This window comes from Listeria grandensis, from assembly GCF_014322885.1.
Taxonomy (GTDB): Bacteria; Bacillota; Bacilli; order Lactobacillales; family Listeriaceae; genus Listeria_A; species Listeria_A grandensis.
Genome location: NZ_JAASUG010000007.1, coordinates 173,014 through 220,991, shown reverse-complemented (window position 1 = coordinate 220,991; position 47,978 = coordinate 173,014). Strand labels below are relative to the sequence as shown.

40 protein-coding genes, 1 other RNA gene and 1 pseudogene (1 of these 42 running past the window's edge) are annotated in these 47,978 nt (G+C 43.1%); 29 read left to right on the top strand and 13 right to left on the bottom strand.

The features are described 5' to 3' along the window. Positions 1–440: Rossmann-fold NAD(P)-binding domain-containing protein (locus tag HCJ54_RS11285; RefSeq protein ID WP_483403570.1), on the top strand; the 440-nt coding region annotated here is incomplete at its 5' end. Between the two features lie 39 nt (positions 441–479). Here the strand turns inward: HCJ54_RS11285 and fghA are convergent. Both fghA and HCJ54_RS11275 read right to left on the bottom strand, forming a co-directional pair. Further along, the gene (gene fghA, locus HCJ54_RS11280) at positions 480–1,322 is read right to left on the bottom strand and encodes an S-formylglutathione hydrolase (RefSeq protein ID WP_280527068.1); all 843 of its coding nucleotides are present in this window, start codon (positions 1,320–1,322) and stop codon (positions 480–482) included. Further along, the gene (locus HCJ54_RS11275) at positions 1,315–2,427 is read right to left on the bottom strand and encodes an S-(hydroxymethyl)glutathione dehydrogenase/class III alcohol dehydrogenase (RefSeq protein ID WP_187137691.1); all 1,113 of its coding nucleotides are present in this window, start codon (positions 2,425–2,427) and stop codon (positions 1,315–1,317) included. The genes fghA and HCJ54_RS11275 overlap by 8 nt, the downstream gene beginning before the upstream one ends. A gap of 472 nt (positions 2,428–2,899) precedes the next feature. Here HCJ54_RS11275 and HCJ54_RS11270 point away from each other — a divergent pair, with 472 nt between their 5' ends. The 4 genes from HCJ54_RS11270 (at position 2,900) to HCJ54_RS11245 (ending at position 9,620) form a co-directional block, all read left to right on the top strand. Further along, positions 2,900–6,784: a putative mucin/carbohydrate-binding domain-containing protein gene (locus HCJ54_RS11270; protein ID WP_244966943.1), complete on the top strand. Its 3,885-nt coding sequence runs from the start codon at positions 2,900–2,902 to the stop codon at positions 6,782–6,784. A 255-nt stretch (positions 6,785–7,039) separates the two neighbouring features. Continuing rightward, a complete protein-coding gene (locus HCJ54_RS11255) occupies positions 7,040–7,351 on the top strand; it encodes a hypothetical protein (RefSeq protein WP_187137690.1) in 312 nt (103 codons plus the stop codon). Between the two features lie 91 nt (positions 7,352–7,442). Next, entirely contained in the window at positions 7,443–8,987 is a 1,545-nt protein-coding gene (locus tag HCJ54_RS11250) for a gluconokinase (RefSeq protein WP_244966942.1), read from the top strand. Between the two features lie 261 nt (positions 8,988–9,248). After that, positions 9,249–9,620, top strand: a complete 372-nt coding sequence (locus HCJ54_RS11245; RefSeq protein WP_185526009.1) for a hypothetical protein — start codon at positions 9,249–9,251, stop codon at positions 9,618–9,620. A gap of 244 nt (positions 9,621–9,864) precedes the next feature. Here HCJ54_RS11245 and HCJ54_RS11240 read toward each other — a convergent pair whose 3' ends face one another. Next, positions 9,865–9,975 carry a putative holin-like toxin gene (locus HCJ54_RS11240; RefSeq protein ID WP_222713019.1) on the bottom strand — a complete coding sequence of 37 codons (111 nt, stop codon included), beginning with the start codon at positions 9,973–9,975 and terminating at the stop codon, positions 9,865–9,867. A gap of 200 nt (positions 9,976–10,175) precedes the next feature. Beyond that, positions 10,176–11,033, bottom strand: a complete 858-nt coding sequence (locus HCJ54_RS11235) for a GRP family sugar transporter (protein WP_187137688.1) — start codon at positions 11,031–11,033, stop codon at positions 10,176–10,178. Between the two features lie 157 nt (positions 11,034–11,190). Between HCJ54_RS11235 and HCJ54_RS11230 the strand changes: the two genes are divergently transcribed. The 7 genes from HCJ54_RS11230 (at position 11,191) to HCJ54_RS11200 (ending at position 18,518) form a co-directional block, all read left to right on the top strand. Next, a complete protein-coding gene (locus tag HCJ54_RS11230) occupies positions 11,191–13,152 on the top strand; it encodes a BglG family transcription antiterminator (protein WP_187137687.1) in 1,962 nt (653 codons plus the stop codon). Further along, a complete protein-coding gene (locus HCJ54_RS11225; RefSeq protein WP_036067684.1) occupies positions 13,152–13,616 on the top strand; it encodes a PTS sugar transporter subunit IIA in 465 nt (154 codons plus the stop codon). Before HCJ54_RS11230 ends, HCJ54_RS11225 begins: the two co-directional genes overlap by 1 nt. Then, entirely contained in the window at positions 13,613–13,933 is a 321-nt protein-coding gene (locus HCJ54_RS11220) for a PTS fructose transporter subunit IIB (RefSeq protein ID WP_036060685.1), read from the top strand. Before HCJ54_RS11225 ends, HCJ54_RS11220 begins: the two co-directional genes overlap by 4 nt. Positions 13,934–13,945: 12 nt before the next feature. Continuing rightward, positions 13,946–15,052, top strand: a complete 1,107-nt coding sequence (locus tag HCJ54_RS11215; protein WP_187137686.1) for a PTS fructose transporter subunit IIC — start codon at positions 13,946–13,948, stop codon at positions 15,050–15,052. A 15-nt stretch (positions 15,053–15,067) separates the two neighbouring features. After that, positions 15,068–17,668, top strand: a complete 2,601-nt coding sequence (locus HCJ54_RS11210; RefSeq protein ID WP_187137685.1) for an alpha-mannosidase — start codon at positions 15,068–15,070, stop codon at positions 17,666–17,668. A 103-nt stretch (positions 17,669–17,771) separates the two neighbouring features. Beyond that, an RNA gene (gene ffs / locus HCJ54_RS11205) (signal recognition particle sRNA large type) lies at positions 17,772–18,038 on the top strand. Positions 18,039–18,266: 228 nt separating this feature from the next. Next, positions 18,267–18,518, top strand: a complete 252-nt coding sequence (locus HCJ54_RS11200; protein WP_036067679.1) for a DUF2187 domain-containing protein — start codon at positions 18,267–18,269, stop codon at positions 18,516–18,518. Positions 18,519–18,586: 68 nt separating this feature from the next. Here HCJ54_RS11200 and HCJ54_RS11195 read toward each other — a convergent pair whose 3' ends face one another. Further along, positions 18,587–21,469 carry a S8 family serine peptidase gene (locus tag HCJ54_RS11195; protein WP_187137684.1) on the bottom strand — a complete coding sequence of 961 codons (2,883 nt, stop codon included), beginning with the start codon at positions 21,467–21,469 and terminating at the stop codon, positions 18,587–18,589. A gap of 350 nt (positions 21,470–21,819) precedes the next feature. Between HCJ54_RS11195 and HCJ54_RS11190 the strand changes: the two genes are divergently transcribed. After that, the gene (locus HCJ54_RS11190) at positions 21,820–22,302 is read left to right on the top strand and encodes a hypothetical protein (protein WP_187137683.1); all 483 of its coding nucleotides are present in this window, start codon (positions 21,820–21,822) and stop codon (positions 22,300–22,302) included. Between the two features lie 82 nt (positions 22,303–22,384). Here the strand turns inward: HCJ54_RS11190 and HCJ54_RS11185 are convergent, their stop codons facing one another. The 3 genes from HCJ54_RS11185 to HCJ54_RS11175 form a co-directional block, all read right to left on the bottom strand. Next, positions 22,385–23,293: a LysR family transcriptional regulator gene (locus HCJ54_RS11185; protein ID WP_187137698.1), complete on the bottom strand. Its 909-nt coding sequence runs from the start codon at positions 23,291–23,293 to the stop codon at positions 22,385–22,387. Positions 23,294–23,362: 69 nt separating this feature from the next. Beyond that, positions 23,363–25,132 (bottom strand): CocE/NonD family hydrolase, encoded by a 1,770-nt coding sequence (locus HCJ54_RS11180; protein ID WP_187137682.1) that lies wholly within the window; start codon positions 25,130–25,132, stop codon positions 23,363–23,365. 191 nt (positions 25,133–25,323) lie between these two features. Continuing rightward, entirely contained in the window at positions 25,324–25,476 is a 153-nt protein-coding gene (locus HCJ54_RS11175; protein WP_159101149.1) for a hypothetical protein, read from the bottom strand. 138 nt (positions 25,477–25,614) lie between these two features. On the opposite strand from HCJ54_RS11175, the gene HCJ54_RS11170 reads away from it, so the two are divergent. From HCJ54_RS11170 to rpsN, 7 genes are all read left to right on the top strand, one after another. Beyond that, positions 25,615–26,067 carry a DUF3284 domain-containing protein gene (locus tag HCJ54_RS11170; RefSeq protein ID WP_185409469.1) on the top strand — a complete coding sequence of 151 codons (453 nt, stop codon included), beginning with the start codon at positions 25,615–25,617 and terminating at the stop codon, positions 26,065–26,067. Between the two features lie 204 nt (positions 26,068–26,271). Then, positions 26,272–28,002: a DNA polymerase III subunit gamma/tau gene (dnaX, locus tag HCJ54_RS11165; protein WP_187137681.1), complete on the top strand. Its 1,731-nt coding sequence runs from the start codon at positions 26,272–26,274 to the stop codon at positions 28,000–28,002. Between the two features lie 31 nt (positions 28,003–28,033). Continuing rightward, the gene (locus HCJ54_RS11160) at positions 28,034–28,351 is read left to right on the top strand and encodes a YbaB/EbfC family nucleoid-associated protein (RefSeq protein WP_036067665.1); all 318 of its coding nucleotides are present in this window, start codon (positions 28,034–28,036) and stop codon (positions 28,349–28,351) included. A gap of 232 nt (positions 28,352–28,583) precedes the next feature. Next, positions 28,584–29,180, top strand: a complete 597-nt coding sequence (recR, locus tag HCJ54_RS11155) for a recombination mediator RecR (RefSeq protein WP_036067663.1) — start codon at positions 28,584–28,586, stop codon at positions 29,178–29,180. A 17-nt stretch (positions 29,181–29,197) separates the two neighbouring features. Then, the gene (locus HCJ54_RS11150; protein WP_036067661.1) at positions 29,198–29,458 is read left to right on the top strand and encodes a YaaL family protein; all 261 of its coding nucleotides are present in this window, start codon (positions 29,198–29,200) and stop codon (positions 29,456–29,458) included. A gap of 72 nt (positions 29,459–29,530) precedes the next feature. Next, positions 29,531–30,406 (top strand): alpha/beta hydrolase, encoded by an 876-nt coding sequence (locus HCJ54_RS11145; protein WP_187137680.1) that lies wholly within the window; start codon positions 29,531–29,533, stop codon positions 30,404–30,406. Between the two features lie 285 nt (positions 30,407–30,691). Continuing rightward, on the top strand, positions 30,692–30,961 hold the full coding sequence (rpsN, locus tag HCJ54_RS11140) for a 30S ribosomal protein S14 (protein ID WP_036067659.1): 270 nt from the start codon (positions 30,692–30,694) through the stop codon (positions 30,959–30,961). A 47-nt stretch (positions 30,962–31,008) separates the two neighbouring features. Here the strand turns inward: rpsN and dhaM are convergent, their stop codons facing one another. From dhaM to dhaK, 3 genes are read right to left on the bottom strand one after another with little or no spacing between them, the layout of a single operon-like run. Continuing rightward, positions 31,009–31,383, bottom strand: a complete 375-nt coding sequence (gene dhaM, locus HCJ54_RS11135; protein ID WP_036067657.1) for a dihydroxyacetone kinase phosphoryl donor subunit DhaM — start codon at positions 31,381–31,383, stop codon at positions 31,009–31,011. 1 nt (position 31,384) lies between these two features. After that, positions 31,385–31,981 (bottom strand): dihydroxyacetone kinase subunit DhaL, encoded by a 597-nt coding sequence (gene dhaL / locus HCJ54_RS11130; RefSeq protein ID WP_187137679.1) that lies wholly within the window; start codon positions 31,979–31,981, stop codon positions 31,385–31,387. A gap of 11 nt (positions 31,982–31,992) precedes the next feature. Next, positions 31,993–32,985 (bottom strand): dihydroxyacetone kinase subunit DhaK, encoded by a 993-nt coding sequence (dhaK, locus tag HCJ54_RS11125; protein WP_187137678.1) that lies wholly within the window; start codon positions 32,983–32,985, stop codon positions 31,993–31,995. Positions 32,986–33,094: 109 nt separating this feature from the next. On the opposite strand from dhaK, the gene HCJ54_RS11120 reads away from it, so the two are divergent. The 4 genes from HCJ54_RS11120 (at position 33,095) to HCJ54_RS11105 (ending at position 40,191) form a co-directional block, all read left to right on the top strand. Next, positions 33,095–34,459: an aminotransferase class I/II-fold pyridoxal phosphate-dependent enzyme gene (locus tag HCJ54_RS11120; protein ID WP_187137677.1), complete on the top strand. Its 1,365-nt coding sequence runs from the start codon at positions 33,095–33,097 to the stop codon at positions 34,457–34,459. A 196-nt stretch (positions 34,460–34,655) separates the two neighbouring features. Further along, positions 34,656–38,990 (top strand): LPXTG cell wall anchor domain-containing protein, encoded by a 4,335-nt coding sequence (locus HCJ54_RS11115; protein WP_187137676.1) that lies wholly within the window; start codon positions 34,656–34,658, stop codon positions 38,988–38,990. 132 nt (positions 38,991–39,122) lie between these two features. Then, on the top strand, positions 39,123–39,749 hold the full coding sequence (gene tmk, locus HCJ54_RS11110; protein WP_185409462.1) for a dTMP kinase: 627 nt from the start codon (positions 39,123–39,125) through the stop codon (positions 39,747–39,749). A 112-nt stretch (positions 39,750–39,861) separates the two neighbouring features. Next, positions 39,862–40,191, top strand: coding sequence for a cyclic-di-AMP receptor (locus HCJ54_RS11105; protein ID WP_036082595.1), 330 nt, complete (start codon positions 39,862–39,864; stop codon positions 40,189–40,191). A 25-nt stretch (positions 40,192–40,216) separates the two neighbouring features. Here HCJ54_RS11105 and HCJ54_RS11100 read toward each other — a convergent pair whose 3' ends face one another. After that, the gene (locus HCJ54_RS11100; protein ID WP_185409461.1) at positions 40,217–41,836 is read right to left on the bottom strand and encodes a PucR family transcriptional regulator; all 1,620 of its coding nucleotides are present in this window, start codon (positions 41,834–41,836) and stop codon (positions 40,217–40,219) included. A 310-nt stretch (positions 41,837–42,146) separates the two neighbouring features. On the opposite strand from HCJ54_RS11100, the gene HCJ54_RS11095 reads away from it, so the two are divergent. Continuing rightward, positions 42,147–43,358, top strand: coding sequence for a pyridoxal-phosphate-dependent aminotransferase family protein (locus HCJ54_RS11095; RefSeq protein WP_187137675.1), 1,212 nt, complete (start codon positions 42,147–42,149; stop codon positions 43,356–43,358). A gap of 214 nt (positions 43,359–43,572) precedes the next feature. Here HCJ54_RS11095 and HCJ54_RS11090 read toward each other — a convergent pair whose 3' ends face one another. After that, on the bottom strand, positions 43,573–44,319 hold the full coding sequence (locus HCJ54_RS11090; protein WP_187137674.1) for a LytR/AlgR family response regulator transcription factor: 747 nt from the start codon (positions 44,317–44,319) through the stop codon (positions 43,573–43,575). Between the two features lie 361 nt (positions 44,320–44,680). On the opposite strand from HCJ54_RS11090, the pseudogene HCJ54_RS15630 reads away from it, so the two are divergent. The 4 genes and pseudogenes from HCJ54_RS15630 to HCJ54_RS15725 form a co-directional block, all read left to right on the top strand. Next, positions 44,681–45,847 (top strand): annotated as a pseudogene (locus HCJ54_RS15630) (immunoglobulin-like domain-containing protein); the annotation flags it as partial. 51 nt (positions 45,848–45,898) lie between these two features. Further along, positions 45,899–46,861, top strand: a complete 963-nt coding sequence (locus HCJ54_RS11085; protein ID WP_187137697.1) for a glycosyl hydrolase family 18 protein — start codon at positions 45,899–45,901, stop codon at positions 46,859–46,861. A gap of 79 nt (positions 46,862–46,940) precedes the next feature. After that, entirely contained in the window at positions 46,941–47,435 is a 495-nt protein-coding gene (locus tag HCJ54_RS11080; RefSeq protein WP_187137673.1) for a DUF4352 domain-containing protein, read from the top strand. A 63-nt stretch (positions 47,436–47,498) separates the two neighbouring features. Next, positions 47,499–47,978 carry the 5' end (the start) of an immunoglobulin-like domain-containing protein gene (locus tag HCJ54_RS15725; RefSeq protein ID WP_187137672.1) on the top strand. The gene runs 2,646 nt beyond the window's last position, so the window shows 480 of its 3,126 coding nt (coding positions 1–480); its start codon is at positions 47,499–47,501; its stop codon lies off the right edge, out of view.

Sequence of the window (47,978 nt, the reverse complement as noted above, 5' to 3'; positions counted from 1 at the left end):
CTGATTTCCAAGTCGCGATTGTTCGTCCGCCGATGATTTATGGTCCTGACTGTCCAGGAAACTACGCTCGCCTGGCACAACTCGCCCGCAAAGTACCTGTTTTTCCAGCGATTAGTGGAAACCGAAGCATGATTTTTATCGACAACTTGGCTGCTTTTTTGAAAGAAATTATTTGCGAAAGGGCGAGAGGAATCTATGTGCCTCAAAACAGTGAGGCGATGAACACGACGCAGCTCGTGACACTCATTTCCGAGGCAAACGGGAAAAGAATACGGACTTCGAGGCTCGCGGGCAACGTATGTCGAAAAGTATTACGAAACATACCGATTTTCAAAAAAACATTTGGAAACCTGGTTTTTGAGATGGAAAATACGATAAAATATGAAGCAGTCAGTTTGTCCGATTCTATTTGGAAAACGGAAGGTATGAAAAACCGCTAAAGTTAGATCGGAAATCTAGCCTCAGCGGTTCTTTTTTTATTATAGATGCTTCTGATGGAATTCCAAATGTTCTTCGATGAAACTCGCGATAAAATAATAGCTGTGATCGTAGCCGTCTTGCATGCGCAGCGTCAACGGATAATCTTTTCCATCCACAATATCAGCTAATTTCTCAGGTTGCAACTGCCCATCATAGAACGAATCCCCAGTCCCCTGATCAATCAAAATCGGCGTCTGCATACCACCATCATGTTCTGCTAACAACTTCGTCGCATCCCATTCCGACCAAGCATCCCGATCCTCGCCCAAATACGCATCAAACGCTTTAACACCCCACGGAACCTCCATCGGATTCACAATCGGCGCAAAAGCCGAAATCGAGCGGAAGCGATCAGGATTACGCAGTCCAATCACAAGCGCGCCATGTCCACCCATCGAGTGTCCCATAATCGACTCCGGACCAGTCAAACCAAACGTATCCCGCGCAATCCCCGTAAGCTCCGTCACGATATAATCATACATCCGAAAATTCCGCGCCCACGGTTCCTGCGTCGCGTTCACATAAAATCCAGCACCCTGACCCAAGTCCCAGTCTGCATCATCCGCGACCGCATCCCCACGAGGACTCGTATCCGGCATCAACATTGCCAAACCAAGCTCCGCGGCCCTTTTCTGCGCCCCAGCCTTATGCGTAAAATTATCATCCGTACACGTCAAGCCCGAAAGCCACCAAACGAGCGGCGGCGCCTCAAATTTTTCTTTATTCGGCAAAAACAAGCTAAACGTCATGTCACAACCGAGAACCGTCGAATAATGGCGGTATTTCAACTGAACACCGTCAAAACTCTTATGTTCCTCCAGCAATTCCAATTTTTCAGTCATACGAAAGCACCGTCCGAATCGATTCACCGTTATGCAGCAAATCAAACGCCTCATTAATGCTCGCAAAAGGCAAGCTATGCGTAATAAACGGATCAAGCTTAATTTCACCCTTCATCGCTTGCTCCACCATGCCCGGCAACTCACTGCGCCCCTTCACGCCACCGAACGCCGAACCACGCCACACACGACCCGTCACGAGTTGGAATGGACGCGTACTAATCTCTTTTCCAGCCGCTGCAACACCTATAATCACGCTCTCGCCCCAGCCTTTATGGCAACATTCCAGCGCCGAACGCATCACATCCGTATTCCCGATACACTCAAAACTAAAGTCCACGCCACCATTTGTCATCTCGACAATCACTTCTTGAATCGGCCGCGCGTGATCTTTCGGATTCACAAAGTCTGTCGCGCCCATCTCTTTTGCCAGCGTGAATTTATCCGGATTCGTATCAATCGCGATAATGCGGCTAGCACGAGCTTGCACTGCGCCTTGAATAACCGCCAGACCGATCGCACCCAAGCCAAAAACCGCCACCGTATCGCCAGCTTGCACTTTTGCGGTATTGTGAACCGCGCCAATCCCCGTCGTTACACCACAACCAAGTAAACATGCTTTTTCGAGCGGCGCATCTGGGTTAATCTTAGCAAGTGAAATCTCTGGAATAACGGTGTATTCGCTGAACGTGCTCGTCCCCATATAATGATAAATTGGCTCGCCATTATAAGAAAACCGTGTCGTACCATCTGGCATCAGACCTTTCCCTTGCGTCTCGCGAACGGCTTGGCAAAGATTCGTTTTACCAGATGTACAGTATTCACATTCGCCACATTCGGCTGTGTAGAGCGGAATCACATGATCGCCAACCGCAACACTTGTCACGCCTTCTCCAATCTGGGTGACAATGCCACCACCCTCATGCCCTAAAACGGCCGGGAAAACGCCTTCAGGATCATCACCAGAGAGCGTATAAGCATCCGTATGACAAACCGCCGTATCCGTAATTTTAACCAAAACTTCTCCTTTTTTCGGAGCCTCTACGTCAATTTCAACGATTTCCAGAGGTTTTCCAGGCGCAAAGGCCACTGCTGCACGTGATTTCATAGTTTTATCTTCCTTTCGAAGTTCCTTTTTTATATACAGATTAAGTATACTACAGGTTTTAGAAGGATAACAATGTAAGGTGTTAGCTAATAACAAGAATAAAAGCTAAGCCTGGGAAGCATATCTCCAAAATCATATGAAATATAATAAATGTTCACAGAACTGTAAAAAAAAAGCATGAAATAGGGAGTGATACTGAGGATATTAGAATTTATAAGAATAAAATATATGTTAAGCTAGTTGAGCAAGGCAATGAAATCAGCTGCCCAAGTTAATGTGCAGTAATTGAATAGAGCGTACAACAATACATAAACATAGTCTACCATATTCAGGTCCTTAATCATGCTTTTCAAAAGTTTACAAATTTGTCATAATAAAGCACGGGAAACAGAATGGATTGTGTTGTTTAAATTGTGTTGTTTAATATATAGGAGCACGATATCATAAAATAATAGAAAGAGGGGTTAAAAGGATGAAAAGTAATAAAATTAAAACGATACTCGCAACTATTTTTTTAATTGTTGTGGTAAGTATCTTTGCCACTGGCGGTTTAAAAGTAAACGCAGCAACGACAATGGAGAAAAAACTGTACACATTAGAGAATCCAACATGGATGAGAAATCAAGGGTTGTCTAAGGGAATTGATCACGATCGTCAAGATTTAGGCGTGGTACTTCCAAAGAATGCAACGATCGAGATCAGGCAAACCAATACGAATTTCAAAGGCAATCTCACGCTGGAGTTACTAAATGATGATAATCAAACAGAAAGTTCATATTCTATCGGGAGTTCGTGGGTGAAAATTACGGCGAATAGTGAGGCTGTGCCTTTCATCAAAACAACATTCACGACAGATGCACCAAGCGTAGAATATAGAGTAAGTGACACAGCCGTAGAATTACCAGTATTCAAACAAGGAGATAAAGAGGCAGATTTTTTTGAAAAATGGAATAAAACACAAGCTAGCTTTGGGTTAGTCAGCAATAGATACATCCAAATTTTAGTGCCAACAAGAGATAAAGCCTATTTGGAGAAAATGGATGATTTCTCATCCATCAACGCGCTATTAGCTTACTATGACACGTTATTTGAAACATATAATGAGTTAGCCGGACTTTCTTTTACACCACAACAAGCGACGGATAAAAACATCGTAAACCGTTACTTTGCAAAAGCAGATAAACATGGCGCAGGTGCAGCTTACTATGGCGTAAATTATACTGCAGAAACAAGCGCATCCGTGATTTCATTCTGGTTAAAACCTGGCTGGGGTGGGTTACATGAAATTGGGCATGGCTACCAAGGTTCATTTATGGCGGATTCCACTTTTGGCACAGGGGAGGTTTGGAATAATCTCTACGCAGATTCCATGCAGAAAAAGACGCTTGGAGCGGATTACTATAATGGCTGGCTTTACGCTGGAAACGTAGCGAACATTGAACGTGCTTTTGAAAGAAATACGTATACGGCAAAAACACCGGTGAATAGTTGGCAATTGGGCGAAAAGCTATACATGTTAACACTCATGAAAGATAAAGCAGGGGACAAAGCATTCACGCACTTCAACCAAGCTTATCGTGCGGCGGCGAACGCAAATGCAGTAGGAGAAAACGCGCTACTGCTAGATTTAATCAGCAAATATTTTGGCGAAACGAGCCATTACGATTTCACGGCTTTCATAGAGCTTGTCCAAGGCTCGATGTCAGTGAACCAAAAAACAGAAAATCTATACTCTGGAAACAAAGCCGTTTATCCACTCGCATCCCTGCTTTCGGGAGACAATTTGAAAAAGGCGAGAAAAGACATCAAAGTAGACTCCAAATGGGGCTTAGTAAGCAACGATCAACTAAGCAAATACAAAATAACTAATACGATGAACATCCAGTTCACGATCAATGATTTCACACAAATAAAAGGAAAAACATTGCGGATTAAAGATGGTTCGGATGTCGTTCGCGAAGTTAAGATTACGACGCCAACTGTGACACTTAAAAACATGCCAATCGGTATCTACTCATTAGATATCCCGACAGGAGTGAGCCGTTTTTACGAACCATCGACGAACTATTTGGCAGTTACAGATCATGATACAAGCACATCAATCACGATAAACGAATTGCAAACATCAATGATCGCAGTACAAAAAATGGTATTCAAAGGGCTAGGTGACAGTGTTTTTGCAATAGCGACAGTAGATCCTGAAAAAGGAAGCTTGGAACTTAACGTAACAAGTAGCGCACCGCATTCGTATTTTGCGAACGAATATGCTTCCATTGAAGTGTTTAACGAACAGGGACAGTCTGTTTTTAAGCGAGTAATGAATGGGAGTAAGACAGAAGCCGGCAAATTCCAAACGATAATTAAACCGGGCTATACAATTAAAACAATGCATAAAGAACCTGGTCGTTTTAGCATTCCTGGCGCACCATCTAAGTTAGTGGCAGCAACGACAGAACAGACATTTAAAATGACTAAATATGGTCTCGCAAACGATGTCACTGGTGTAACAGCCCAAGATGCACTAACGAAGTACAAAGCGAAATTGGCTGACCTAGCGAAGGTGATCAGCAACAATAATGCGGTCAAAAATGAGGACTACGCGGCTTTAAAAACCAACCTAAGAAAAGGAATTGCCTATTTAGGAGATACAGACACAGATAAAATCAAATATCAAAAAGACTATACCGAGCTGTTAGCACTCAAAAATGACAACTCACAGAACCTCTTAGATGGGGAGAAGTTCCGATTCCAAATGAAAGGCTTAGGCGACTGGGAATTTGCGAACCTACGTATCAATTTAGATACAAACAAAGCAACAATCTCCCAAAACGCAGGCGAACCGCACTGGTATTTCGCAGGAACCTATGCCACAGTCAAAATTAACAACGCAAAAGGTAAAGAAATTTTCAAAAAAGAATTTAATGGACGAGGTTGGGTCGCGGCATCAGAAAATAATGTCGATATCGCAATCGGCGACTTTATCACGGTAACCCATCAAGAATCCGCTGGTCGCTTAATCGCAACAAATGAAAAGACAGGCGAACGCTATGCGGCCTATCAAGAAGCGACTTACCTTGTCACGACGAATGGTCTCAAAAAAGTAGCCGCGTCGAAAATCCCGACACCAAATGCAAATGAATTAGACGGACAAAGCTTCCAATTCGAGTTTAGAGGTTTAGGTGACTGGAAATTTGCATCAATGGTGTTAGATTTACAGAAAAAACAAGCAAAAATCACACAAAATGCAGGTGAACCACACTGGTATTTTACAGATACCTATGCATCGATTAAAATCCATGATGTGCGTGGCAAGCTTGTGTATACAAAAAACTTCAATGGCCGTGGAAATGTGCCAAGTTCTTTGGATAATGTGACCTTGGATCAAGGATACTATATCACGATCATGCACCAAGAAAACCAAGGGAGACTACTATTTACGAATACAGCAACTAAAGAGGCTTACGCTACAAGCAAACAAGCAACTTATAAAGTAACCACAGACGGCTTGCTAAAAGTAGCAGAATACAGCATTCCAGCGCCAAGTCTTGCAGATGTTGATGGGGAAGTATTCACATACAAGTTCCTTGGATTGGGTAACTGGAATTTTGCTAATCTATCCTTAAACCTATCGACGATGGAACTGGCATTTGCGAAAAATAGCGGACAACCACATGTGTATTTTGACAAAAATTCACCGTACGCAACGATTCAAGTGAAAGATCAGGATGGTAGCGAGGTTTACAGCTACACGATGATTGGAAATGAAAATATGGGTGCAGTTCTGAAAAAAATCAAGCTAGAACAAGGATATTATTTGATTGTGAATCACTTGGAGGCTGCCGGTCGCTTGCAGATGAGTGTTGATAACAAAGCGCAAAATAGTTTGCCAAATCAAAACGTGTGGCAAATTGGCAAAAATGGACTGGTGAAAAAGACATTGTCAGATATCCCAATACCAGACCGTTTTACTAAAAAGAAAATATACAGTAACAATATTGATTTTGCTTTCAAAGGTCTTAGTGATGGTCAATTTGCAACGCTCAATCTAGACAAAGCGAAAAATATGCTACACTTAGATATTAAAGCTTTTCAACCACATTATTACTTTTCAAATGCGTATGCGAGCGTCGAAGTCATCGATGAAACAGGAAAAGTCGTTTATACAAAAGATTTTATTGGAAATGTGACTCAAAAAGCAGAATCATTAGATATACCAATGAAAGATGGCTATACAATCAAGGTCAATCACCAAGAACCAGGCAGGCTCTGGGTAACGGATAGTGAGACAAAAGTAAGATATACTATGCAATCGCAAAACGAGTTTTTAATAGCAGCGAATGGTTTGATAGGGCAGTAAAAGTATAGAATGAGATTGAGACAAAACTAATTTCCACACAAAATAAGCAGGATTTCACGAAACCCATTTTTCGGGTAAGACGTGAATCCTGCTAGATACAAATCGCGCTGGGCAACTATTTACTTAGGTTATGGCCCAGATTTATTTTTTAATGTGACCGTATTGTCATGAATGTGTCCAGAATTGTAAGGTGGACAGAATGTATGAGACGTACCGAAATGGTACAATTGGTAAAAATAGATGGAGGTATAGAAGATGAAAATAAAAACATGGCGTACAACGTTAGGTTTTCGCTTTACACTGATTGGAATGTTACTACTTGCTTTATTTTTAGTAAGTACGACCTTTAATTTTAATGATTCAGCCATTTTTTTATTTGGGTATCGGGTCGTGGCGGGAATTTGTATTGCCCTATTTCTCGTTGGCTATATTAGCAGTTTTTTGAGCATTATTTCGAAACAAGAAAAAAGGTCGATTGGTTTGATTATCCTTTTTGCTTTCGCTAGCCTACTTATTTTGTGGGTCGTCATGGTGATGGCTTTAGGGAGTACGGGTTTCTATGATTGAAGCAGGAGCGGTGTTTGAGGGCTAAGCCTTGACTCCGCTTTTTTTATCGTTATAATTGGGGACAAATGAGGAAAAATTGAGGGTGATGTGGATGGGAAGTACGGTTTTGGTCATGGGTGTCGATATTGGGACGACGAGTACGAAGGCAGTGATTTTTGATGGGAATGGGGAGGTTGTAGCAAGGGAATCGCGAGGCTATCCTTTGTTGACGGATGATTCTGGGATGGCGGAGCAGGAGCCATGCGTGATTTTGGATGCGGTTGTGGCGGCGATTAATGCCGTGATAGAGACGGCGGCGGTGGACGCGAAACAGTTGCTAGCGATTTCCTTTAGTGCTGCGATGCATAGCTTGATTGCGGTGGACGTGGACGGTGAGCCTTTGACGAATTGCATCACTTGGGCGGATCAGCGAAGTGGTGCGGCTTTGGAGCGACGGAAACGCGATTTTTATTTGCATCAAGTGTATGAGAAGACAGGGACACCGATTCATCCGATGAGCCCGTTTGCGAAGCTCTGCTGGTTGCAAGATGATTTTCCAGATGTTGTGGCGCGAACGGACAAGTTTATTGGGATTAAAACCTATGTTTTGCACGCGCTTTTTGGCGAGTATGTCGTGGACGAGGCGTCGGCTTCTGCATCAGGACTGTACAATATGTTGGAACACGACTGGGAGCCGATCGCACTCGACATTACGCGAATCACAGCCTCTAAACTGCCAAAAGTTGTCGGGGAATCGTATCAGCTTCGGGGCGTGGTGTCAGCTTGGAAAGAGGCGCTACACGTGGTTGCGGAAAACACGATTTTCGTCGTTGGCAGCAGTGACGGTGCGCTTGCCAATGTGGGGATCGGCTCGGTTGGTGAGCATGACGTCACGCTGACTGTCGGAACAAGCGGTGCCGTACGCAAATTGACGCAAACGTATCACGTCGATGATTGGCAGCGAACCTTTTGCTATGGCGTCGCGGACGGTTACTTCGTGCAAGGCGGTGCGGTAAACAATGGCGGCGCCGTTCTTGCTTGGGGATTGGAGCAGTTTGGTACGGATGCCGAGCGCGCCACGAACGATTTCACACGTTTTATCGACGATATTGCGCAGACAGAACCAGGCGCAAGTGGTCTCCTTTTTCAACCATATTTACTAGGTGAACGCGCGCCTTACTGGACCGATCAAATTCGTGGTAGTTTCGTCGGGATCACGATTAATCATACACGTGCGCACTTTATCCGAGCTATTTTAGAAGGAATCGCTTTTAATTTGGCACATGTGTACGAAGTAATGAGTGATCCTAGCGACAAAATTCACGTCACCGGTGGCTTGTCGCAACATCCGATTTGGTGCCAGCTCGTTGCCGACGTATTCGACCGCGAAGTCATCGTGCCGCACACAATCGAAGGCTCAAGTCTTGGTGCGGCCATCATCGCGTTATACTCGCTAGACATTTTGCCGACACTAGAACTTCCAAAAAAATGGCCACCAAGCCATGTGTACCAACCGAATCCAGAGAATGTGGCGATTTATAAAAGCCTTCAACCGATTTTCCAACAAATCACGACGCAATTAATGAGTAGTTACGAACGCCTAATTGATTGGCAAAAAAGCCAACTAAATGGTAAGATAGAGAGAAATAACAGATGAGAAGCGCATCGTAACAAAAAAATCGTGGGGTGATACAAATGAACCGCAAATTAGTATGGACGTTAATTATTTTAGTCGGAATTTGTCTGTTAGGGACATTGATCGCAGTATTGGCAAACTTATTTTATTTTCACGCTTAAAGAACTGGCTTCGGCCGGTTTTTTTATTGGTTAAATTTTGAAAGTGGGAACGAATGTGGTAATATAATACACGTATTGGTTTGTCAAAGATAATACTTAATTAAAGAGGGGAAACATGTCGATGAAAAATAAAATAGCGTTATTTCTAATGGCGGTCTTGGTTGTCCTATCACCAGTTACAGCTGGAATGACAGGCGTTTCAAGCATCCAAGCCGAGGCGGCAGTTAAAAATCCTGTCAAAGTATCACTGAGCACGACGACACCAAAACAACGCACGAATGTCACCTTGAACGTAGCAGGTGTGCCTAAAAACACAGCGTACACAGGAACCATCTTTTACAAGTCTAAAAAAACTTACATCTCTGGTAAAGTCGGCACACCTAAGAAATTCAATATCAGCACAGCAACGAAAGGCTATAAAGTCAAAGTAGAGATCGTTGTAAAATACAATAAACAAACGTACAAATCATACGCATACTTCACACCGCGGTGATCTGAATGACAAACCAATATAGATTAAAGCATCTCTTGTTACTCTCTTAATGAGAAGACACAGGAGAGTTTTTTTCGTTGGAAAAGGAAGTAATTTTGACGAGATTTTCAAAAAATGCTATAATGAGGACAAGAAAAGGAAGCCATGCGATAACATGACTCCCTCTAGTAGCTCCGTTAAAAAGACGGTGGCTGAATTGAATTGTTATAAAAATAACCATCGACTCTTGCCGAAGTGAGGATGGTTATTTTTTGTGGTCGTTGTTAAGCTTAATCAATGCAATATCAAGAGCGATTAAGGAAATCAAAAGACTTCCAAAACCGACTGCTAATTGCAAAGCTTCTGCTACAGACACAAGGCATCTCCTTCCTTTAGAGTAAATACTTATTCGCATAAGCATCCCCCCTTCCATTAAGGATAGCCACCATCTTTCACTCGCTACTAATTGTTATTATATCATATATGTGTTGCTTTTGTGATTACGATACATAATGAGTTTTTTTGTGGACTTTAACGACGTATCAATGAAAAGACTGAAAATCTGTGATAATCTGCTTACTTCAACAAACTCAACAACACAACCCCACCCATAATCAATCCAACCCCCGAAAGAATAAACGTCCACTCGAGTGGGCTCTTTTTTTGCTTGAAAATCAGAATTCCACCAATCGTCGCCACAATCACGCACGCTTGTGAAATCGAGAAACTAGTTGCTACACCAAGTACTGCGGTCGCAAGGAACATGCCTAGATTCGCAATCGACCACGATAATCCCGTCAGTAGATTGAACGTGATATTTTTGCGGGAAATGGAAGATTTTTTCACTAAGTTAATGCCAATGGCGCATGTCAGCATCCCGATCGCCTGTGGTAAGATGATAGCGAAACCAGTGACGTGAAGCAGCTGGTTCGTCACGACGTAAAGCGTTAAAAAGAACGAAGATAAAATAACGATAGCGTAGACATGAATGGAAACAGACTCCTTGATATGATTCCCGCGTTTTTGAAATCCGGTCATCACCACCCCAACTAATATGAAAATCACTGCAAAAATCCCAATCACAACGGCGCTCACGGTTTGCCATTCGTGAAAAATGAGGACGGCGAACAGTGTGGCTCCAACGAGTTGCGTGCCATTAGAGATCGGCATCGCCTTAGCGACACTAGATGCCGCGATTCCTTTAAATTGTAGTAATTGTCCAAAACTCCAAAAAATGCCCGATACGAAGCTTACGATAAATGAAGCGAGTGTGACTTCGGGAGACACCATCCAAAACAAAATAAACGCGAATACAAGTGCGCTAATCGACGTCCCGAGTAATTGCTCTTCTGGGGTGCTTTTTCGCAAGTTCGCAATGATTGGCATAAAGCCCCAACCAAGAACAGGTAATAAGGCAACAAAATAAATCAACATAACAAGCTTCCTCTCCTAATTAATGATGCCTTTTAAACGTATCATGCGCGTTATGAGTCGGCAATATACCAAAATTACGGTATTCAATGCGGTAATTTTCGTAGTTTTCGGCGTGGGAACTTTGTAATAGAATAGGTTTAGGGAAAGGAAATCAAAAATGAAAGCGGTAACGAAAATGATTGCAAATCGTGAAAAAAATATCATCCAGTTTCTAATGAAGGCAGGCCAGACACGTGTAGGGGCGATTGCGGACCACCTGGGACTTTCAGAAAAAACCGTATCTAATTCGCTCAAGGAAATCGATCCAATGTTACAAGCGTTCGGAGTAACCGTCGTGCGCAAACCGAAAATCGGCGTGTATCTGGAAGGGGATAGTCAGGCATTCACACAAGTAGCGCGGTTCATCGAGAACCAAGCAAGTACGATTCCCTCGACGAAAGAAGAGCGCGTCATCTACATTTTCATCCAGCTACTAAAAGCAAGCGATTACGTAACGATTCAAAAGCTCGCAGAAGCGCTTTACATCAGCCGCGCAACGATTGAAAAAGACATGATCGAAGTCACTAAAATGTTGGAAAACGAAGGCGTGGCGCTTTATAAAAAGCCGAGTAAAGGCATGAAACTACTCATTGATGAACGCGAAAAGCGCGCCTTAACATCGAAGTTTATTAGCAATTTCTGGGGTAGCAACTGGTATTTAAAGCAAGAGGGGGAAAAAGTTCTGCAAGCGTTTGATACGATTCAGGCGGATGTCACCGGTATTTTTCCAGAAGAAGGCTTGAAAGAAATCATTGCGATTGTTCGCGAATTCAGTGAGACACACGATTTCGAGTTTACGGATTACGCCTTTCAGTCGATTGTTATCCATTTAGCCATTGCGGTGGAGCGAATTCGGAAAGAAGAATATGTGGGAAATCTGGCAAGTAGTGTCATGAAAGACGCGTTGGCATCGCAGCAACAAAACACCGAGGCGCTCGTTACGATGCTTGAAGAAAGCCTAGATATCAGCATTCCTGACTTTGAAATTGGCTATATTCAAATGCATTTAACCGCCGCGTACAATCAGCGAAATGACGATTTTTTCAGCAACCCGGTTGATCCACAAGACGATGTTGCGGGATTTATTGCCGCGTGTTTGGCGCAAATGGCGTATGATCAAGAGCTGTTAGAGGGCCTCACAACACATATGAAATCCGCGATTAATCGATTGCAACTCGGCATGCATTTTAAAAATCCGTACCTTAGCAAAATCAAGCAGAACTTTCCCAGAGCATTCGAGGAGGCGCTTTATTTAAAGACAAACGTGGAGCAAAAGTATGGCGTACAAGTGAATGAGGATGAGACGGCATATATTGCGCTTCATTTCGAGGCCTATCATGAGCGCATCCGTTCCTTCCCCGATCCAATCCACGTGGCGCTTGTCTGTAGCACCGGCCTTGGTTCGTCTAGACTGCTCGCTGCTCGGATTAAGAAATACTTCCCAATGATCAAAATCGAAAAAATCCTCTCTGTGCAGGCGATGATGGAGACGCGCATCGATGTGGATCTTGTTATCAGTACGATTTATCTGGAGCTAGAGGGCATTCCGAGCATTGTTGTGAGCCCGATGATGAGTAAAGAAGATTTGCAACAAGTCGAGCGACATATGGAACAGGCGCGATATCGGAATAAAACGCGTAGACAGCCGTTTCTAGACTTGATCCAACCGGAATATATTTTTGCGAAACTAGCGGTGGCAACGATGGAAGAGGCTATCGCGGCAATTGGAAAGGAACTTATCACACAAGGCATCGCGCAGGTGGGAATCGTTGAAAGCGCGCTTCGCCGGGAAGAACTATCGTTTACCTCGTTTGACCAGATGGCAACGCCGCACGCGGAACCAGCGCTTATCAACGAATCCGCGATCATCGTTGCCACGTTAGAAAAGCCTGTCAAATGGGGACTCGTCAACGTGGATAAAATTTTTTTCATCGCGCTGACGGAACAGAATGATCTTGATTTGGACGCGGTATATGAGCAATTTTATAAATATATTGATAATAAACGATGGATGGAACGACTCACGCAACTAGGAACGTCAGAAGCAATATATGAACATTTAATAAAGGATGGGATGTAATGGAAGTCAAAGATATTTTAACGAAGGAACTCGTCGTATTCGATTTGGAGGCGACAACGAAAGAAATGGCGATTGAGGAAATGGCGGCAATCATGGATGCGCACGATATTTTGACGGATAAAGCGAGCTACATTCAGGCTGTTTTCGACCGCGAAACCCACGCTACCACGGGAATTGGCAACAACATCGCAATCCCCCACGGTAAAAGTGAGAGCGTCAAAAATTCTGCCATCGTTTTTGCGAAGACGAGCCATCTGATTGAATGGGAATCGCTCGATGATGAGCCGGTAAATATGATTTTTCTCCTTGCCATCAGTGACGCCGACAAGACAGATGGACATTTGAAAATCCTTGCTGAAATTGCGACAAAGTTAATGGACGACGATATCGTCGCGGGGTTGAAAGAAACGAGAGATGAAGAAGAAGTCATCCGTATTTTAAATGAGGGAGTGGTAGAAGTATGAAACGCAAAATTATCGCAGTAACCGCATGTGCGACGGGTGTTGCACACACATACATGGCAGCGCAAGCTTTGAAAAAAGGCGCGAAAAAGATGGGCGATCTGATTAAGGTGGAAACCCAAGGCGCGACTGGAATCGAGAACGAATTAACCGAAAAAGACGTGAACATTGGCGAAGTTGTCATTTTTGCAGTGGATACGAAAGTGCGGAATAGTGAGCGCTTTGCTGGGAAGACGATTCTCGAAGTTCCTGTCAGCGCGCCGATTAAAGACGCCGAAAAAGTGATTAATGAAGCACTGAAACTAATCGATGAAAAATAGGGGGAAACGAATATGTTTAGAAAAATTGGGAGCGAGCTTAAAAAACATGTTTTAACAGGTATTTCATATATGATTCCACTCGTTATCGCGGGTGCGGTGATCATGGCGATTGCGCGTGTTGGTGGTTCTTTTTATGGGATTACGGACATTTGGGACGCGAAATATGCGGATAGTGCCAATGGTATTATTTCGTTGTTGCATAGTCTTGATGGGTTTGGCGGCTTGGCGCTGGGCATGATGTTCCCGGTGATTGCGGCCTTCATCGCCTATTCGATTTCGGATAAGCTGGGAATTGCACCAGGACTCATCGGTGGATTGCTCGCACGTGATATTGGCGCAGGATTCCTCGGCGCGCTTGCAGCAGGTTTGATCGCAGGTTACGCGTGTCTATTAATTAAAAAACATGTCAAATTACCAAAAGCAGCAGCGTCGATCGTACCGGTCTTTTTAGTGCCAGTATTCGGGACGCTGATCACGGTTCTCATCATTAATTATGTTGTCGGCATTCCATTTGCGGATCTAAACAAAGCGCTAGAGGCATGGCTAAACGGCATGTCAGGGACGAATCAAATTTTGATGGCGGCGATTATTGGGGCGATGGTTGGCTTTGACTTAGGCGGACCTGTGAACAAAGCGGCCGTTACAACAGCGATGGCACTTTTGACGAGTGGCATTTACGCACCGAACACAGCAGCGCAAGTCGCGATCATCATTCCGCCACTAGGCCTAGGTTTGGCGACACTTATTGCCAAAAGAAAATACAACACCGAAATGCGTGAAGCTGGGAAATCCTCGCTGATTATGGGACTTGTCGGCATTAGTGAAGGCGCGATTCCATTTGCAGTCGAATCCCCGCTCAAAGTCATCCCAGCAACGGTTCTAGGTTCAGCAATCGGTGGAGCTCTAGCAGTAGGGCTAGGCGCGATCAACCAAGCGCCAATCAGCGGTTTCTATGGCTGGTTTACCGTGCAAAACTGGTGGTTCTATATTGTAGCCATCGCGGTTGGAGCGCTCGTTGTTGCAGGTATGTCTGTCGCTTTGCGTAAAGATAGCGCTGGTCATGAAGAATCGTATACAGTGGACGAAGATGATTTTGACGAAGCAGAATGGGAAGCTTAAAAAACGGAGGTAATTATGGTTAAAGCACACATTGTCAATCATACGCATTGGGATCGGGAATGGTATTTTACGTCCGCCGATGCGTTAGTGTTAAGTGAACAACTTTTTACAGAGGTCATCGAGGAGTTGCAGAAGCATCCAGAGGCGAATTTCGTGTTGGACGGGCAATTGTCGATTTTGGATGATTATGTCGCCCTGTATCCTGAAAAATTAACCGACATACAGCAGTTGATCGCGGATAAACAACTATTTATTGGGCCATGGTTTACACAAACAGACGCTTTTTTCGCGCACGGCGAATCGATTTTGCGGAACGCGATGATTGGCATTTTTGATAGCAAAAAATATGGCGACTACATGAAAATCGGTTATTTGCCAGATACGTTTGGTTTTAACGCCCAAATGCCGACATTGCTTGCCCACGCTGGTTTTGATAATATCATTTTTTGGCGCGGTATTCATCTCGGTGAGCAGGTGCAATCAACGTATTTTAAGTGGCGGGGATTGGGCGATGAGGCGGAAATTTACGCGATTAATATGCCTCAAGGTTACGGAACGGGGATGTTACTTGAGCCGACGTCGGCGTATGTGAATGGGCGTCTAGACCCCGCAATTGATTTTATTACGCAGTATAGCCAGACGAAAGAAGTACTGATTCCATCGGGAAATGACCAACTAAACATCATCACTGATTTTTCCGGGAAATTAGCGCAAATAAACGAGATGGGGCGTCATTCTTACGCTTTGAGTACGTATCAGGATTTTATTAAGTATGTGAAAACATTACCTGATTTGGAGCGCTTTCGAGGCGAATTCCGAAGCCCCGTACTCGCTCGTGTTCACAAAACAATCGGTTCAAGCCGCATGAATATCAAGCTTAAAAGCGCCGAACTGGAGCAAAAACTGCTCACGCGCATCGAACCGTTACTGGTTATTGCTAAAGCATCTGGCATCCACATCAGCGAGCGCTTGCTCATGCACACTTGGAAAAAGTTGCTGGAAGGGCAAGCCCACGATAGTCTAGCAGGTTGTGTCTCCGATCCTGTTGCCGAAGATATTTTGCATCGGATGAAGGAGGCCGACGAATTATGCGATAGCATCGAAAACACGATTGTTAAGAAAATCGCGGACGACCTGTCGCTTGCGAGCAACGAAATCCTTGTTTTCAACACGGAGCTTACCAGATTTAGCGGCTATAAAGACATCGAGGTAATCACGAAAACGAAGCAGATTCATTTTCCGGAATATCCAGACGCAACGATCACACAAGAAACATACATTGAAGCCAGAGAAAACGTGTTAGAAGAGACGCCGGCAGGGAATCAATTTATTGAAGAACCAGGATATTATGTGTTGCAAGTGAGGCTGGGCATAGATCTGCCAGGATTGGGTTACAAAGTAATTGCGTTTGAGGAAACCAAGCAATCACTGTATGCGATGACCCAGACAGACAAAACAGAGATTCAGAATGAGCATTACAAAATTGCTTTTCAAGACGGCGGAATCACGCTAGAAACACCAGATGGCGCGAAGCAACCAGTTTTCATCGAGTTAGAAGATAGCGCCAATGCTGGTGACACGTATGACTACTCCCCGTTAGCAGGCGATGAGCCACGCTCGTTCTTGTTCACGGAGGCAAACACCGAAAAGTCGCCAAAAGTGGAGCGCTTAATTTTGTCAGGGGTAGGGAAGCTCCCGTTTGATTTAGATGACCGATTGAATGGTGCGAAGGAAGGTGAACTAGACATCCAAATGACGCTAGAACTCAAAATCGGCAGCGAATTACTTTTTTGTAATATCGAAGTGAATAACCAGATTCTGAGTCATCGTCTTCGCCTAAAAATCAACACCGGCGTGAAAACAACGACAAACATCGCGTCACTGCCATTTGGCTATCTCGAAAGAACACCAGGCGTACCGGCGAATTGGCAGGAAACCTATAGCGAAATGCCGATCGATATCGAGCCATTGGAACAAAGTGTCACGCTGAGCAACTCAACAAGAAGCTGCACGATCTTCACACGAGGCATCAAAGAATACCAACAACACGGCGATCAGTTAGCGCTAACGCTTCTCGCAACGACCAGTCAACTCGGCAAACCAGATCTCGCATACCGTCCAGGCCGCGCATCAGGAGACACGACCAAAAAAGGCCATATTCTCATCCAGACAGAAGGCGCCCAGCTCGTCGGTACCCACACATTTTCACTCGCAATCCATCTGAGCAGTACGACTTTCGATGCCGCTAGAACAGCACAAAAAAACCGCGAATTTAATGCGACAACCGTGTCCTATCAACGCCAAGCTTACAATTATTTTTTGCATCGGCTAGATAATAAAATCCAGAAAACCGAACAACAACGAGGCTTACCGCGCACCCTAGAACTCATCGACATACCAAAAGAATACCTCGTTTCGGCGTGCTATCCCTCCTACTATGAAGCAGACAAATACATCATTCGACTCGAAAATCCAACAAGCACACCACAAAAACTGGAACCAACGCAGATCACAGAAGCAAAAATCGAATTACTAAACGCCATCGAAGAACCCCTACCAAATCAAGATTTCACCATTCCAGCGATGGATGCCATAACATTACGATTACCAATTTAAAAAGTAGTATGAATTCGAGTCAAAACCATGTTTCCACTTGCCTTTTCCAAGAAATAAAGGTATATTAGTACATGAGCCGTTTTTAGAAATGGCAGCTAATTTGTCATGCTAGATGGGGACGTAGCGGAGCCCTGTAACCCACAATCCGCTCTAGTGGGGTTGAATTCCTTACCGAGGCTTTGTACCTGTTTGGTCAGCCCTTTGTAAGTGGTGTTGACGTCTGGGTCTTGCGCAATGGGAACCTGCGAACCATGTCAGGTCCGGAAGGAAGCAGCATTAAGCAGTGCTTTCCATGTGCCGTGAGGTCGCCTGGGCTGAGCTAACTGCAGAGGTAACGCAGATGGATACATCGCCGGAGTAAGGTGCATGGCATTATAATTTAGAATGTACGAGCCTTCTTTCTTCATTGAGAGGAGGCTTTTTGTTGGACTCGTTTGAATGACATGAGTTACGCCTCGAATATGCATGTAATCCACCTATAGCTGTTCGAATAACGCCAAATAACGAGTATCTTGCCCCTGTCGCGAAGACATCATAACGCGATTGATGTATCTAATTACCCTCATATAAGCTATACTAGATAAAAGGGGTGAATGAAATGCCAGTAGAAAATCAAGGTGTGAATTTGCTAGAACTGCGGAAATCTCCAAAGTTGAGCCCCGAAATACAAGGGGAAATAGAGGATTACGTGACGTGGGAACGAGAAGACAAGCTATACTTCGGTCGAATTGAAAAAATGCTCATCAACTCAGCCATTGTAGCGATCGACGAAGATTTACAAAAGGAACACAATGCACCAGTACGTACAGTTGTGAATTTTAAGAAGTATCAGGTGGTTGAGGTGGAATAGGAATAAGCGAGGATGGTAGCCATTGATCTAAAAAATCAATAGACACCTTCCTCGCCTTTTTTATGGGCTTATTTCACCACTTTTTTATTCACGACGGGACTTACATTATTAGCAGCATCGAACTGCTTAATGGAAAGACTAGTTCCGCTTTTTTGTTTTGCAATCTTTACACTATATTTACCTTTTGCATCTACTTTTGCAGATCCAAGAAGCTTTGTTTGGAAGTAAACGCGTACTGTGGCGCCTTTTTCACCTGTGCCAGTTACTGTCGTTGATGTACTCTTAATGGTATTGACAGTGGGTGCTTTTGGCGGCGTCACATCTTTTACTGTAATGGTCGTGGCTTTGCTAGTGCGTTTCGCCAAATCTGTAATTTGAATGTTTAGTTTGCTATTAGCTGGTTGTTTTGCGATCTTCAAGCTGAATGAGCCTGTTGGCGTCGCGTTTCCACTTGCTACGATTTGATTTTTGCTGTTTTTTACAACCACTCTTGCGGATTCAACAGTTTGTCCTTTGATGAGTGTGTCTTTATCAGTGAATGTCGTTACTTTTGGTGCAGCAGGAATGGCGCCACGTGCTACAGTCATGCGTGCTTTTGTTTCGTTCGTGCCATTTTTGAAGGTTAGTGTTAGTGGGGCTCCCGATTTTTGCAACGGAACCCAGACTTTATATTGCCCAGTGGCTGTGGCTTTCCCCTCACCAATTTTCTTGGTTCCTTGGAAAACTTTGACTTCGGTGTTGGCTAATGCTTTACCAGTTGCGTAATTGGTGTTGTCGAAAAGTGTAGCAGGTTGTGCTTTGATAATATTTTTGGATAGTGCGTGCCAAATGTTGATTTTACCGTAACCAGCTTGGATATTAAAGAAATCAGATAGCGGTGCTGGAGAAATAGATTCGCCGTATTCATAGAAGGACATTCTTTCTTCACTGTTATTTTCCTGCTCAGTACTAGAAAATTCAAGTGGATTTGTCGTTGTTCGTAAAATTTGACGAATCTCAGCAGGTTTCAATGCTTTGTTTTGACCTTTGAGTAAGCCAACAAGTGCTGTAACATGAGGTGTAGCCATGCTTGTTCCACCCATGTAAGCGATGTTGCCATCTGGAATTGTGCTGGCAATCTTACTTCCAGGAGCTACTACATCCATCTCTCGACCATAGTTGGAATAACTAGCTACGATACCAAATGAGTTAGTTGCGCCAACGGCAATGGTGTATTTTGAATTGGCAGGATAAGGAATGCTACTCACTCCATCGTTACCAGTCGCGGCAACAACGGTGATTCCTTTTGCCTCTGCATTTTTCAGAACGTATTCTAATGTTTGGCTATATTCCCCACCAAGGCTGAGGTTGATAACATCCACTTTTTGATCTACCGCATACTGGATACCACGAGCTATTTCATCTGTTTCGCCATTTCCCTCTGCGTTTAGTACTTTAATAGGTAGAATCGTCGCATTATTTGCGATACCTTTCATGCCTAAATTGTTTTCTGAATTTGCCCCGATGATTCCAGCAACATGGGTGCCGTGGCCGCTGTCGTCAAGGTAGGAGCCATCACCGTTTGGCTCAACAAAGCTCTTGGCGTTGCTGATATCTACTCTGCCTTGAAGTTCTTTCAAACGACTATCGACACCAGAGTCAACCACCGCTACTTTAACTGGTGCTAACTTTTGACTGGCTGTAGATTTCCAAAAATCATCATACTGAATATCAACATTTGCCGCATCTTTCAATACAGAATTCTTATTAATCGCCCATTGATAGGCATCGTATGACCCACTTGATTTCGAATAGGTCGTCACTTCCTCCACATATTCCACCTCTGGAAGGCTATCCAGTGCTTGTTTTCTTGTATTGGCTTCGAGTTTACTGAAACTTTTGATGGAATTATCAGATATTGGCTGATATATCGTGTAAAAGTCATCCATAATCACGGACGGTGAGTCATCGAGTGTAGTAGTTTTCATACTGTATTCGCTAGCTTTTTTTATCAGGTTTTTTGGTGATGTGTTTGGTTTCATTTTTACGATAAATTTACTTGTACCTGATTTGGCAAAAGTAGCAGAGACATTTAAACTATCGAAAATACTACTGAGGCTACTACCGGCTAAATTTTGACTATCTATTTTATTTTCTAAAGCCGCAATATCTTTCGCTAAAGAAGTTGGCACTGTGTCTTTGATAAGCGCTGAAATTGCGTGGAACGCTTTGGCTTCCTCTTTAGAAATCGTGTATTCTCGTTTTTCAGCAGCAGCTTTGATAACTGGGCGTAAAACTTTTAAATTGTTGTAAAACGCATCGCGAGAGCTACTATTTTGCAAGAATTCTTCTACTAGAAATGGAGAAGCTTTGTAGTATAGTTTAGAGATTTCCTTACCCGCATCAGAGCTTGCAAGTAAGCCATCGAGAATAGAACGCACATTTTTTAGAATGTCGGCAGCATCCTCTTTGTTCATAACAGCCGTTTGAACAGCATCTTTCGCGCTTTTCTCGGCAGGATGGTCCGGTGATATAAATACTTCTTCATATTTTAAAGAATAAGGCGCAACAGTCGATGGAACGCTCTTTGGAATATAGGAAACCTTCAACCAATATTCTCCGTCCCAAGCATCGGGAAAGTTAACAGTGGCAGTATTATTTTTACCAGTGCCGACGCGATAGTTAAAGAACGTATCATCAGATAAGGCGCGCTCCTTACTAGGATAAATCGATAAAGATAAGATTTGTTTACTTGTTAATGTTACTTTGAAATGCGTGTGGCCAGAATCATTACTAGTTGGTGCTACAATTTTGTACCAAGCTTCACTTTCTTCTGCAGGGAATGTAGCATGGGTTGTTTCTTCGGCCTTTAACAATGTGGCAGAAGGGTCAGTTTTTGTTACCGCTTTCACGTGCGAAAAAGGCAAGCAGGCAAGGAGTAGGACAGTAAATATAATCAGTATTCTTTTCAATGGTATAACCTCATTTCCTAGGATGTCTTTCTATTTTATTGTAGCTAGGAAATTCCCAAAAGACAAGATGTATTTATAAAAAAATTATATAAAAGACATTGTTATCTTTTGAAGTTAATGAAAGCGTTATATACTGCGTTCGATGGAAAGAAATATGAATATTATATGACACTCCTCTTCTTTTTCGTACGGCAAAATGTGAATTGGAACCAGCTCTCTAACGCGAAACTTAATTTAGATGGTAAGTATCATTTTTTCATTCAGAATCAAGAATTAGAAAATGCTTTTTCATGCTTAATTATGCTATAATATTGTAAATTACGAATGAACCTACACGAGGAGTCGGACTAATGAAATTCACAAAAAAATCATGGGGAATTGCAGTGTTGACAGTCATCTGTATCATCGCTATCCCAACGATCATTTTCACTATAAACAAAGCGAAGGCGAGTACAGCGATCGACAAACGGATCGCGGCATACGGCATCCCATCCGATGGTATTATTGATATAAGCAAGCTTACCCATGACTTCAAAAGCGGTGGTTACAGTCGGATTATCACGACAAAAAAAGACATGGCGAAGTGGAAAGCTTATCTCGAAAATCCGAAGCACGAAGATGTGAATTACGACATTACTTACGACAAGAACAGCAAGGAAGTTCGCAAAAAGAAAAACACGAATGACCCGCAAAGCACGGATTGGTATTATATTTTCCGTTATGATCAAGGAGAAGTGACCGTGAACATGAGTGTTTTCGGGAACTGGATTGATCCTGAGGACGACGAATCCAAAGATTACAGCGCGCTGCTTACCTATCCTAAAGTTAACTAGAAAAATGGTTCTATAATAAGTGTCAGGGCAGGAATAATCTACCTCAACATTTATTAAAGAACCATTTTTGTATCTTTCTAGGTTACAAAGCCGCTAAATTCCTCTGTATAAACATAAACAAATCTAAAAGGAGATCCGTTTCATTACTTCTATCAAAAGCAGCTACAATATTTTGATCTTCGCCATCGTTTTCTAAGTCGATAATTTTGATATGATACTTATTCTCTAGCGTGCCGTCGTTCATTCCTGAATATAAAAAGGTCAGGCCTTTACCAAGTGAAACCAAAGATAGGCCTTCATCAAGTTCTTTCACATAACAATTTGCCTTCACATTGAAACCATTCTTGAGACACTGGCTGACCACGTAATCTACAATAACAGGCGACTGTTGCCTTTCAAGTAAGATAAAAGTTTCCTGACTTAAATCAGCAAAACGCAATTTTTTCTTATGACATAGCGTTGAATCAACAGGCATAGCAATTTGTAAATGATTTTTCATAAACATCGCTTTCTCAACGTCCTCACTAGATGGAATATAAGTTAATAAATTAAAAACCAAATCATATTGACCACTAGAAAGTCCATCAGCTAGCTTCATTGGTGTATCCTGTTTCATCACAAATTGGACATTAGGCCGGCTACTTTTAAAACGTTTCAATAGCTCGAACATGATACCCATATTGAAATTCGCGAGATAACCGATTTTTATAATTGGGGATGTTGAATCTAGATGTGCTTGCTTATCAAACATATGAGCTAGCTTATCTACACGCTTTAAAACATCATTTACTTCTGTTAAAAACTGTTCGCCAGCTTTTGATAATGCAATTGTATGACTATGCCTGATAAATAGTTCCACACCTAATTCCATTTCTAATTCTTGTATGCGCCTACTTAGCGTTGGTTGCGAAATATACAGTTTCTCGGAAGCTTTTGTAAAACTACTCTCCGAAGCAACGGTAACAAAATACTTCAAGGTTGTTAACTTCATCATAACTCCATTCCAATCCAATGTATTGGTAGTAGCTTTATTATAAAGTTAACACCTTTAATTCACAAGTTATTTTGATGAAATTGCCATCAATGGTAATTGGAGATAGGAAGCATGCTCTCCGCCAAGATGAAGAATATGAGTGCCCTTATTATCCGGTGTACAACCAGGTGTTCCGGGCATAACTGATCCAAGCTCATCTTTCGTACTAATAACAACGCGTAACGTTTCACCGGCTTTATAAGATAGACCAAGGGGACTTAAAACAATATCCAATGCAACGATTTCCCCTTGTACTAATTTTTCAACTCTGTCAAAACTGTAAGCGGGAATTTCATCTGTTGCGAGTTCACTATCAAGGTGACGCATGGAGGCACGAAGACGTCCCCAAGAGCCTTTATACCGTAAAGCGGATGCGCCTTCTTGCGTAAAATCTTGCAGAGCAGCGCCGTGATTTGGAACGACGAATTCACTCAAAACATTACCGAGTTTGTCTATTTTTTGAAGCCAAACAAAAACATCCATATCGTCGTAGCCATCCACTTCCATGAAGAGTTTCGCTTTCGGATAACCAACAAAATTCGTGTCCTTGTCGAAGGTCATTTGAAAAGAAGTACGCCCTGGTACGCTGTTGGCAACATATTTCACTGGGAAGTCTTCTGATTCTGGACTTTCTTGTAACGTACGGAATTTACCATTCATGTAGTAACGTTTATTTTCGCTAGCGACAGGTGGGAAAGTTTCTGATGGTAGGTCCGTTTGATTACTTCCATGGAAATCGATAAGGGAATAGCGCACTGTTGGTGTATCTAGCCAACCATTATCTTTTTCGAGCAAATAATAATCAAAGAATCGACGTAACTCTTCTGTATTGCTTTCATCATAGTAATATGGCCATTCTTGACGATCGTGAATACGAAGCCACTTTTCTGTTGAGCCCAATGAGCGCCACGCACGGAATGTACCCATTGTGTGTAATGTGTTGGAGTAGCTTGCTATAACGAAAGCAGGAACAGTGATTTTGCTTGCATCCGCAATTTTGTCTTTCCAAATATCAGCATCGGCCATCGGATAAGCGCTCATTTCTTTTACTAGATCTTCACGTTGGGCACCTTTAGCGCTAACGTGATTCACTTGCAAACGATCTATGAAATTCTCATCAGGGATTCCGCCGATAAAAGCTAAATCGCGATAGCCGTCTGCAAGTCCCTCGGTAGGATTGATGCATGTTAAGTGGGGGGGCTGGGCAGATGCGATAAACCATTGGGAAAATGCTAAATAGGACGTTCCTGTAAGCGCTGTTTTGCCATTAGACCAAGATTGAGAGGCCAACCATTCAACTAAATCATAACCGTCCTCTGCTTCTTGAGAGCCAATCATGGTTGTGTCGCCTTCACTATGAGCGATACCGCGCATATCAGGGTTGCAAACGGCATAACCATGTGCACACCAGTAAGCAGGATCAGGCGCTTCGAATTTTGTCAAACCTGAGTTCCATCCGTTTCCCATGCCGAGCATATTGAAAAGATTTTTGTAACGGGGGGCAGTTCCAGCGCTTTTTCCATAAGGGCTCCAAGCGATGAGAGCTGGCACTTTTTCTTCTGTTACGGGTAAATAGATGTCCGTGTAAATCGTGACACCATCACGTAATTTAACGGGTACGTCTTTTAACATTTTAATATCGCAAGTCAGTGGTTTAAAACCTTCAGCGATTAATTGGCCTTTTCTCAAAAGCATTTCTTTTGTTTCAAATGGACTAAGAACGCCATGCTCGATACCGTTATCAAGATATTCAAAGGATGAACTAAAACACATTTTTTCTGTAACTTTTGCAGTCATCTATACTACCTCCAAGAATAATATTACTAAGCTTCTCTACACCTCAAATTATACGGGGGAATATTTTAGAAGTACAATCGTTTTTTTGTATACGCAGGTTACGAATATTTGTGTTATGCAGTAAATGAATAGCATAAAAAAGCAAAAGCCTCGATACGTTAGATTGTTGGTCTAAATATCGAGGCTTTTCCCTATTCTGTATCTTTGGACTCGTCTTTCTCATCATCAGCCTTCTTTTTCGTCGGCAAAATAATTTCCTTGTCACCGGGGAGCACGATGGTATAATCATTTTTCTTCACCAGTTTGCCGTTGTCGAAGTCTGGGAAATCTGCTTTTTGTGCCATGCTATGACCTCCATTTCTCTCCCATTATACTACAAATCTCATTTTCTTTCCTTATATGCTTGTAAAAGGAGCACGTAAATGGGATAATTTTAGAGAAGCAGTTGCCATGGAATAAAGTGAAGAAGGAGCGTTAAACCATTGAAAATTACGAAAAAACTCGCGATCTCGCAAAAAGAGTGTTTTGATACGATTATGAATTCCGTTGTCCATGATGTGAAAGTGGCGACAGGGAAGAAACCGCTTGTGCAGAAGCTGGAAGGTCTGAAATTTAAGCGGAAGATGGCGAACGGTTCGGAAGCGATGATGATTATTACGAAATGTACGCCACCTGAAGTTTATGAATTCCAGACGAAGACGCATGTGAATACGCACACGACGAGCTACACGATTGAGGCTGTTACAGAGCATACATGTGAAGTGATTTATGATGAGACAGTGGAAGCGAAGACGGCGATGGCACGTTGGAATAATATCCTTGTCGGCGGCATGCTAGGATTCACGCGTAAGAAACGAATCACTCGGATGCTAGACGGAATCGAAGCCTTGGTAATCCAACAACATAAGGATCTAGTCTCGAAGATTGAAGGCTAACTCGAGCTTATCAAATAGGGTTTTATAAGATATAATGGAAATACAGAATACGCAGATAGCAGACAAGGCAAATTCGGAATGAAGAAAGGTCGGGAGATGGACTACAGACTCACTTCGTTCCCCTGCATATTGGTACTGTAACTCATTACATTTTAACAGTACCAACAAAGGTGAGCACTTGTCGCTTCGCTGAAAGGAGTAAAAATGGCATATCAGGCACTATACCGTGTTTTCAGGCCGCAAAGTTTTCAAGATGTGGTCGGGCAAGAACATGTAACACGAACACTCAAAAATGCTATCGTCCAAAATAAGACGTCTCATGCGTACTTGTTTTCTGGTCCGCGTGGAACGGGTAAGACGAGTGCGGCGAAGATTTTTGCAAAGGCGATTAACTGTCCAAATAGCGTGGACGGTGAGCCTTGTAATGATTGTGAGATTTGTACGGGTACGACGGATGGCTCGATTCCTGACGTTCTCGAGATCGATGCGGCATCGAACAACGGTGTCGAGGAGATTCGCGATATTCGGGAAAAGGTGAAGTATGCGCCAACTATCGCAAAGTATAAAGTGTACATTATTGATGAGGTACACATGCTTTCGACGGGAGCTTTCAATGCGCTTTTAAAAACGCTCGAAGAACCACCGAAACATGTTATCTTTATTTTGGCGACAACAGAACCGCATAAGTTGCCGCTGACGATTATTTCACGGGTACAGCGCTTCGATTTCAAACGTATTACGACGCAAGACATTATTGGGCGTTTGGCGTTCATTTTAGACGAGGAAAAAGTGGCGTATGATGAGAAGGCGCTTGACATTGTGGCCCGTGCAGCAGAAGGCGGGATGCGTGATGCGCTAAGTTTGCTTGATCAGGTTATTTCGTACGGCACGCAAGAGGTCACTGTTGCCGATGCGCTTGAAATCACTGGTTCCGTAGCACAAGGCATGCTCACCGAACTTGTCCAAGCCGTTATCAACTCGGACGCAAAAATGGCATTAGAAAAGCTATCCGGACTACTCGCAGAAGGAAAAGACCCGGTTCGCCTAGTGGAAGACCTACTTGTCTTTTTCCGCGATGTGTTGCTATTCCAAAAGGCACCGGATTTAACAGATGCGATGGAGCGTGCGGTTATTGATGAAGCGTTCCAAACATTGGCGACGTCTGCGGATGCGAATAAAATATACCAATACGTGACGATTTTAAACGATGCTGGGCAACAAATGCGGTTTTCGAATCATCCAGGAATCTACATCGAAGTTGCGCTTGTACAGTTGATACAAGTTGGTGGAGGTGCACCCGTTGCGGCAACGAATACAACCGCCGCACCTAGTCAAGATGTTGCTGAGCTCGTGAGCAAAGTCGATCGTTTGGAGCAAGAATTAAACGACCTAAAACGGCAAATCGCGAATGGTGCAGTGGCAGCAAATGGGACAAATGCTCCATCCGCCGCACCGCGCAAGAAGCAAGCGATATCAGGAAACAAGCAGTTTAAAGCACCAGTAGGCCGCATCAATTCCGTACTAAGCGCTGCGAAAAAACAAGATTTACAACTCATTCGTAGCTGTTGGAGTGACTTGATTTCGATGCTGATGGCCTCACAAGCCGCACTTTTAAACGAAGCAGAGCCTGTAGCTGCCTCTAGCGACACTTTTGTGTTAAAATTTAAGCATGAGATTCATTGTCAAATGGCGATGGATAATCCCAATTTTGTGGAAACAGTAACGAACGGCATTTCGCGGCTGACGAAGAATAACTACTCCTTCATCGGCATTCCCGAAGACCAATGGGGCGAAATCCGCGAGAACTTCCTGAAAAATGCGGACAACACCGAATCAGAAGAAGGCGGCGAAAAACCGTCAGAACCGGCTGTTGATCCAATTATCAGTGAAGCTGCGAAACTAGTTGGAGAAGGCTTACTTGAAATTAAAGAATAAAAAACTAAGATAAGAAAGAGGAGATTTAATAATGCGTGGAATGGGAAATATGCAAGGTATGATGAAACAAATGCAAAAGATGCAAAAAGAAATGGCGAAAGCACAAGCTGAACTAGAGGAAAGAAGCTTCACAGGAACCGCAGGCGGCGGCATGGTAACCGTTGAAATGACAGGAAAACGCCTCGTGACAGATGTCATTGTGAAAGAAGAAGTAGTAGATCCAGAAGACATCGAAATGCTACAAGACCTAATTTTAGCAGCAACAAACGACGCGTTGAAACAAGTAGAAGACACGACGGCATCCACAATGGGCAAATTTACGCAAGGTATGAACTTACCGGGGATGTAATTAGATATTAGATTGAAATTTGCATTAAAAGTATTGATCTAAAGCAAACAATGAGCAGCACTAGGAACTTGCCATGTTTGATATAGAATTAATACTTCGCAATGCACTAAATCGAGCGAAAGCGTTTGTATTTCATGGGTTGCGAATGGATTAACGGTTCACTTCGTTTCAAACAGCCCCAACAATGCGAACGCTTGCCGCCGATTTACCCGAGTTAAGGAGGAAACCCCAGATGCATTATCCGGAACCGATTACTAAACTAATGGACAGCTTTATGAAATTGCCAGGGATCGGACCGAAAACAGCGGCACGGCTGGCTTTTTTTACGTTGGACATGAAGGAAGAAGATGTACTTGATTTTGCGAAGGCGCTCGTGGATGCGAAGCGTAACTTGAGCTTTTGCTCGGTTTGTGGGCATATTACGGACAAGGATCCGTGTTATATTTGTGCGGATATGTCGCGGGATCGCAGTATTATTTGTGTCGTGCAGGAAGCTAAAGACGTGATTGCGATGGAAAAAATGCGTGATTTCCGCGGTTTGTATCATGTACTTCACGGTACGATTTCGCCGATGGACGGGATTGGTCCAGAAGACATTAATATTCCTGATTTGCTGAAACGCCTGCAAGATGATACGATCCAAGAAGTAGTTTTGGCGACAAATCCGAATGTGGAGGGCGAAGCAACGGCGATGTATATTTCAAGGTTGTTAAAACCGTCGGGCATTAAAGTGACACGAATTGCACACGGACTCCCAGTTGGTGGCGATTTAGAATATGCTGACGAGGTGACGCTATCTAAGGCGTTAGAAGGTCGACGCGAAATTTAAAAACGAGGTGAGCGAAAATGGAAACAAGAAGCGACAAAAATGCGAAATCTCCACGTGAAAAGAAACAAAAAATAGGTAAGCTGCATAAAACATACGATGCCTACTTGGTGGAATTAATCGAAGTCACCCAAGAAAAATGGAATCAACATAAAAATATTGCCCGCAAAAGCTTCGGATACAACTCCGAAACCGAGTATGAATTGAAAAAAGCAGAGGCTAAATATTTCTATCTTTTTCGTGAAGCAAGACACCGCAACTTAAAAAACGCGCCGAAATAATAGAAGACTAGAGATTCCTATTTGAAAAGGGTCTCTAGTTTCATGTTTAAATAGAAAATATGGAGTGAGAGAATGAAGAAACGTAACGTTATTATGCTGACCCTTGCTATTTTGCTAATAGGATTAGTGTTAATTGCTACATTTAGAACGACGTTGCTCGATCCTTTAGGCTTTCGGGTAAAGCATGCGATGGGGATTACGAGCACTGCAGACACAACTAATGAACCAATTGTGTTTATCCATGGTTACGACGGCTCCAATTGGACTTTTTTCACTACGACAGTTCGTTATAGCGCATCTGATTTTGCTACGCGTTCTTTGAAATTACTCGTGCGGGAGAATGGCGATATTGATGTTTCCGGAGTTTACGATAAGGCGATGAAGCGACCGATGATTCGTGTCAATTTTGAAAATCCGCGATCTATCATACCAAATAACGCGGCTTGGTTTGCCAATGCCATGGACAAATTGAAAAAAGAATACGACATCGAAAAAGTGGATATTGTCGCGCATTCTTATGGCGGTTTGACGTTCGTCAATTTCCTACAAAAATACAACTATCAATCAGACCGCTACCCCAAAGTAGACACGTTCACAGCGATAGGCACTCCATTCAATGGTTCTGCGGTATCGAGCGATGGAGAGACACCATATGACTTAACGGCGACAGGACCAAAAAAGGAGTCCGCGTACTTTCGAGAGATGATGAAGCGAAAAACTAAAATTCCAAACGATTTGCCAGTATTAAATATTGTTGGTGACCTGAAAGATGGTAGTCGAAGCGATGGCCCGGTGGCGGTGGACAGTGCCAAAAGCGCGGCATTTATTTTCAACAGAAACGACTATCAAGAGGTCTTGTTCACCGGTCGTTTCGCACAGCATAGTTGGCTCCATGCTAACATCGGTGTGGATCGAGAAATTAAGCAATTCATCGAAAATCACCCATAAAAATAGTTATTCAGACTATAAAATTAGTTAAAATGAATTAAAAAGTATTTTCTGACAAATAATTGACTGCACCGAAAAAATAAGGTAGAATGAAGGAGGCTTTGTAAATAGGTTTTATATGTGTGCAGCTTATTTACACGGCCCTCATCCCAAGTAGATAGAGCTGTAGGTGCTAGCTATGGCTCTATCTACTAATGTGATGATTCTTTGGGCTTGCTTTCTAAAGTGTAGGGGCGTATACTTAGTAAATCGTAATGATTACTATTTATAGAAAGGAGACAAAGAATGGCTAAGAAATCAAAAATAGCAAAAGCCGCCAAGCAACGTCAACTTATTGCCCAGTACGCAGAACGTAGAAGTGAGTTAAAAGCGAATAACGATATGATCGGATTAAGTAAATTACCAAAAGACTCTAACCCGATTCGTTATAAAAATCGTGATTTAATAGATGGTAGACCACGTGCTTACATGCGGAAGTTCGGGATGTCGCGGATCACTTTTCGTGAATATGCGCATAAAGGACAAATTCCTGGCGTAAGAAAAGCAAGCTGGTAAAACCGAAAAATGCCCGCGTTACTTTTAGGAGTAGCGCGAGGCATTTTTTATTTGATGATGATTGTTTTTAAATTCTCGTTGATTTTCTGGGTGCTCTCATCCATTTGGAGCTGGGCAGCAGTGATGTAAGCTCCTTCCAGAATTGGAACATCGAACAAGATGATCTCTTTATCGGAAATCTCCTGAATGGTTTCAATGTTCATTTTGGCGCTACCGAGATCGTAGAATGCATAGATATGGTCGGCTTCATTTGTTTCAAAAGCAGTGCTTACTTTCTCAAAACTAGTACCGATTTTCCCATCATCGGTTCCGCCGACATGCGTTATAGCAACGTCTCGCGCTACTTCTTGGATGAGTTGATGAATGCCGTATGCAACATCTGCGGAATGCGACACGATGACAATGCCATATTTTTTCGTCATATTACTTCGCCTCCTGTGCTAGTAAGGCTTTGAAAAGAAGGGCTGAGGAGTAGGCGCCTGGATCGAGATGGCCGATGGAACGATCGCCAAGATACGAGGCGCGTCCTTTTGTAGCTTTCAAATCTTTTGTTTTTTGAAGTGCGGCTTCGATGACATCAGGTGTCAATTCGTCTTGGCGTAGCGCATGGATGACGGGCTCCCAAACATCGATCATTGTTTTTTCACCAGCATGGGATTTACCACGGTGTTCGATACCTGCAAGCCCTGCTTCTAAAGCTTCGATGAATTGTTTTTCGGTCAACGTGTCGGTTTCCACAGTTTTACTCATCGCGAGAAAAGCACTGCCATACAGTGGTCCAGACGCACCCCCGACTTTGCTAAGTATTGTCATACCAGCTGTTTTGAATGCTTCTTTTACGTTTTGTGGCTCTTTTTCGCCCAGTGCTTTTTGGAGTTCGGTGAGGCCTCGCGCCATATTAATGCCATGGTCGCCATCGCCGATCGCTTGGTCTAAATCGCTAAGTAGTTGCTTATTTTGGATGATACGTTCGCTGAAATCGTTCAGCCACTGAATGGCCCATTGTGTATTATAATTCATGATTTCGCCTCCTATTTCCATGCACTTGTTACGACGGGATAGTCCAACATATCGAGCCATTTTTCGTCAGTTAATTTCAAAATTGTTAAGGATAAGCCGTTCATATCAAGTGATGTCATGAAATCACCAACGATAGTTTTGACGATGGGGATCCCGTGCGCTGCGATGATTTTATGCACGTCATTGGCGAAAATGTACTGCTCCATGAGTGGTGTTGCGCCCATACCGTTGACGAGAACGACGATTTTGTCATCCGCGCCAAGAATCAGTTCCGCGTTAATCCGTGCAAACAGCAAATTTGCAAGTTCATGCGAAGTCATCACTTTTTCGCGACTAGATCCAGGCTCACCGTGAATCCCGACGCCGACTTCAATCTCGTCTTCTAGGAGTTCGAAGCCACGATGCCCAACTTCGGGAACGGTTCCTGCGGACAAGGCAGCGCCAATCGATTTGACGGAAGCTACGACTTTTTCACCGAGGGCTTGGAGTTCTTCGAGGGAGGCGCCGGCTTCGGCAGCTGCGCCAACAATTTTATGGACAAATACGGTTCCTGCGACACCTCGGCGACCAGTGGTAAAGGAACTATCTTCCACCGCGATATCATCATTGACGAGGACAGATGCGACGCGAATGTTTTCTGCCTCTGCAAGCTCTGCCGCCATTTCAAAATTCATCACGTCCCCCGTATAATTTTTCACGATGAGGAGCACGCCGTTTCCTTGATCCGCGGCTTTTATTCCTTCCAAAATTTGATCAGGAGTTGGTGATGTAAAAACGTCGCCACAAACAGCCGCGCTCAGCATTCCTTTGCCGACATAACCAGCATGAGCGGGTTCATGACCAGAACCGCCGCCGCTCACTAGACCAACTTTTCCAGGACGTTTATCGTTACGAGCAATAACGCGGGTTCCTGCGACACGATAAATAAGATCACGATGCGTTTTGACGAGACCTTCGACCATTTGCTCCACGGCTTGATCCACTTCATTTAGAATCTTTTTCATTTTTGCTGTCTCCTCCTTGAATTTAGTTACTATAATTATAAATTTCCCTGATGGTGGGAGATTAAACGTTTGTGATACAATAGATGGGATAAGATTGGAGGGATGATTGATGCAAAATGGGATGCCGATTGTGGAGGCTTTGGAGCGTCACGTGGAAATAGCTTCTCTACATGTGCCAGGACATAAAAACGGACTATTATTTCCCGGGAAATACCGCGAAGTTTTGCGTGATGATCTCACAGAAGTTTCAGGATTAGATGATTTGCATCACCCAGAAGGTGCGATACGTGAGGCGCAGCAACTACTTGCGACATGTTACGATGTGGATCGAAGTTACATGTTAGTGAATGGGTCGACAGTTGGGAATTTGGCGATGATTCTGGGGACTTGCAAGCGTGGTGATACGGTGATTGTGACGCGAGATTGTCATAAATCGGTGATGCATGCAATCGAAATGGCAGGTGTTCATGCGATTTATTTGGCAACACGAAAGGAACCGCAGACAGGGACGGCGAACGGTATTGATGCCTCGCTATTACGCGAAGCCTTACAGATGGAAACGATTCGCGCCGTCATATTCACCTATCCGAGCTACTACGGTTTCGATTTTGATTTAGCAGCCTGCATTGAAGCGTGCCGAGACTTTGGCGCACTTGTGCTCGTCGATGAAGCGCACGGTGCTCATTTTCAAGCGGATGCATCGGTGTTTCCGGTCTCAGCCATCCGACTAGGCGCTGATGTTGTCGTTCATTCCGCGCATAAAACCCTGCCAGCCCTGACGATGGGATCGTATTTACACATACCAAAATGGCGCGACGAATTAGCTGAGATTCCACACTATCTACAAATGTTGCAATCGAGCAGCCCATCCTATTTAATCATGGCGTCTCTCGATTACGCGCGGCATTACGTAGGAAATTACAGCAAACAAGACACCGAAGCATTCCAAAAAATGCGCGCAGATTGGCTAGCTTGGCTTCAAAAAAATAAGCTTACCGTCATCACACCCGGCGATCCACTAAAACTCATCGTGCGCAAAGACGGGGTGTCAGGTTTTGACCTTCAAACAGTATTCGAGCAAGCAGGCTACTATCCAGAACTCGCGGATACTAATAATGTTTTACTTACGCTGCCCTTAATTAAAGAGGGGATGGAATTCCCGACACCGAGAACAGGTCTAAAGTGGAAGGGTGTTGAACTTGGCACGTCAAATCCACCAAATCCAATGATAATCCCATCAATTATTCGAATCCAAGCTTTCAATACATCCCGTTCAATCTATTTCGAAAGACTTGAACATACAATTGGCAAAACAGCAGCAGAAATGGTTATCCCATATCCACCTGGAATTCCCGTTATTCTAGCTGGCGAGATAATAACAGTGGCACATATCGAGATACTACTGAGCGTAAAACAGCATCATTACCAAGGCGGCGAAAAACTCCACGAAGATAGACTTAAAATTTTTATATAGACAAACTAGTTCTCATTGGTTAAGTTACATAATCAAAGAGAACTTTTTTCAAAGTTCACAAAATGTTCACAGAAAACCCCTTCAGAACCCAAAATCAACCTCTTCACTATGCCTCTTTATCCCGTATAATGAATCCAAGGCTCATATTTCAAATGTGAATAACCTAATGAATTCAAAGAAAAGAGGAAACAATAATATGAATAAAGTCGCAGTCCCGATCATCATTTTTTGCCTTGGGATGAGCTCATTAGTACCGTCCAACCAAGCATTAGCAATCGAAAATACGAGTACCACTATTGGGGCCACAGCAGTTACTAGTGGCAAACTCATCGATAGCCCATACTCAATCAAAGTACCAACACAAAAAGATCCACTACTCTACATTCCAAATCAATATTCTTTTTTCCCGAGATTTACATCGGATACAGAGATATCTTACGTAGTTAGTGGTACAGCAAGAGCACTACCAGCAAACGATGTTGTCTTTCAACCGAATACAATCACGCCAGGTGCAGAAGACACTTATATGGAAGCTTCAAAAGTTGGTATTTACAATTCGAGATGGGTCGATCTTCGTCTTATCCCTCTGGAACTAACGTCACCAATCACAGTAGGTCATGCAGCCAATACTTTCCTAAGATTCACGAATACAGGTACAACCTCAGATCCTATCGTTAAAATTCAATACCTAGATCACGAAACGAAACAGCCTGTTGACGTATCCGGATTTTTCACTTACACGGATATTGATAACACAGAAAGCCTGAAAGTTTTTAAAGAAAGCAACATGCAAAATATCTATGTTATGGAAAAAAGTACTTTGCTATACAGCGATGATGAAACATCCACATCCATCACATCTGGTGGCGTTGCAAGCGACGAGTTTGTTAAAGAAAGTTGGGGTTCTTTTATATATGGGCCAACCGATCATCTTATTATGGCACCGCGAGCAGCTGGAACGTTTGTCATGGGTTACATCGGTAAATCTCTCGTGCCAATTGATTTTCCAAAACCACAGTTCATGGCAGACGAAGCTACATCAAATGTGGAGGATAACCAAGTAGAATACACGACAATCCAAGAAGTACCATACCGAGATACAGACGATATGGAGAGCAAATTAATCATGAAGACATCGCTCGAAAATATGCTAGATATTCAAGATGTTAAAATCACAGATATCTCAGGCAAAGACGCGTCATCTTTATTCACCATCGCTATCGACAAAAATTCGAATACGGTGACGGCAACGGCTAACGCAGCGGCACTAAAAAATACGAACCTATACTCTAATAGCTACATGTTAAAAGTAACCGCGAATCTAAAAGCCGACGCCGACTACGATTCCTACTTGAAAAATAAACACTTAGAAATTCCAGCAGTATCAGAAACCGAGTTAGCCGCAAAAACACTAACAAGCGATAGCGCGATTGCCAAAATTCGAATTTTCGAAGCACCAGTTTTAACAGCAAGTCATCTTCACGCAACAGCGGGGTCCACGGCGGCAGGCATCGATTGGACGAGCACGATGTCCGCGATAGATGAAGTTGATGGCGATGTTTCAGACAAAGTAACCGTTGACTACAGCGCAGTAGATTTCAAAAAAGAAGGCGACTATCCAGTCACATACACGATTACAAATAGCAAAAACAAAACTGCAACGAAAACCGTGACAATGACAATCACAGCCGACGCTCCAGTCATCGAGGCAACAGACCTTGATATCATCGCAGGTACAGACGAAAATGCAGTTCCATGGTACACAGGTGCTAGCGCGACGGACAAGGTAGACGGTGATTTAAGCAGCCAACTTGTCGCGGATTATAGCCAAGTTAATTTTAACAAAGAAGGCAACTATCCGGTTATTTACAGCGTCAAAAATAGTAATAATAAAGCTTTGACGAAAACCGTGACAGCGCGCGTAACAGCTAAGCTACCAGTCATCGCAGCACAAGACATCACCATTAATGCAGGAACCGCAGCAACAGATGTCCCGTGGTATCAAAACACATCCGCAACAGACACAGTAGATGGCGATATTAGCGCGAATTTGGCAGTTGATTACAGCAAAGTAAACTTCAAAAAAGAAGGCCAATACCCAGTCACATATACAGTGAAAAACAGCAACAACAAGACAACAACGAAAACAATCCAAGTAACCGTAAGCGCTGATGTACCAGTACTTCAAGCCACGGACCTACAACTCCTAGCTGGAACAAAAGCAGAAGACGTAGCGTGGTATCAAGACGTGACAGCAACAGATAAAGCAGACGGCGATCTAAGCACTGAGGTAACCGCCGATTACAGCGCCGTTAATTTCAAAAAAGAGGGCACATACCCAGTCGTGTATACCGTGACAAACAGCAATAACAAAACAACAGCAGTCACTGTTACTGTCACAATCACCGCAGATGCCCCTGCATTGCAAGCCGCCAATCTAGACACATTAGCTGGCACAAAAGCAGGAGATATCACATGGTTCCAAGGTGTTTCTGCAACCGACAAAACAGACGGCGATATTAGCACAGATGTAAAAGTGGATTACAGCCAAGTCAATTTTAACAAAGAAGGCAGTTATCCAGTCGTGTACAGCGTAACAAACAGCAACAACAAAACAACAAGCAAAACAGTCAACATGAACATTACCGCGGAGAATCCAGTGCTCCAAGCAACAAACTTAGCGACAATCGCTGGAACGAAACCGGATGAAATCCCGTGGTTCCAAGATGTTTCCGCAACCGACCTTGCAGATGGTGATATTAGCGCCAACATCAAGGTAGATTACAGCGCAGTAGACTTCAAAAAAGAAGGTAGCTACCCAGTCGTTTACACAATCACAAACAGCAACAACAAAACGACAACAAAAACAATCAACATCACGGTTACCGCTGAAAAACCTGCTCTGCAAGCTAGCAATCTAGACATTCTCGCAGGAACAAAAGCCACAGACATTTCGTGGTTCCAAAGCATAACAGCACTTGATAAAGCAGACGGCGATATCAGTAAAGACGTAACGGTCGACTTTTCAAAGGTTCAATTTAAAAAAGAGGGGAATTATCCAGTCATTTACACCGTGACGAACAGCAATGGTAAAACCTCGACTAGCACCGTTAACCTGCAAGTGATAGCCAAAGAACCCGTTTTAACAGCAACGGATCTCGACATTATCGCAGGAACTGATGCGCAAGATATCGCGTGGTATCAAGGCGTTTCCGCAGAAGATTTGGCAGACGGAGACATCAGCACCGACATTACAGTGAATTATGACGAAGTGAATTTCAAAAAAGAAGGCAACTATCCAGCAACGTATAGCGTGACCAACAGCAATGGAAAAACAACAACAACGACAATCAATGTGCAAGTAACTGCTGAGAATCCAGTCCTTTACGCAAGCGACCTAGCAATCATTGCCGGCACAAAAGAACAAGACATTGCCTGGTTCCATAACGTTACCGCCGAAGACAAAGCAGACGGAAACATCAACGACCAAATCCAAATCGACTACAGCAGCGTGGATTTGAACAAAGAAGGCAATTACCCAGTCACATACATGGTCACAAACAGCAATAATAAAACAACAACGCAAACCGTGAACATACAAGTGACCGCCGAAAATCCAGTCATCGAAGCACGCAATATCAGCGTTTTAGCAGGATCAACGAGCGAAGAATACCCATGGTTCCAAAATGTAACAGCAACTGATAAAGTAGACGGTGATATTTCGCAACACGTATCCGTCGATTACAGTCAAGTAGATTTCAAAAAAGAAGGCAACTATCCAGTCAGCTATACCGTGACAAACAGCAACGACAAAGAAACAACAACCACAATCAACCTACAAGTCACTGCTGAAAACCCAGTCATCACGGCCGTAAACAAATCCATTTTAGCCGGCACAACATCAGAAGAAATCAGCTGGTTCGATGACGTTTTTGCAACCGATAAAGTAGATGGTGATTTGAGTTCCGACGTGACGGTTGATTATGCGAACGTAGACTTCAAAAAAGAAGGCATCTACCCAGTTCACTACAGCGTGAACAACAGCAACGGCAAAACAACTGTAGAAACGGTTCAAATCGAAGTCACAGCCGAAATGGCAATTTTGGAAGCATCAAATTTAAGCGTGATGCAAGGTACAAGTGAAGAGAGCGTTGCGTGGCTAGAAAACGTAACCGCACAAGATACCGTTGACGGCGATATCACAGATCAGGTCAGCTACGACGCGAGCCAAGCCGATCTAACGAAAGCAGGCAATTATCCAGTTGTCTACAGCGTAACGAATAGCAATAACAAAACAACAACTACGACAGTAAACCTGCAAGTCACTGCACCACAAGCAACACCAGCACAACCGGCACCAGAACAGCCAACACCAACACAACCAGAAGTAAAACAAGCAGAACCAACACAACCAATCATCAAAAAAGTACTACCGAAAACAGGCGACACATCTGCGCTTCTGTACGTACTTCTTGGTTCAGCGTTCATCCTATTCGGCACATTACTACAAAGACGACGCAAACAAGACTAGGCACTAAATAAATAGAGGTAAGGAATCAGCAATTTCGATTTCTTACCTCTATTTTCATATAAATATAAGCGTTTTGCGCCAGTTCATGGTATGCTTAGAACTAAGAAAATGAATAAGGATGGTAACAAAAAAATGAACGGTATTTTTATCACGTTAGAAGGTCCAGACGGATCAGGAAAAACAACGGTCGGCACACGTTTAGCAGAGCGTTTAGAAGCAGCCGGAATCCAATTTGTCAAAACCCGTGAACCCGGAGGTAGCAAGATTTCCGATGTCGTACGGGAAATTTTCCTGAACGATCTCGACAGCAGAATGGACGCGAAAACCGAAGCTTTGTTGATTGCGGGTGCAAGACGCCAACACGTTGTGGAACTCATTCGCCCAGCGCTCGCCGAAGGGAAACTGGTTTTGTGCGACCGTTTCATCGATAGTTCACTTGCCTATCAAGGCGTTGGACGCGATATTGGGATTGACGAAGTTTTGAAAATCAATCAATTTGCTGTGGAAACAACGATGCCAGATGTGACATATTATTTAGACGTTCCAGCAGACGTTGGGTTGGCGCGAATCGCTGCAAATAAAGGCCGCGAAGTCAACCGCCTCGACATGGAAGATGTGACTTTCCACAACAAAGTGCAAACTGGCTATGAAACTGTGCGCGACATGTTCCCAGAACGGATTGAAATTATTGATGCCACAAGAACCATCGAGGAAATCGTCGCAGATATTTTCGGACGAATAAAGGCAAGACTAGGCTGACAGCACTTGTTACATATCGAGATGAGCTCCGTCCGCCAGGAGGTTTTATTAGTAAAGCTTTCGCCTGATTTCTGATATAATAAAGAAAAACATTGTAAGGGGATGGAAAATGATGAAACTTATTTTTGCGATTGTTCAAGATCAGGACAGCAACCGCCTATCCGACGCGTTAACGGATGCCAATTTCCGTGCCACTAAATTAGCATCAACAGGTGGCTTTCTAAAAGCAGGAAACACGACTTTTATTATCGGTGTGGAAGACGAGCAAGTCGAAACCGCGCTTGAAATTATTAAGAATAACTGCAAAGCTCGCGAACAAATCATGAGCCCCGCTGCATCGCTTGGTGTGACGGTAGACACCTATGTGCCGTATCCGATTGAAGTCCAAGTTGGCGGCGCGACAGTGTTTGTCATGCCTGTTGATCAGTTTCAACAATTCTAAAAAAGGTTGAGCTAGAAATTCTGGCTCAACCTTTTTTGTCCGACAACAACAACGCCAACCGTAGCTTCAATGAAAAATCAGCATGCGTAATCGGGTGATCCAACAACGCCGCACATTTCGCAATTCTGTACTTCACCGTATTCCGATGAATATAAAGCTGTTTCGCCGTCTCTGTAATCTCACATTGACAACTCAAATACACTTGCAACGTCCGCCGCAATTCCTGATGCATCTCATTTTGAGGATACGCAAGCGTCTTCAACGTAAACAAACAAAAATGCTGAATCTGCTCTACCGGAATAAATTGCATCAACTCCATAATACCCTTCGACTCATAAAAATGCACAAATGAATGGTAGTGGTCCTTCTCACTTTGCCGATACGTATCAACGGCCTCCATGTAAGAATAATGAATCGAAGCCGTCTCATACACCTCATTACCCGCCGCAAACGAAATCGAAATCGGGAACAGCCGGTCAAGCGCTGTCTGAATCGCAACCAGGCGCTCTTTTAAATCCACCACATGCTGCTGCAACAAAATAATAAACTTATCTTCCGTCGGGTGCGGAAATATTAGTGCGTTCTCAAAATTCCGATGCAATTCCCGCTCCAACCACTCATACGTCAGCGAATAAATCTCTTCTTGAAGCGTCAAATTTTTCAAAGCCATCGAACTCTCATCAATCCCCGCAATCAAACATCGATAATAATCTGAGGGCAACAACCCATAACCTTTCCCGTAATCCAACAAGTTCCTCGTATACTCCGCATCATCCTCACCCTTTTGCAACAACTTCGTGAAAAATTTCCCACGCAACGTCCGATTACTCTCCGCCAATTTCTGATTCTTATAAATCGTAAACGAAATAATCGTGTTCGCTTGCTCAATCGCTAGCTGTGAGAACGGATACGGAATTTGATCCGCCTTTAAAATCACCAGAAAATACGGATAATACGTCGTCACTTTCACAGGGAAAACCGAGATCAACAACGAATCATTTTCGAGCAAAAACGTCATCTCACTTATGAGTTCCGGCGTTTTTTTTAATTTTTCATGGATATCATCCAAAGTCGTTGCATAACTCGCTTGTTTAAAGTGCTGTGTACTTGCTACGACCTCCAAAAACGGGTTAATCAAAACAACCGGTCGCTTCAAAATACCACCCAAATTCTGAATGAGCGACTGAAGCGATGCGCCCTTAATCATCATTTTCGAAAACTTCTGCTGAATATCAATTGCATAATGGAATTTCTCCGTCTGATGATCCCAAATATAAGACAACAACTGGTGAGAAATCGTGCCGAGTGTCACCGTAAGCGGAATCCGTAAAATCGGAAACTGCAATCGGTTCGCCGTCGCGATTACCATCGGATCTAGCTTATCAATAAACCGCCCCAACTTAATCCCGAGCCCCGCAGCCGGCAAACGATGCAAATCTTCAATCAATTTACACAGTGCCTCCGGATCGTTCTGAAAAGCCATCGCAGTTGTGAGCAAAAACGTATTTTTAGGCAAATAAGCAACAATATCGGGCGTCTCCGAAATCTCAATCGTATCGACCAGATTTTCGAGATCAGCCTCCGCATTAATCACTTCAATATTAGAAAACCTTGGCGTTAGCAATAGTTCGGACATCGTTGTCATTGTAAAAACCCCTTCCATTGGCAGGACGACCAAGCATCAGACCACACCAAAGTTTAGTCCCCTCAATTGTACTATAGAAATGCCTCATTTGTCGTTAGAAAATATTGTCTACTATGGACAAAACACCTCTATCTTTTCGTGCTACTTGACTAATGTTTCCTATTTAGAATTATCTTAAAATAAAAGCAGAAGCATAGCTATTGTGGCGGTCGGTCAATGGAGAGTGTATGATGAATTCCCAAGTAACGTTGTGAATAAATGTACATAAACGACCAACCGCTCTTTTTTAATATCGAAGGAGGAACATAGTATGGTAAAAGAACTACAAGCATCGATTCGGACAATTATGACTCCGGGCCCAGTGGAAGCCGAACCACGGGTGTTAAGAGCAATGAGCACACCAATTCTAGGACAATACGATCCAGAATTCTTCGCAATGATGAACGACGTAACGAACCTTTTGAAATTACCGTTCCAAACTGAAAATGAATGGGCACTCGCCGTTGATGGCACAGCCCGCGCAGGACTAGAAGCAGCCGTTTGCGGCATCATCGAGCCTGGCGACAAAGTACTCGTACCATCTTTTGGCCGATTTGGCTTTTTGATGGCGGAACTCGCGCAACGTGCAGGCGCGCAAGTTAAAATCGTCGAGCAAGCATGGGGCACTATTTTTGATCCGAAGAAGGTCATAGAAGAAATCAAAGCCTACAATCCAAAAATGCTCATCATGGTTCACGGCGAAACATCGACAGGCCAAATGCAAGACTTGAAGGAGATCGGGTTATTTTGTAAAGAAAACGACGTTCTATTCATGGTCGATGCCGTAGCCACATTCACCGGAGCCGATTTCCAAACCGATGCGTGGGGAGTAGACATCGCCGTTGCCGGAACGCAGAAATGCCTCAGCGTCCCAACAGGGATGGCCCCAGTAACCTATAATGCAAAAGTCGAGAAAATTCTCGCATCCCGTTACCAGGTTGAGCTCGGCCTAACAAAAGATGTTCGAAATGACCGCTTCATTTCGAGCAATTACCTAGATCTCAGCCAAATTCAGCAGTATTGGGGACCAAAGCATATCAACCATCATACGGAGATGACATCGATGATTTATGCATTACGCGAAGGCTTGCGCATTGTTCACGAAGAAGGGCTAGAAAACCGTTTTGCCCGTCACCGCAAACATGAAAAAGCGATGATGACCGGTCTAAATGCGATGGGCTTAACGCTATTCGGCGATATGGCTAGCAAAATGCCGACGGTAACGTGTGTTAACATTCCAGAAGGACTTGATGGAGAGGCCGTTCGCGCGACATTACTGCACCACTACGGTGTCGAAATTGCGAGTTCATTCGGTGCTCTTGCCGGCAAGATATGGCGCATTGGAAACATGGGCTTTAGTAGCCGTAAAGAGAATGTCCTGCATACTTTGAACGCACTAGAAGCCTCGATCACATTCCACGGGGGCAAAATCGCAAAAGGCGAAGCAGCACAAGCCGCGTTGAAATTTTATAGTGAGAACTAAATAACGAAAAAGAATCTGAGATAAAACTCAAGATATAGCAAAATCGCCCAACCCATTACTTTGGGTAGGACGAAAATTTTGTTTTACACAAATCGAGCGAAAGCGTTTGTATTCAGGGAGTCCGCCAAACTCCCTGAATGCAAGCGCTTTTCGCCGATTTATCTGGGTTATGCCCCAGCTCCTTTTGGCGCGGGATCTGAATGTAGCGGTAAACTCAAGGCATATGTAATGCCTGAAACTCCTTATAAACCGTACCAATAACTCGACGCCCTGCATAGATTTTCGTATTATCTACAAGCACAATAACGCCATTTGTCCGGTCAATACTGACGACATTGGTTAAATTAATAACATAGGAGTTTACCCCAGAAAAATGTGCGTGACCAGAAAGAGAATTTTTAATATTTTTCAAAAAATCAACAATAGTGTAGGTTCCATTACGAGTATACATGGTGATTTTTTTTGTCCGAGATATGGTTTCAAAATAAAGAATATCATCATAGGCTACAGAATTTTCCCTGCCATCCGCAATAAAAGTATACATTTTCATGCCTTTTCGTAGTTCTTCTCGAGAAAATACTAATTCGAGCGCAGCGGCAATATCAGCTTTACAGAGTGAATTATCCATTTCATGTTTCACTACATAGGCGGCAGGCATGATATATTGCTCCATAATCTCATACAATGTATCAGCGGAACTCGTTATAAAAATAATATAACCATGAACATCTAGTTCTCTGACTTCTAAAGCAAGATCAACACTGGGCTTCGGTGTCTGTATATCAATATCTATGAAATAAATATGGGGTGGCTCCATGTTTTTTATTTCGCCCAGAATGACGGAAGGCGCCGTGATTTGGTTAAGTTCGAATGGGTAATTAGAAGCGCCAATAATTTCTTGGATCATCGTTACTAGCGCATCATGCTGTAAAACTTGATCTTCTACAATAAAAATTTGCATAATTACTCATTTCCTTTCATGTGTAATAAAGTACGAAGATCATCATTTTATCGCGGACTAAGATATACGTAAATTATAGCAAAATCTAGTAGCAGAAGGCTAGTTTTTCGCAAATCAAGAGATGGTAGTAAATTTGGAAAAAAATAAGTATAAAATCGTTGATACTCTATAAAATCGGCGATCTTTTTTTATGCATTTTTACAAGTTAAACCAGCTAAAAACAATTTGGTATCTCAATTGAGGCTGAAATCGACCCATATTGCGAAAAAATATTGAGTTAATCAAAGACTTATCTATAATGAGACATATAAAGCTACGAACGAAGTAGTAAGTTTTACAAAAAAGAAATTGGGAGGGAAATATGAACAAGAAGAAATTGGTGACTAAGTTAAGCAAAGCATTAAGCGTGACGATGGTGGCAAGTGTGGTTGCTTCCGCGCCGCTATCACTAACGGCGAACGCATCGGAGCTGCATACTCAAAGCCCAGTCAATCTAACAAGTAAAGCTACAACAACTGCAATTGCACCAGAACAGTTTGAACTATACACAGATAGCTACGTACAAGGAACATTTACAGGCGATATTAAAACAATCAAACTATTTGTTGAAGGCGGGCCAAGTACAGGATATGTTGGAGGAACTGTGAATGCCGGTGTATTTAAGTTTTACGCAAAAGATAAAATTCGCAATTCATTCGATAAGGTGACGTTAAAAGCATACAATGCCGCTGGTCAAGAAGTAGATAGTAAAATTGTTACGCTCAAAAATGCAGATGGCGAAGTAACGATTAGTACGGATGAGTTTCTACTGCGCCAAAGCAGAAATGTGGAAGGCACATACGTAGGGAACATTTCAAGAGTCCGCCTCAAAGTTGGTGAAACAGAGTATGCGGGAGGGACAGTAGCTGACGGCAAAATCAGTTTCTACGCGCTAGATAAGATTAGAAATACGACAGATAAAGTAACACTAATAGGTTTTGATAAACGCGGCAATAAAATAACGGAACAAGCTATTAAAGTGGGAGAACTTGATGGTACACTGACACCAAACCAATTTGAATTGTATACAGATAGCTACGTACAAGGAACGTTTTCAGGTGATGTTAAGACAGTCCAACTCTTTGTGGAAGGACATCTTGAGGGGTATAAAGGCGGGACTGTAAGCGGTGGCACATTCCAGTTTTACGCCAAGGATAAAATTCGTAACAGTTTCGACAAAGTCACACTAAAAGCATACAACGCGGTAGGTCGCGAAGTAGATAGTAAGGACGTGACAATCAAAAACGCAGATGGTGCAGGCACGATTACCACGAATGATTTTATATTGAACCAAAGCAGCAATGTAGAAGGTACGTATGCAGGCAATATCTCAAGTGTACGTCTTAAAATAGGCGAAAATACCTTTACTGGAGGAACCGTATCCAGTGGTAAAATCACTTTTTACGCAGTTGATAAAATCACAAATACGACGGATAAAGTAACGTTAATCGGTTATGACAAACGCGGCAATAAAATAGTGGAACAACCGGTGAACGTCAAAACAAAAGATGAAGTGGTTCCTGCCGATCCAGCAGAAGAAATGGTCAACCCAGAAGATAAAGTTCTCGTAGGATATTGGCACAATTGGCCAGCTGGCAATAAAGACGGTTACAAGCAAGGCTCCTCTGCGGCAATGGATTTAACAGATATTCGCAAGGAATACAATGTTATCGATGCCTCATTTATGAAATCAGAAGGCAACGGAACGATCCCGACCTTTAAGCCCTACAATATGACCGATGCCGAATTCCGTGACCAAATTGGGAAGCTAAATCAAGAAGGCAGAGCAGTTATCATGGCATTAGGCGGTGCAGATGCACACATCGAACTAAAAAAAGCCGATAAAGCAGCCTTCGTGGCAGAAATTATTCGGATGGTAGACGTATACGGATTTGACGGCCTAGATATCGACTTAGAGCAGTCAGCTATTACAGCTGGAGACAACGAAACAGTTATTCCAGAAGCATTACGCGAAGTCAAACAACATTACAAAGCGCAGAACAAAAATTTCTTAATCACAATGGCACCAGAGTTTCCGTACTTGAAACCAGGCGCAGCATACGAAGCGTACATCAAAGGTTTAGACGGCTACTATGACTGGATTAATCCGCAGTTATACAACCAAAGTGGCGATGGTCTATGGGTGGATGAACTAAATATTTGGTTAACCCAGTCAAACAATGATCTAAAAGCAGAATTTCTATACTACATGGCCGATTCTTTATCTAAAGGCACAAGAGGATTCTTAAAAATTCCAGCTAATAAACTAGTGCTAGGTTTACCAACAAATAATGACGCAGCAGCTTCGGGCTACGTAATCAACCCGCTTCACGTTAAAACAGCAATGGACCGACTAGCGGCAGAAGGCAATCCAATCAAAGGCTTGATGACATGGTCTGTTAACTGGGATGCTGGTCAAGATAAAGACGGAAAAGCATACAATTGGGAGTTCGTTAACCGCTACGCACCGATGTTATTTAAAACGACTCAAACGATGAAATGATTCAAGAAAGCTGGCTGGATATCTCTATATTTCAGCCAGCTCTTCCTGAAATAACGAAATAAGGATTAGGGGATACAGAATGAAAAAGGGAATATTTTATGTCATATCTTTTTGTACAATTTTTACTGTAGTTGCTTGTAGCGGTGTACGAGAAGAAATAGATAGCGATGCATTAAAGGCGGATCAAGCTAAAATTAGTGAAGTGGAGGCTACGAAAAAGCCACAAACACAAGATGCCAAACTTACAAAAACGGCGCGAAAAATCACAATGACAGTAACCCAAATGAAACAAACCACTACCAAGAAAAATACGAATATAGAGCTAAAATTAGAATTAACAAATAACGCCTCACAGGAACAAGGTATTGGCGCAAATGATTTCAGGATAGAAGCAAATGATGGCTCAGAATATAGAATCGATGGTACTAAAATCAATTTTGGCGATGTTGTGGCACCTAAACACACGTTAAAAGGAAGTGCCTATTTTAGCTTGCCGAGTACAATTAGTCAGGTGAATTTAATATATCAACCCGAAAATAAGGTGGAAGCAACTTGGAAATTAGATATCCAATGAAATTGGGGATTCTGGGCTTGTCCCGTTAAGATTTAATAATTATACAGAAAAGAGGGAACTATTGTGAAAAACCGATCAATTAAATTAGCAATGAGTACAATGCTCGTATTGCAGGCGTTTTTAATCGCGTTAGTGGGCGTGTTTTATGTACCACAAACGGAACAAGTGAGCGCCGTGGAAGAAAAAGCAACAACAGCGAAATACAGAAATGTGATGTACTATGGAGACTGGTCGATCTGGGGAGGACAAGATAATTTTTATCCGAAAGATATTCCAGCAGATCAACTGACACATTTGAATTTTGCATTTGTTGATTTTGATAGTAATGGGAACTTCCAATTTACAGATACAGATGCAGCGATCAACTCAGGCGTTGGTGAGACAGATGTACCTTGGGCAGGTCCTACATCAGGTATCTTAAACACATTGCAATCCCTACGCGCAGACAACCCAAACATGAAAATTGGGGTATCACTAGGTGGTTGGTCGAAATCAGGCGACTTTTCAGTAGTAGCTGCTGATCCAGTGAAACGCGCGAATTTT

Excerpts from the sequence above, each read along its gene's own strand:
- fghA (WP_280527068.1), bottom strand. The coding sequence starts at position 1,322 with ATGACTGAAAAATTGGAATTGCTGGAGGAACATAAGAGTTTTGACGGT.
- HCJ54_RS11275 (WP_187137691.1), bottom strand. The coding sequence starts at position 2,427 with ATGAAATCACGTGCAGCAGTGGCCTTTGCGCCTGGAAAACCTCTGGAA.
- HCJ54_RS11270 (WP_244966943.1), top strand. The coding sequence starts at position 2,900 with ATGAAAAGTAATAAAATTAAAACGATACTCGCAACTATTTTTTTAATT.
- HCJ54_RS11255 (WP_187137690.1), top strand. The coding sequence starts at position 7,040 with ATGAAAATAAAAACATGGCGTACAACGTTAGGTTTTCGCTTTACACTG.
- HCJ54_RS11250 (WP_244966942.1), top strand. The coding sequence starts at position 7,443 with ATGGGAAGTACGGTTTTGGTCATGGGTGTCGATATTGGGACGACGAGT.
- HCJ54_RS11245 (WP_185526009.1), top strand. The coding sequence starts at position 9,249 with ATGAAAAATAAAATAGCGTTATTTCTAATGGCGGTCTTGGTTGTCCTA.
- HCJ54_RS11235 (WP_187137688.1), bottom strand. The coding sequence starts at position 11,033 with ATGTTGATTTATTTTGTTGCCTTATTACCTGTTCTTGGTTGGGGCTTT.
- HCJ54_RS11230 (WP_187137687.1), top strand. The coding sequence starts at position 11,191 with ATGAAAGCGGTAACGAAAATGATTGCAAATCGTGAAAAAAATATCATC.
- HCJ54_RS11225 (WP_036067684.1), top strand. The coding sequence starts at position 13,152 with ATGGAAGTCAAAGATATTTTAACGAAGGAACTCGTCGTATTCGATTTG.
- HCJ54_RS11220 (WP_036060685.1), top strand. The coding sequence starts at position 13,613 with ATGAAACGCAAAATTATCGCAGTAACCGCATGTGCGACGGGTGTTGCA.
- HCJ54_RS11215 (WP_187137686.1), top strand. The coding sequence starts at position 13,946 with ATGTTTAGAAAAATTGGGAGCGAGCTTAAAAAACATGTTTTAACAGGT.
- HCJ54_RS11210 (WP_187137685.1), top strand. The coding sequence starts at position 15,068 with ATGGTTAAAGCACACATTGTCAATCATACGCATTGGGATCGGGAATGG.
- HCJ54_RS11200 (WP_036067679.1), top strand. The coding sequence starts at position 18,267 with ATGCCAGTAGAAAATCAAGGTGTGAATTTGCTAGAACTGCGGAAATCT.
- HCJ54_RS11190 (WP_187137683.1), top strand. The coding sequence starts at position 21,820 with ATGAAATTCACAAAAAAATCATGGGGAATTGCAGTGTTGACAGTCATC.
- HCJ54_RS11185 (WP_187137698.1), bottom strand. The coding sequence starts at position 23,293 with ATGAAGTTAACAACCTTGAAGTATTTTGTTACCGTTGCTTCGGAGAGT.
- HCJ54_RS11180 (WP_187137682.1), bottom strand. The coding sequence starts at position 25,132 with ATGACTGCAAAAGTTACAGAAAAAATGTGTTTTAGTTCATCCTTTGAA.
- HCJ54_RS11175 (WP_159101149.1), bottom strand. The coding sequence starts at position 25,476 with ATGGCACAAAAAGCAGATTTCCCAGACTTCGACAACGGCAAACTGGTG.
- dnaX (WP_187137681.1), top strand. The coding sequence starts at position 26,272 with ATGGCATATCAGGCACTATACCGTGTTTTCAGGCCGCAAAGTTTTCAA.
- HCJ54_RS11160 (WP_036067665.1), top strand. The coding sequence starts at position 28,034 with ATGCGTGGAATGGGAAATATGCAAGGTATGATGAAACAAATGCAAAAG.
- recR (WP_036067663.1), top strand. The coding sequence starts at position 28,584 with ATGCATTATCCGGAACCGATTACTAAACTAATGGACAGCTTTATGAAA.
- HCJ54_RS11150 (WP_036067661.1), top strand. The coding sequence starts at position 29,198 with ATGGAAACAAGAAGCGACAAAAATGCGAAATCTCCACGTGAAAAGAAA.
- HCJ54_RS11145 (WP_187137680.1), top strand. The coding sequence starts at position 29,531 with ATGAAGAAACGTAACGTTATTATGCTGACCCTTGCTATTTTGCTAATA.
- rpsN (WP_036067659.1), top strand. The coding sequence starts at position 30,692 with ATGGCTAAGAAATCAAAAATAGCAAAAGCCGCCAAGCAACGTCAACTT.
- dhaM (WP_036067657.1), bottom strand. The coding sequence starts at position 31,383 with ATGACGAAAAAATATGGCATTGTCATCGTGTCGCATTCCGCAGATGTT.
- dhaL (WP_187137679.1), bottom strand. The coding sequence starts at position 31,981 with ATGAATTATAATACACAATGGGCCATTCAGTGGCTGAACGATTTCAGC.
- dhaK (WP_187137678.1), bottom strand. The coding sequence starts at position 32,985 with ATGAAAAAGATTCTAAATGAAGTGGATCAAGCCGTGGAGCAAATGGTC.
- HCJ54_RS11120 (WP_187137677.1), top strand. The coding sequence starts at position 33,095 with ATGCAAAATGGGATGCCGATTGTGGAGGCTTTGGAGCGTCACGTGGAA.
- HCJ54_RS11115 (WP_187137676.1), top strand. The coding sequence starts at position 34,656 with ATGAATAAAGTCGCAGTCCCGATCATCATTTTTTGCCTTGGGATGAGC.
- tmk (WP_185409462.1), top strand. The coding sequence starts at position 39,123 with ATGAACGGTATTTTTATCACGTTAGAAGGTCCAGACGGATCAGGAAAA.
- HCJ54_RS11105 (WP_036082595.1), top strand. The coding sequence starts at position 39,862 with ATGAAACTTATTTTTGCGATTGTTCAAGATCAGGACAGCAACCGCCTA.
- HCJ54_RS11100 (WP_185409461.1), bottom strand. The coding sequence starts at position 41,836 with ATGACAACGATGTCCGAACTATTGCTAACGCCAAGGTTTTCTAATATT.
- HCJ54_RS11095 (WP_187137675.1), top strand. The coding sequence starts at position 42,147 with ATGGTAAAAGAACTACAAGCATCGATTCGGACAATTATGACTCCGGGC.
- HCJ54_RS11090 (WP_187137674.1), bottom strand. The coding sequence starts at position 44,319 with ATGCAAATTTTTATTGTAGAAGATCAAGTTTTACAGCATGATGCGCTA.
- HCJ54_RS11085 (WP_187137697.1), top strand. The coding sequence starts at position 45,899 with ATGGTCAACCCAGAAGATAAAGTTCTCGTAGGATATTGGCACAATTGG.
- HCJ54_RS11080 (WP_187137673.1), top strand. The coding sequence starts at position 46,941 with ATGAAAAAGGGAATATTTTATGTCATATCTTTTTGTACAATTTTTACT.